The 57671-nt window shown below is 57.9% G+C and carries 47 protein-coding genes (1 of these 47 running past the window's edge); 25 read left to right on the top strand and 22 right to left on the bottom strand.

Annotated elements, in window-relative coordinates; all coding sequences use genetic code 11:
* Both GTO91_RS14235 and GTO91_RS14230 read left to right on the top strand, forming a co-directional pair.
* A protein-coding gene (locus tag GTO91_RS14235) for a deoxynucleoside kinase (protein WP_161259396.1) crosses the window boundary here: on the top strand, positions 1 to 279 show its 3' end. 348 nt of this gene lie to the left of the window's left edge; 279 of the gene's 627 nt are visible here — the last part of the coding sequence; its start codon lies off the left edge, out of view; the stop codon is at positions 277 to 279.
* A 239-nt stretch (positions 280 to 518) separates the two neighbouring features.
* Entirely contained in the window at positions 519 to 1634 is a 1116-nt protein-coding gene (locus GTO91_RS14230) for a helix-turn-helix domain-containing protein (RefSeq protein WP_161259395.1), read from the top strand.
* A gap of 95 nt (positions 1635 to 1729) precedes the next feature.
* On the opposite strand, the gene GTO91_RS14225 is transcribed toward GTO91_RS14230, so the two are convergent.
* The 3 genes from GTO91_RS14225 to GTO91_RS14215 are packed head-to-tail and all read right to left on the bottom strand — an operon-like array spanning position 1730 to position 4380.
* A complete protein-coding gene (locus GTO91_RS14225) occupies positions 1730 to 2380 on the bottom strand; it encodes an MAE_28990/MAE_18760 family HEPN-like nuclease (RefSeq protein ID WP_161259394.1) in 651 nt (216 codons plus the stop codon).
* Positions 2377 to 3483, bottom strand: coding sequence for a DUF262 domain-containing protein (locus tag GTO91_RS14220; RefSeq protein WP_235919611.1), 1107 nt, complete (start codon positions 3481 to 3483; stop codon positions 2377 to 2379). The genes GTO91_RS14225 and GTO91_RS14220 overlap by 4 nt, the downstream gene beginning before the upstream one ends.
* Before the next feature lie 51 nt (positions 3484 to 3534).
* The gene (locus GTO91_RS14215; RefSeq protein WP_161259393.1) at positions 3535 to 4380 is read right to left on the bottom strand and encodes a YitT family protein; all 846 of its coding nucleotides are present in this window, start codon (positions 4378 to 4380) and stop codon (positions 3535 to 3537) included.
* 199 nt (positions 4381 to 4579) lie between these two features.
* Here GTO91_RS14215 and GTO91_RS14210 point away from each other — a divergent pair, with 199 nt between their 5' ends.
* From GTO91_RS14210 to GTO91_RS14195, 4 genes are all read left to right on the top strand, one after another.
* Positions 4580 to 7084 (top strand): DUF7408 domain-containing protein, encoded by a 2505-nt coding sequence (locus GTO91_RS14210; protein ID WP_161259392.1) that lies wholly within the window; start codon positions 4580 to 4582, stop codon positions 7082 to 7084.
* Positions 7081 to 8013, top strand: a complete 933-nt coding sequence (locus tag GTO91_RS14205) for an ABC transporter ATP-binding protein (RefSeq protein WP_161259391.1) — start codon at positions 7081 to 7083, stop codon at positions 8011 to 8013. Before GTO91_RS14210 ends, GTO91_RS14205 begins: the two co-directional genes overlap by 4 nt.
* Positions 8010 to 8900: an ABC transporter permease gene (locus GTO91_RS14200; RefSeq protein WP_161259390.1), complete on the top strand. Its 891-nt coding sequence runs from the start codon at positions 8010 to 8012 to the stop codon at positions 8898 to 8900. The genes GTO91_RS14205 and GTO91_RS14200 overlap by 4 nt, the downstream gene beginning before the upstream one ends.
* Before the next feature lie 181 nt (positions 8901 to 9081).
* On the top strand, positions 9082 to 10512 hold the full coding sequence (locus GTO91_RS14195; RefSeq protein WP_161259389.1) for a GTP pyrophosphokinase: 1431 nt from the start codon (positions 9082 to 9084) through the stop codon (positions 10510 to 10512).
* 4 nt (positions 10513 to 10516) lie between these two features.
* On the opposite strand, the gene GTO91_RS14190 is transcribed toward GTO91_RS14195, so the two are convergent.
* Entirely contained in the window at positions 10517 to 10996 is a 480-nt protein-coding gene (locus GTO91_RS14190) for a ribonuclease H-like YkuK family protein (protein WP_161259388.1), read from the bottom strand.
* A gap of 237 nt (positions 10997 to 11233) precedes the next feature.
* The gene (locus GTO91_RS18710) at positions 11234 to 11785 is read right to left on the bottom strand and encodes a GerD family protein (protein ID WP_161259387.1); all 552 of its coding nucleotides are present in this window, start codon (positions 11783 to 11785) and stop codon (positions 11234 to 11236) included.
* Between the two features lie 103 nt (positions 11786 to 11888).
* Here GTO91_RS18710 and ytxC point away from each other — a divergent pair, with 103 nt between their 5' ends.
* Both ytxC and thrS read left to right on the top strand, forming a co-directional pair.
* The gene (ytxC, locus tag GTO91_RS14180; protein WP_161259386.1) at positions 11889 to 12815 is read left to right on the top strand and encodes a putative sporulation protein YtxC; all 927 of its coding nucleotides are present in this window, start codon (positions 11889 to 11891) and stop codon (positions 12813 to 12815) included.
* Positions 12816 to 12970: 155 nt separating this feature from the next.
* Positions 12971 to 14902: a threonine--tRNA ligase gene (gene thrS / locus GTO91_RS14175; protein ID WP_161259407.1), complete on the top strand. Its 1932-nt coding sequence runs from the start codon at positions 12971 to 12973 to the stop codon at positions 14900 to 14902.
* 134 nt (positions 14903 to 15036) lie between these two features.
* On the opposite strand, the gene GTO91_RS14170 is transcribed toward thrS, so the two are convergent.
* From GTO91_RS14170 to GTO91_RS14130, 9 genes are all read right to left on the bottom strand, one after another.
* Positions 15037 to 15210 (bottom strand): hypothetical protein, encoded by a 174-nt coding sequence (locus tag GTO91_RS14170; RefSeq protein ID WP_161259385.1) that lies wholly within the window; start codon positions 15208 to 15210, stop codon positions 15037 to 15039.
* Between the two features lie 32 nt (positions 15211 to 15242).
* Entirely contained in the window at positions 15243 to 15596 is a 354-nt protein-coding gene (locus tag GTO91_RS14165) for a hypothetical protein (RefSeq protein ID WP_161259384.1), read from the bottom strand.
* Positions 15597 to 15712: 116 nt separating this feature from the next.
* A complete protein-coding gene (locus tag GTO91_RS14160) occupies positions 15713 to 16969 on the bottom strand; it encodes a phenylacetate--CoA ligase family protein (protein ID WP_161259383.1) in 1257 nt (418 codons plus the stop codon).
* Positions 16966 to 17745 carry an amidohydrolase family protein gene (locus tag GTO91_RS14155; protein WP_161259382.1) on the bottom strand — a complete coding sequence of 260 codons (780 nt, stop codon included), beginning with the start codon at positions 17743 to 17745 and terminating at the stop codon, positions 16966 to 16968. Before GTO91_RS14155 ends, GTO91_RS14160 begins: the two co-directional genes overlap by 4 nt.
* Positions 17742 to 19079: a phenylacetate--CoA ligase family protein gene (locus GTO91_RS14150; RefSeq protein ID WP_161259381.1), complete on the bottom strand. Its 1338-nt coding sequence runs from the start codon at positions 19077 to 19079 to the stop codon at positions 17742 to 17744. The genes GTO91_RS14155 and GTO91_RS14150 overlap by 4 nt, the downstream gene beginning before the upstream one ends.
* Positions 19076 to 20323, bottom strand: a complete 1248-nt coding sequence (locus tag GTO91_RS14145) for a tetratricopeptide repeat protein (protein WP_161259380.1) — start codon at positions 20321 to 20323, stop codon at positions 19076 to 19078. Before GTO91_RS14145 ends, GTO91_RS14150 begins: the two co-directional genes overlap by 4 nt.
* Positions 20324 to 20343: 20 nt before the next feature.
* Complete coding sequence (locus GTO91_RS14140) at positions 20344 to 21012, bottom strand: tetratricopeptide repeat protein (RefSeq protein WP_161259379.1); 669 nt, start codon at positions 21010 to 21012, stop codon at positions 20344 to 20346.
* A gap of 29 nt (positions 21013 to 21041) precedes the next feature.
* The gene (locus GTO91_RS14135; RefSeq protein ID WP_161259378.1) at positions 21042 to 21845 is read right to left on the bottom strand and encodes a 2-amino-3,7-dideoxy-D-threo-hept-6-ulosonate synthase; all 804 of its coding nucleotides are present in this window, start codon (positions 21843 to 21845) and stop codon (positions 21042 to 21044) included.
* Between the two features lie 15 nt (positions 21846 to 21860).
* Entirely contained in the window at positions 21861 to 22988 is a 1128-nt protein-coding gene (locus tag GTO91_RS14130; RefSeq protein ID WP_328793816.1) for a 3-dehydroquinate synthase II, read from the bottom strand.
* A gap of 388 nt (positions 22989 to 23376) precedes the next feature.
* On the opposite strand from GTO91_RS14130, the gene infC reads away from it, so the two are divergent.
* The 11 genes from infC to GTO91_RS14075 all read left to right on the top strand — a co-directional run bounded on the left by infC (position 23377) and on the right by GTO91_RS14075 (position 35253).
* Positions 23377 to 23976: a translation initiation factor IF-3 gene (infC, locus tag GTO91_RS14125; protein ID WP_161259405.1), complete on the top strand. Its 600-nt coding sequence runs from the start codon at positions 23377 to 23379 to the stop codon at positions 23974 to 23976.
* Between the two features lie 35 nt (positions 23977 to 24011).
* A complete protein-coding gene (gene rpmI, locus GTO91_RS14120; RefSeq protein WP_161259377.1) occupies positions 24012 to 24209 on the top strand; it encodes a 50S ribosomal protein L35 in 198 nt (65 codons plus the stop codon).
* Positions 24210 to 24270: 61 nt separating this feature from the next.
* Positions 24271 to 24630 carry a 50S ribosomal protein L20 gene (rplT, locus tag GTO91_RS14115; RefSeq protein WP_161259376.1) on the top strand — a complete coding sequence of 120 codons (360 nt, stop codon included), beginning with the start codon at positions 24271 to 24273 and terminating at the stop codon, positions 24628 to 24630.
* Between the two features lie 139 nt (positions 24631 to 24769).
* The gene (locus GTO91_RS14110; RefSeq protein ID WP_207709032.1) at positions 24770 to 26149 is read left to right on the top strand and encodes a TrkH family potassium uptake protein; all 1380 of its coding nucleotides are present in this window, start codon (positions 24770 to 24772) and stop codon (positions 26147 to 26149) included.
* 10 nt (positions 26150 to 26159) lie between these two features.
* A complete protein-coding gene (locus GTO91_RS14105) occupies positions 26160 to 26831 on the top strand; it encodes a potassium channel family protein (RefSeq protein WP_161259375.1) in 672 nt (223 codons plus the stop codon).
* Entirely contained in the window at positions 26831 to 27646 is an 816-nt protein-coding gene (locus tag GTO91_RS14100) for a TrmH family RNA methyltransferase (RefSeq protein ID WP_161259374.1), read from the top strand. The genes GTO91_RS14105 and GTO91_RS14100 overlap by 1 nt, the downstream gene beginning before the upstream one ends.
* A gap of 503 nt (positions 27647 to 28149) precedes the next feature.
* On the top strand, positions 28150 to 29172 hold the full coding sequence (gene pheS, locus GTO91_RS14095; protein WP_161259373.1) for a phenylalanine--tRNA ligase subunit alpha: 1023 nt from the start codon (positions 28150 to 28152) through the stop codon (positions 29170 to 29172).
* 323 nt (positions 29173 to 29495) lie between these two features.
* A complete protein-coding gene (gene pheT, locus GTO91_RS14090; protein WP_161259372.1) occupies positions 29496 to 31955 on the top strand; it encodes a phenylalanine--tRNA ligase subunit beta in 2460 nt (819 codons plus the stop codon).
* A 132-nt stretch (positions 31956 to 32087) separates the two neighbouring features.
* Positions 32088 to 32411 carry a cell division protein ZapA gene (locus tag GTO91_RS14085; protein WP_235919609.1) on the top strand — a complete coding sequence of 108 codons (324 nt, stop codon included), beginning with the start codon at positions 32088 to 32090 and terminating at the stop codon, positions 32409 to 32411.
* Between the two features lie 82 nt (positions 32412 to 32493).
* The gene (polX, locus tag GTO91_RS14080) at positions 32494 to 34263 is read left to right on the top strand and encodes a DNA polymerase/3'-5' exonuclease PolX (protein WP_161259371.1); all 1770 of its coding nucleotides are present in this window, start codon (positions 32494 to 32496) and stop codon (positions 34261 to 34263) included.
* 33 nt (positions 34264 to 34296) lie between these two features.
* Positions 34297 to 35253 (top strand): Nif3-like dinuclear metal center hexameric protein, encoded by a 957-nt coding sequence (locus GTO91_RS14075; RefSeq protein ID WP_161259370.1) that lies wholly within the window; start codon positions 34297 to 34299, stop codon positions 35251 to 35253.
* 66 nt (positions 35254 to 35319) lie between these two features.
* On the opposite strand, the gene cydB is transcribed toward GTO91_RS14075, so the two are convergent.
* The 3 genes from cydB to GTO91_RS14060 all read right to left on the bottom strand — a co-directional run bounded on the left by cydB (position 35320) and on the right by GTO91_RS14060 (position 41863).
* A complete protein-coding gene (gene cydB, locus GTO91_RS14070) occupies positions 35320 to 36357 on the bottom strand; it encodes a cytochrome d ubiquinol oxidase subunit II (protein ID WP_161259369.1) in 1038 nt (345 codons plus the stop codon).
* On the bottom strand, positions 36354 to 37709 hold the full coding sequence (locus GTO91_RS14065; protein WP_161259368.1) for a cytochrome ubiquinol oxidase subunit I: 1356 nt from the start codon (positions 37707 to 37709) through the stop codon (positions 36354 to 36356). Before GTO91_RS14065 ends, cydB begins: the two co-directional genes overlap by 4 nt.
* A 260-nt stretch (positions 37710 to 37969) precedes the next feature.
* Positions 37970 to 41863, bottom strand: coding sequence for a PAS domain-containing hybrid sensor histidine kinase/response regulator (locus tag GTO91_RS14060; RefSeq protein WP_161259367.1), 3894 nt, complete (start codon positions 41861 to 41863; stop codon positions 37970 to 37972).
* Positions 41864 to 42158: 295 nt separating this feature from the next.
* On the opposite strand from GTO91_RS14060, the gene GTO91_RS14055 reads away from it, so the two are divergent.
* Together GTO91_RS14055 and GTO91_RS14050 are read left to right on the top strand one after the other, a co-directional pair.
* The gene (locus tag GTO91_RS14055) at positions 42159 to 44747 is read left to right on the top strand and encodes a DUF3656 domain-containing U32 family peptidase (RefSeq protein WP_161259366.1); all 2589 of its coding nucleotides are present in this window, start codon (positions 42159 to 42161) and stop codon (positions 44745 to 44747) included.
* A gap of 289 nt (positions 44748 to 45036) precedes the next feature.
* Positions 45037 to 47427 carry an endonuclease MutS2 gene (locus GTO91_RS14050; protein ID WP_161259402.1) on the top strand — a complete coding sequence of 797 codons (2391 nt, stop codon included), beginning with the start codon at positions 45037 to 45039 and terminating at the stop codon, positions 47425 to 47427.
* Positions 47428 to 47550: 123 nt separating this feature from the next.
* Here GTO91_RS14050 and GTO91_RS14045 read toward each other — a convergent pair whose 3' ends face one another.
* The 5 genes from GTO91_RS14045 to GTO91_RS14025 all read right to left on the bottom strand — a co-directional run bounded on the left by GTO91_RS14045 (position 47551) and on the right by GTO91_RS14025 (position 53870).
* Positions 47551 to 47910, bottom strand: a complete 360-nt coding sequence (locus GTO91_RS14045; RefSeq protein ID WP_161259365.1) for a DsrE family protein — start codon at positions 47908 to 47910, stop codon at positions 47551 to 47553.
* A gap of 271 nt (positions 47911 to 48181) precedes the next feature.
* Positions 48182 to 48820, bottom strand: coding sequence for a hypothetical protein (locus GTO91_RS14040; protein ID WP_161259364.1), 639 nt, complete (start codon positions 48818 to 48820; stop codon positions 48182 to 48184).
* Positions 48821 to 48956: 136 nt separating this feature from the next.
* Entirely contained in the window at positions 48957 to 50393 is a 1437-nt protein-coding gene (locus GTO91_RS14035) for a sensor histidine kinase (RefSeq protein ID WP_161259363.1), read from the bottom strand.
* Positions 50394 to 50419: 26 nt separating this feature from the next.
* Positions 50420 to 51259, bottom strand: a complete 840-nt coding sequence (locus GTO91_RS14030) for a response regulator transcription factor (RefSeq protein WP_161259362.1) — start codon at positions 51257 to 51259, stop codon at positions 50420 to 50422.
* Positions 51260 to 51380: 121 nt separating this feature from the next.
* Positions 51381 to 53870 carry a transglycosylase domain-containing protein gene (locus tag GTO91_RS14025; protein ID WP_161259361.1) on the bottom strand — a complete coding sequence of 830 codons (2490 nt, stop codon included), beginning with the start codon at positions 53868 to 53870 and terminating at the stop codon, positions 51381 to 51383.
* 177 nt (positions 53871 to 54047) lie between these two features.
* Between GTO91_RS14025 and tyrS the strand changes: the two genes are divergently transcribed.
* The 4 genes from tyrS to yunB all read left to right on the top strand — a co-directional run bounded on the left by tyrS (position 54048) and on the right by yunB (position 57509).
* Positions 54048 to 55301, top strand: a complete 1254-nt coding sequence (gene tyrS, locus GTO91_RS14020) for a tyrosine--tRNA ligase (protein WP_161259360.1) — start codon at positions 54048 to 54050, stop codon at positions 55299 to 55301.
* A gap of 263 nt (positions 55302 to 55564) precedes the next feature.
* Entirely contained in the window at positions 55565 to 56224 is a 660-nt protein-coding gene (locus tag GTO91_RS14015; RefSeq protein WP_161259359.1) for a hypothetical protein, read from the top strand.
* 11 nt (positions 56225 to 56235) lie between these two features.
* On the top strand, positions 56236 to 56586 hold the full coding sequence (locus tag GTO91_RS14010) for a hypothetical protein (RefSeq protein ID WP_161259358.1): 351 nt from the start codon (positions 56236 to 56238) through the stop codon (positions 56584 to 56586).
* 227 nt (positions 56587 to 56813) lie between these two features.
* Positions 56814 to 57509: a sporulation protein YunB gene (gene yunB, locus GTO91_RS14005; protein WP_161259357.1), complete on the top strand. Its 696-nt coding sequence runs from the start codon at positions 56814 to 56816 to the stop codon at positions 57507 to 57509.
* Positions 57510 to 57671: the final 162 nt, after the last annotated feature.

The raw sequence follows: 57671 nt of genomic DNA, 5'->3' as shown, positions 1-57671 counted from the left end.
ATGTTGGAGGGCCTGACACCCCCCCGGCTGATGGTGTACTTGAAAGCCGATACGGACGAGGCGATCCGCCGCATCCGCATGCGCGGCCGGGACGACGAGTTGACGGTTGAACGGGAATATTGGGCCATGCTGAACCTGTTTTACGAGAACAACTACCGGAACTACAAAGGCGGAGAACTGCTGACGATCGAAGTGGGCCGCTTGGATTTTGTCCACAACCCTGATGATCGGGAAGAGGTGCTGCGCAAGATCATCACGGCCTATGAGGCGGCCTGCTAGGGAGCGGGACAAGCCTTCATGGCGGATAGGCCTGGTTACAACCGGTTTGGTCCGGAACAAGAGTCATAGGACGATACATTCTTGGGAAAAAGGAGCAGGTGTGCAAGAGCCTGCTTTTTCTTTTTTAAACGTAAAAAAAACGTTGCCAGGAAAGGAATTTTTTGATATAAACAGGATAGATTGGAAGGATATGGAAAAGCTCTGTCGAATAGGTGGTTGAGAAGGAGGGAGCAGGAAGCATGAATCTGCCCGATGAGTTGACGGTTGTTCAAGCCGCCAAAGTGACGGGATTGCAACGGTACACCCTGCGGGATGCGATCCATCGCGGCGATCTGGCCGCGAGGCAGCAGAAAGTCCCGGGAGGGTTCAAGTACCTGATCCCGCTGGAGGCTTTGCGGGAATTTGCGCGGCGTCGTGGGGTCCAGTCCAGCCTTCTTGGGTTGGAAGGGGAGCAGCCGGCCCTGGTGGGCGAATCGGCTGAGGCGGCCGTGCCGGTTGCGCTGGTGGCGCCGTCGATGACGGCGGGAGCGGTTGCCGCTTCGGCGGTCAAGCCGGGAGCGCAAACGGGAGAAGGGGCATACCCTGACCCCGAGAGGACGTCCTTAGTGAACGGCATGCCGCAGGAGATGACGGCAGAGGCGCAGGCCTTAGCCGTCGATTGGAGGGAGTTTAAGGAATCCACCCAGGAACTGATCCAATTGTTGCGCTCTCTCCCGCGGGAGGAACAACGCGCCGATGGGCTTCTGGAAGATCGGCTGGAACAGATGCTTCAGCAGATCGTGGAGGTGCAGTCCGATGTCTTGGGCCTGAAAAAAGGCTTTCACCAGCACTTGAGCAAGGTCGAGGGCCGGGTGGTCAACCTGCAGCAGAGTGTGAACGGTGAATTGCGGACATCGATGGAGCGCGTCCGCCAGGGGATGAATCAGGGATTGGACGAGTTCCGCTCCGGGTTGGACGCCTGGCAGCACAATGTGGACACCGTCTTTGACGACATGCGCTCCACGCTCCAGGAGGTGGCCGCCAGCCAGTCTGACGCGGAGATGCGCCAGGCCTTCGTTCACAAGTTGTCGGTGGACAACCAGTCCACCATGGGCGAGGTGAAGAAGCTGATGGTGGAAGTGAGCGAGACGGTGGGCCAGATGGTCAGCGCCCAGCAGAGCGGCGCTCAGACGTTGGAACGGCGCCTCGACGATGTCAAGGCCTCTGTCGACGGTGTGCGTCGTTCCGTTGACCGCTCGACGGAGATGATCATCAAGTGGCGTCAGAAGATGCAGATGGAACAGAGCAAGCGCGGCGTCAAGGGCTGGTGGAACCGGCTCTGGGGAAGGTCCCAGACGCCGGTGTTGTCCAAGTAGTTTCTTAAATCGGAATAAGCGGCTGTGAAGAGCGGATGAAAGATTCTTTCTCCGCTCTTGTTTTTGTCTTTTAAAAACTAGAAAAGTAACATTAATCAAATCGAGTGTTTGTATGCTTCCAATGCTACAGCATTTTCCAATGCCGTTTTGTATTGTTCCAGGCTTTCAATTACAAATTTATGCAGCTGCTCATAGAGCGTTACATCTACTGGAACGAGTTCACCATGAGCAATTTCGTTCCGGCTTTTTAATAGCTGGTGATCGATAAGAGGAACTTTTTTTTGCCACATATTATCAAAGTTTATGCCAACCGTGTGCATTATGTCTCGCAAGACATTGGATGAGAGGTTCGATTGCGTGTCGATGACCTCATTCGGATTGTATGATGCAACGTGTTTGGCGTGGTCGAGAATCAAATCGATAAGCTCCTTATGAACTTGATTCTTTTTTGATAATCCAGCAGAAACGATTTTCCCGCGTAATGTTAAGGCGATAAAATTCCGCGTTAAATTTCCCAACGGTATTCCCTGGCGCAAAACATAATCCAGATAGGCAATAGAGGATTCCTTGATAAAGCCTTCCCAATGGGCGTACAACATTGGAAGCGTCGCCCGGAGCAACGTATCTCTCTCGTGGGTACGTTTGCACTGTAATAATATAAATCGCAGGGTGGTCAATTCACGCTTTCGTTTGGAAAGAGACTGATCCAAAAAGTCTTGTAGTTCTGTTTGGCTGCGAATTTTCATGGCGCAAAAAATTCACGTCCTAAACCTACTGTGTTGGGAATTCTGGTTGACGCTCTAATTCCAGATCCGGCTGCCGAAGTAAACCGAATCTCCTTCGCGAGACGCCGGTGAAGCTCTCTAATCTTTTCATAGGGTATCACGTAAGCCGGATCCCCTGCAAAAGTGCCGATGCCTATTGCAAGAACTTCAAAAATCGAGATTAACATCGCTCCCGTGGCTTGCTGTTTAGTTTCGTCAAATTTTTTAAAGCTGTGTTCCCCGAAAATGCGGGATAGGGTATCAAAAGTTCGTTGAAATGCCAATGTGATTCTATCTTTATCGAAGGAGGCATCTTCTGCCATCTCCACAATTTTGTCTGTCAAGAAAGCGCCGAGTTCATCCATATCCCGAAGCGCATCCATATCAAGGGAGGATAGAACAACGAACCGCGTAACGAGTTCAAGATCAAATTGTTCTTCGAGCGCACGATCCGTTAAAGGAATACACTTTCGGAAATAATCACGACCCGCGAGGTCTGTAATCCAAGAAAAGAACTCACGATTGATCATAACAAGTATGGCATTTCTTACTTCCTGATCAGTCGCGAGTGATCCACCTGTGTTTAACCGTTGAAAAAGCTCGTACTTCGCTGATAAATCGCTCGTGCTTAAGACGATGTTCACATCAATTCTAGAACGCTTGATACGGCGTTTTGCTTCTTCCGGAAATTGTTTTGACTTGTCCTCGCTTTCCCATTGAAGGTCTTTTAGGTCAGTTAGATATTTTGTTTTTGTCAACACAAGAGGCGGTCTTTTTTCTCCGTCCGGATTGCGTAATTCTCCGGCTAATTCAAATAAAGTGGACAGTCGTTGGAGACCGTCAATGACTTCCCACTTTCCATCGTGCCGTTGGGAAACAAAAATCGACGGGATGGGGATCCCCAACAGCAGTGATTCCACAAGGCGAGACTTTTGTTCTGGAGACCACCGAAAGAAACGCTGAAATTCCGGGCGTAGCACCAAGTCTCCATCCTTATACATTGTCAGCAATTCACCGACTGACATAGAGTAGGAATCTGTAGAAATCTCTTTACCGCGTTCATCAATCTGTTCTAACAAACCCATAATGACACCCTTTCTTTTTTTAGGCGGAATCTAATTGGTGGCTAAAAATAATTATGTCGTAGGCCTCAGGGACTTAAACCCTCGACCGAGGATCTCCTTGGCGTCCGATATGATCAAAAAGGCTTGGGGATCGATCCCGTAGATGGTGCGCTTCAGGGCGAACAGTTGGTTCGGCTCGATGGCGCAGAGGATGATGTTCTTGTCGTCGTGGGTGAAGGCGCCCTCCCCTTTCAGGAAGGTCACACCACGTCCTAACTCGCCCATGATCGCCGTGGCGATCTGCTCGGCGTCGCTGGAGATGATGGTGACCGCCTTTTTTGGTAGACCTTCCTGGATGAAGTCGGCAACACGGTTCGAGGCGTAAAAAGCTACGATCGTGTACATGGCAGCCTCGTGCCCGACCGTCAACCCTGACAGGAGGACGATCACGGAGTTCAAAGCCAGGTTCAGGGTGCCAAAAGAAACGCCGGCGCGAACGGAGTAGATCTTGGCGAGGATGTTGACGCCGCCCAGGCTGCCGCCGACGCGAAGGATCAAGCCGACGCCGGAACCGTAGATCAAGCCGCCGTAGAGGGCGTTCAATAGGATGTTTTGCGTCGAGAAATCGGGCAGGTATTGGAGCCAGTCGATAAACAAAGAGGACATGGTCACCGCGATAAAGGTCTTGACGACGAACTCCCGGTTGATCTTCCGGTAGGCCAGGACATAGAGGGGGAAGTTGAGCAGCGACATGATGATGCCCGGCGACAGGTGAGTCAGGTAGTAGACGATCGTCGCCAGGCCGGCCACTCCGCCTGGCGCCAACTTGGATGGTAGGATGAAGGCCCGGGTGCCAAAAGCAAAAAGGAATGCGCCGGCAAGGACAAGCAGGTATTCGCGCAGGTTGATCTTATTCAATTCTATCAAGCCCCTTCTAAGAACGGTTCTTCGAATTGAGCATTCATGCTTGCTTCTTCGGGAGCCGTCCCTGTTAGCCTGCGCCGGCCCTGGGACGGCTATGATCCTGATGAAAAAATTGTAAAGAAAACAGACCGTCGAAGCAACCTTTTTGTCGCGCGCTGCGTCTCTATGAAGAGAAGATGAAGGCGGTGGTGCGATGTTGAGGGAACAACGGAATGGGATGTGTGCCTCCCTCGCCCGTTTTGCGGCGGTTACGGCCCTTCTTTCGGTTTTGTTTCCTGCGGCGATGATGCCGGCCGCTGCGGCGCCTATGGCTGCTACGGCTGCGCCGGCGCCAACTGTGCCGGTTCAGGCCGGAACAGTTGTTGCGGAACCTGTCCGGCTCCATGTCGTCCCTGGCTACGGTGGCGACTACAAGCCCTATCACCTCATTCCCATCCGGGTCAAGGTGTCAAACAACGGCGCTCCGCTAAAAGGTCTCCTGCGTTTGGCCATGAAGGATACCCAACCGCAGGTAGGGTATCACGTATTGCCGGTCTCTCTCGATGCGGGAGAGACGAAGACCTATACGCTGTTTGGATCAGAGCAAATTTCTATGCCGAACATTGTCGTCCGGCTGGAGAGCGACGAGGGCCTTCTGATCGCCGAGGAAAAAGTGGGCGGCCGCGGGTTGAATACAGGGGACAAGCTGATCGGCGTTCTTTCCGAACAAGCGACCACAGCCGACTTTCTGGGCAGCCTTCGCCGGGAAAACGCGCAATCGCTGCACCGCGTGCAGCACCTTTCAGAGGCGGACATCCCCGAGACAGCGCAATCGCTGAAGATGCTCGATGTTCTTGTCATCAACGGTTTTCCGGCAGAAAAGCTTTCCGCAGTCCAGACAGAAGCGATCACGGGATGGGTGGAGAACGGCGGCATCCTCATCCTCGGCGGCGGCGCCGGCTACCGGCGTTCCGCGGCGCCCTGGCTCGACCTATCTCCCGTATCTGTTCACGGTGAGACCCGGTGGAACGGGTTGAGGAAACTGGCCGAGAAAGCCGGCGTGGAAAACGTTCCTTCCGGCCCGCTCACGGTGGCGATGGGCAAGCTCGCCGGCGGGAGAATCATTGTAGAGGAAAAGGGGATCCCCATCATCGCCCTGCGTCCTGTCGGCGACGGAAAGGTGCTCTTCTGCGCCTATGACCTGGCGGAAGGGCCGGTGGCCCACTGGCCGGGCAACAGCCCGTTGTGGAGCCGTCTGCTGTTGCCGCTCATCGATGGCGAAAGGGCCGAGGGCCTGAACGGCGGCCCCCGCGGCATCGACTTTTGGCAGTCCCTTGCTATGGCGGCGGAACGCATCCCCGCCTTTAAGACGCCGCCCATCGGCGTCTTGGCGGCCTTGTTGGGCGCATACATCCTGATCGCCGGCCCAATCCTCTACCACGTCATGGGGCGATGGGGCCAGCGAGAGTGGAACTGGCTGGCCATACCGGTAGCCGCCGTCCTCTTCGGCGGCGGGCTCTTCCTGTTCGGCGCGAAGGACAGGATGGGCGGAACGCTGGTTCAAAATCTTTCTGTCGTCGAACTGCATGATCGCTGGGCCGATATCACCACCGGGGCCGCCTTGTTCGTTCCCGAAGGCGGAACATACCGGTTGCAGGCCAAAGGCGGGGAGATCCCCCGGCCGCTTGAGATGCCCGATTTCAGCCACCCCGATCACCAGCAGGTCCACCTCTCTGGCGATGGTGATTCGATGTCCCTGGAATTTCGAGATGTGGAATTCTGGTCGCTGCGCAAAGCCTTGTTCCAGCAGACCGCCGAAAGAGGCCGCATTGCGTCTCGGCTGGTCTATGAGGACGGCAAAATGGCCGGAACGGTCATCAACCAGACCCCTTACGCCATCCGGGACGCCCGGCTCCTCTACGGCGCCGAGGTGATCCCCTTGGGCGACCTTCCGCCGGGAGAGGCCGTTCCAGTGGATGTGCTCATCGGCAACGAGCCGGTGCGGCAGGTCACCACGTTCATGGGACCGGCGAGCCTGATTCCCTTGGAGAAACTGCTTCCCGGCGATCCCGATCCGGCGCTCGCAGCGACTCGAACGAACCGAGCGAGCCGGGAGAGAGACATATTGGGTTCCTTTTTTCAAGGCGGCCCCGTATTACCCTCCGGGGAAGTCGAATTTTTCGGTTGGACCGATGACCCTGTTGTCGATTATGAGATCCCCGGCCATCCCTTAAGGGCTGTCCACCTGGGGCTTGTTCATTCAACCCTCGATCTTGCTCCGGGGCCGGACGGAAGCATGCTTTACGCCGCCGGTGCTTTTACGGCGAAAACAGTGAACGGGGTGACAGAAGCGGATAGGGGGGCAAACGGTTTCCTTGTGGCTGACAGCCCCATCATCCTGGACTATATGATAACGGAACCGGAATCAAGCAGCTTCTTCAAACAGAACGGTCACTTTACGCCGACCCGGATCCGCGTCGACTTCTGGACCCATGAGCCGTCCTTTGTGTTCAAAAAAGAAATCTATGACTGGCACAGGAACGGTTTCGCCGAATGGGACAAGGTGGCCTCCAATGACTGTCTGGACCGTGAGGCGCTGCCATATTTCCTTTCGCCGGAAGGGCGGCTGAGGTTCCGTTTCTCCCATGAAGACCCGGCGTTGCTGCAGAAATTCATCGGCCTTCCGCATTTGTTCGTGGAAGGGAGGATGGCGCCATGATCCGGCTCGTCGACATCAACATGGCCTTTGGCTCGGTGCAGGCTGTGAAAGATCTCAACCTGGAAATCGGCGAGGGAACCATCTTCGGTTTCGTCGGGCCCAACGGGGCCGGCAAGTCGACAACCATGCTGATCCTGGCCACACTGCTGCGTCCAACCTCAGGCCAAGCATTCATCGACGGCTTTGACGTGGTCCGGCAGCCCCGGGAGGCCCGGCGGCGAATCGGCTACATGCCCGACTTTTTCGGGGTCTACGACAACCTGAAGGCAGCGGAATATCTCGACTTTTACGCTGCCTGTCAAGGGATCCCGCCGGTCGAGCGACCGGGGATAACGACCCGACTCCTTACCCTGGTCGATCTGGCCGATAAGGCAGACGTCTATGTAGACAGCCTGTCGCGGGGGATGAAACAGCGGCTGGGATTAGCACGCTGCCTCGTCCATGACCCGCCGGCGCTCATCCTCGATGAGCCCGCCTCCGGGCTGGATCCGCGCGCCCGCGTGGAGCTGCGGGAAATCTTGAAAAGGCTGCGGGAGATGGGGAAAACGGTGCTGATCAGCTCACACATTCTCCCCGAATTGGCTGAGATGTGTGACGATATCGGCATCCTGGACAAGGGCAGATTGGTCGCCCGGGGGAGCGTCGCCGCCATCCGATCGCGGGTGCAGGGGCGACGGAGCATCCGCATCCGCCTGAAAGGCCAGGTGGAACCGTCGCCGGTTGGGGAGCAATTGCGCTCCCACCCGGCCGTTGTCGGCGTGACGGCTGATAAGGATGAGTGGATCGTGGCCATTGACGGCGGCGACGATGTCCAGGCGGAGGTCCTGCGCGGTCTCATTGAAAAGGGCCTGCCGGTTCTGAGCTTCGCCGAGGCAGGCAGCAACCTGGAGGCCATATTTATGGAGATCACAGGGGAGGCGGAAGGATGATCACTCGACTCAAGGGGCTCTCGCCGTTGCTCGCCAAGGAACTGGCGGAACGGATGCGCGCCAGGCGGACGCCCTGGGTGATCGCCCTCTATCTGGTGCTGATGGGGGGGATCGTCCTTGCTGTGATCCACCTGGAAACAAGCGGCGACGGCTACTTCAACCCTAGAAGGAGCCGGGACTTCTTTACCCTGCTGGCGGCGGCGCAGTTGGCCATGGTGGCGCTGATCACGCCCGGGCTCACGGCCGGCGCGATCAGCGGTGAGAGGGAACGGCAGACCCTCAATCTGTTGCTGACGACACAACTGACCCCCTTCGGCATCGTCGTCAACAAGTTCCTGTCAGCCATCGCCTTTATCATCCTGCTCATCCTGGCGGCCTTGCCGGTCTATTCGGTCGTCTTCCTCTACGGCGGCGTATCACCAGGGGAAATCGGCAGGATGCTGCTTTTTTTCCTGGTCACCATCATGGGTTTCGGCAGCCTCGGGATCTTGACTTCGACCGTGATCCGCCGGACCAGCATGGCCACGACGACCGCGTACGGTGTCCTCTTCGCCTATACAGCGGGAACGTTGATCGCTGGGGCCTTGGCGGAACGCTTTTACATGCAAGCGCTGCGAACAACGGCCGAGTTCACTCCGTCCCTGCCGGCGAGACCGCCGCTGTTGCCCCACTTCCTTCAATCGATCAACCCAATCCCGATCGTCTTTCGGCTCTTCCAACCACCTGAACGCTGGGGGGCGCCGGGGATGCAGCTTCCCGATCCCTATTTCATCTACCTGGCCTTTTGGGTGATCCTTTCGGCTTTGCTGCTATTCAGCGCCGGTTATCTGCTGACGCCGGGACGACGACCGCTCTTCCTGCGGGGGCGGGACGTTGGGAGCCGCTGAAAGCGAAAAGCCGAAACAGGACGGCGGGGAGTGGTCATCAGCGTGATTCTCACGCTGTATACTAGTATAATCAGAGTTTGTGAAGGAACGACGATGAGAATTGGCGAATAAAAAGTAGGTACGACAGCGTTTTGTTCGGAGAAAGCAAATCGGCCGCCGGGGGCTGTTGAGGTGATTGCCGGTGGAACTATCCGTTGCCGAGTTGGATAACATGCTGGTCACGTACCGGCAGATGGAAGTGGAACTGCGCGTCAAGCTCGAATCGCTCCGGGCGCCCCTGGAAGCGAAATACGGGCGGCCCGTCATCCTCTTCATCGAGAGCCGTACGAAAAAAGCAAAAAGCCTGATCGAAAAGGCGCGCCGCTACGGTTGGCCCGTCAACGGGGAAATCAACAACCACATAAAAGACATCGCCGGCTTGCGGGTGATCGTGCAACACCTTGACGACATCGCGCGGGTGGTGTCGATTCTCAAAAATCGCCGCGACCTGCGCCTGGTCAATGAAAAGGACTTTATCCGCTCCGCAAAGCCGAGCGGTTACCGGAGCCATCACTTAATCGTCGAGTACGATATGTACACGGCTGACGGCGCTGTCTCCCTCTTCGCCGAGATCCAGGTGCGGACAGTGGGCCAGCACTTCTGGGCCGTTTTGCAACACTCCATGATGTATAAATACGGCCTGGAGGTTCCCGCCCACATCGCCGAAAACCTGCGGCTGATCGCCGAAGAGACGAACAAGGCCGATGAGAAGATGATGGTCATGCGCCAGGCCGTTTCGAAGGATTTGGAGACAGACCAGATCCGCGCCTATGCGCGTCACCTGGCAGGCATCCTGCGACGCCTGGAAGCCCCCATGTCCAAAAGCCTGGCCGTTGACCCTGCCCATCACTTTGAGACGATGACCATCCTCGAATTGAGCTTTCAGTTGGGCCGTCGCGGGATGCACCCCCAGAGCCTGCGCCCGCAGGAACTGGCCCGTTGTTCCTGTTGCAAGGCGCCCTTCCTGCTCCATGAAGAGGTGCGGGCCATCCTGCCCCGCATCGATCATGTCCAATCGATCTCCGATCCTGTCCGGCTATGCAACGTCTGTTACTCGCTGGTGCTGCCCATCCTGCGCTGGGAACTGGCGCCGGCGGTAGAGAACAGCCGCCAGCAACGGGAACTGGAGGAGGCAGGCCATCTCAACCGAAAGTTTCAACAGTTTTATGGGGAAAAAATTCAGACGCCCCTGCTGACGCGGCTGCAGAAAGCGTCCGTTCTCATGGGCGAACACCTGACGGTCTGCCCGGCAAACCTGAATGTGGGCGCCGTCACCCTGCTGAAGGCCAAACTGGGTGACGGGCTGAGCGTCCAGGTTGCTTCCGACTGGGACCCCCAAAACGCGGAACTGGAAAACCTCTCCTTTTACTTCAAGGTCAATTACCGGGTTGTGGGCCGGTTGGCCGTCACCTATCACTACCCGGAAATCGAGTGGGACGAATTCCACGAACCAGAACTGGTGGAACCGGAATCTTTCGGGTATGACGAGCTTGAACTGGAAAGGATTTTCACGCAGATCGACGGCACGCTCCGGGAAATGCGCGGGGCGTTGCGGGCCAGCGCGGGCGGTTGATATATTACTTCGAATAGCGATCAGCGACGCGAGTGGCGCCGACGGCGAAGGGTTTCGTTCGCACGGCGTATTGATAGACCGGTGCGAGGCTCTCGGCCCAACCGACCACCCGAGGCAGGTGCAGGCGGCTGAGCCCGTTCTCGCCGCCGTCGATATGTAGCTCCAGTTCCCAACAGAGCAGGCGACTGTTGAGGGCTTGCCGCAGTTTCCCGATCACCTCGATGGACATGTGGGTTTCGAAATCCAACTTTTCACCGAGGGGAAGACGGCGGTTGATCACCTGTGTATATTGATAGGAACGGGCGCCTTTGCGTTCCCGGTAGCCCGTGATCGACGTGACGACGCGGGTGGTGTTGCCGTGGGACTGGCTGTCTGTGCCGATCCAGAGGAACATGCGCGCGTCCGGGTATTCGCCAGAGAAGCGTTGAAAAGCCTGGATCACCTGTTCGAGGGGAAGGAGCCCTTGTTGTCCCCGAAACAACATGCAAGGTATCCTCCTTTCCGGTTGGCGTCACCCGTAGGCGGGCTCGCCGTCAAGTTATAACCCCTAGTGGTAGTTTATCCCCAATGGTTGGTTTTTATGGATGCGAAGAAAGCGAAGGTTTCCGTTATTTTGACGGAAATCTTCGCTTTCTTTTACCTGAATTCGGGGGCGATTTTCCTTATGCCTGATGGTTTTGCCGGTTTCGAGTTGTATGCTCGCAGACGCGTCTCGAGACGGTTACTCTCCGCCGCCGCCCCCGCCGCCGCCCTGACCGGCCTCCTTGCCGCCGCTTTCACCGCCGCCGCCTTTGCTACCCTCCTGGGGTTTCGCTGCTGCCTGGATTTTTTTCTTGATCTCCGGATCGTCCATGCTTTCCTTGACGGTTTCTTTGATAGACTTGCGGACCTCTTTTTCCTTCATGACCAGGGCCAGGTTCTCCTGAAACTTGGAGTCGCGGAGCATCTCTTGTAGCGTCTTCTGGAACTTCGGATCCTGAGAGAGCACCATGGCCTGAAATTCCGGGTCGCGGATCATGCGGGCCAGCCGTTGCTGGTACTCGTCGGTCTTGATGATGTCGATCATCATCGTCTTCATATCCTGATAATCGGGCTTCTCCTTGCCTTGCTGTCCCTGTTGCCCCTGCTTCCCTTGTTGTTGCCCCTGTTGCGGTGACTGCGTTTCCGCCGGGCGGCGCTGGGGGGAACAGGAGGTGATCCCGGTGATAAGCAAAAAGGCGATGATCAGTAACCAGAGTAATCGCTGCATGCCCTCGCCCCTTTCTACGGTCACCGTTAAGATTCCCTCGATGCAGGAAAGCCTATTCCCCCGATTTCACAAACTGTATACTCTGAAAATGCGGCACATATACTACAGCATGAAGGGGGTGAACTCCTTGTCAGCCATTTTATCCATCGGGGCGAGCCGCAATCTGGACGGCCTGAATCACCGGCTCACGCAGGAGATCCGGGCGCTGGCGGGGGAAGGTTGGCGGCTCAGCATGCGTCAGGAACGGTCCAACGGGGTTCACCAACTGACCTGCTTTTTAGAGGATCACCCTGCGGGGGAATCTTTGGACGAGATGACCTTGATCCTGCGACAGTTCGGGGCCAGAGTGCTGATGGAGTGGATCTTGGAAGTTTGGGAACGGGAACTGATTCAGAAACGGCTGCGGGCCGATCACCCGCATTTTAATGATCAGGAACGCAGGCAGATTAGCGACAAAGCAGCCCATATCCTGAAGCGCAAGGAAGAAGTGTCGAAAGAATACATCATGTACCGCATCGGTCGCAACCAGCGCATCCTGGAACGCCTGGTGGAGGTGCTGGTCGATTACGGTCGGATTCATGTGGATGGGTTTCTTCGCTTCCGTTTGCAGGACTATCTTCAGGCGGTCGCTGACGCCGTCGACAGCGCCGTTGACGAATATATGATGGAAAAGGAATACAACGAGTTTATCCGCCTGCTGCGCTACTTTCTGGAGATCCAGGAATCGCGCGTTCAGGTCGTCCATGTCTACCTCCGCCCCGGAGGGTTCCAACTGCTAGACGAAGGGGGAAACCCGGTCAACAACGAGGTGGTCGACGGACTCAGCCGTGACTACCTGGAACATGAAGAGATCAGCTTTGAGGACCTGTTGATCAGCGCGCTGGTGACGGTGGCGCCGGTGCAGGTGGTCCTTCACTCACGGGAGGAGAAGCCAGTCAGTGAGACCTTGAGCACCATCCAGGCTGTCTTCGGCGATCGGTTGCACCGCTGTCCCGGCTGTGAACAATGCCAGCCTTTCACACCGCTGAGGGCGCCGAAGAAGATGCAAACATAAGGAGCCGGGCATCGGCAGGTGAGCAGCGTTCCCGAAAGTTGACAAGCCATTCTTCGACGATTAAACTGAAGCCAAGAGACGGACTCACCGCCTCTCGTCCCGAAATGGGGCGAGAGGCTTCACTGTATTTAAGGAGGACGCACATCTTGAGCAATATCGTGAAAGTGACCCTGAAAGACGGGGCTGTCCGGGAATTCCCTCAGGGAACGACCGTCGTTGCTGTCGCCGAAGCGTTAAGCCGCAAGCTGGCCCAGCATGCGGTGGCCGGCAAGCTCGATGGCAAGGTGGTCGGCCTGACAACGCCCATCGAAAAGGACGGGCAACTGGAGATCTTCACCTTTGACGATCCCGAAGGCCGCGAGGTCTATCGCCATTCTTCTTCCCACCTGCTGGCCCAGGCGGTCCAGCGGCGATTCCCTGGAACGAAGCTCGGCATCGGCCCGGCCATCGAAAACGGTTTCTATTATGACTTTGACTCGGAACACAAGTTTACACCGGAAGACCTGGAGGCCATCGAGAAGGAGATGGCTGACATCGTCAAGGCCGACTATCCCATCACGCGACGGGAAGTGAGTCGGGAAGAGGCCATCCGCTTCTTCGAGGAGCGGGGGGAACAGTACAAGGTTGAACTGGTCAAAGATCTGCCGGAGGACGCTGTCATCAGCATGTACGGCCAGGGTGACTTTGTCGACCTCTGCGCCGGCCCGCACCTTCCTTCCACCGGCCAGATCAAGGCCCTCAAGTTGATGAACCTGGCCGGCGCCTACTGGCGCGGCAGCGAGAAAAATAAAATGCTCCAGCGCATCTACGGCACGTCCTTTCCGAAAAAAGCCGAACTGGACGAGCACCTGCGCCGCATCGAAGAGGCGAAGCGCCGCGATCACCGCCGGATCGGCCAGGAACTGGAGTTGTATACGATCCTCGAAGAGGGACCCGGATTCCCCTTCTTCTTCCCCAAAGGGATGATTATCCGCAACGAACTGGAGAATTTTTGGCGGGAAGAGCATGCGCGGGCCGGCTACCACGAGGTGCGCACGCCCATCATCCTGAACCGGTCTCTCTGGGAGCGCTCGGGCCACTGGGCCAACTACCGGGAAAACATGTACGTGACCCAGATCGACGAAGAGGATTACTGCGTCAAACCGATGAACTGCCCCGGCGGCATGCTCGTCTACAAGCAGGCCATCCACTCCTATCGCGACCTGCCCCTGCGCATGGGCGAACTGGGTCTGGTGCACCGCCACGAGATCTCCGGCGCCTTGCACGGGCTGATGCGGGTGCGTTGCTTCACCCAGGACGACGCTCACATCTTCATGACGCCCGGTCAGATCAAAGATGAGATCATCGGTGTCATTGAGTTGATCGACCGGATTTATAAGACCTTCGGCTTTGCCTACCATGTGGAGCTGTCGACCAAACCCGAAAAGGCCATGGGCAGCGACGAGATCTGGGAACTGGCCACTAACTCCCTCGAAGAGGCCCTTAAAGCCAAGGGGATGGATTTCAAAATCAACCCTGGCGATGGCGCTTTTTACGGTCCCAAAATCGACTTTCATCTTAAAGACTGCATCGGCCGGACTTGGCAGTGCGGCACCATTCAACTGGACTTCCAGATGCCCGAGCGCTTCGATCTGACCTACGTCGGCGAGGACGGGCAAAAGCACCGGCCCGTTATGATCCACCGGGTCGTCTTCGGTTCCATCGAACGCTTTATCGGCATCCTGACAGAGCACTACGCCGGGGCCTTCCCGACTTGGCTCGCGCCGGTGCAGGCGCGGGTGCTGCCCATTACCGACCGCCATCATGAGTACGCCGAATCGGTGCGGTCAGCGCTGGCGAAGCAGGGCGTCCGTGTCGAGGTGGATGGCCGTAACGAGAAGATCGGCTACAAGATCCGTGAAGGCCAAGTGCAGAAGATCCCCTACCTGCTCGTCGTCGGCGACAAAGAGGCCGAAAATGGGGCCGTCGCCGTGCGCAAGCGCGGGGAAGGCGACAAGGGGGCCATGGGGCTCGACGCCTTTACGGCGATGATTATTGAGGAAATCGCGCAAAAAAGAAATCCTGATATGGCCTGTGACAAGCAATAAGGAATAGGCAACCAGCAATTTGCAATAAAAAATTAGAAAAAGGAAAAGGCGACAATGCGTCGCCTTTTTTTATTAACAACTATTTGCGTAATGGCTTGCGATTTGACGGGTTAGACCCTTTGCATCCCCAAAAACTACTTGGTGATGGCGTGGCCGCAGTTGGGGCAGGTTTTTTCTTTCTTTGGGATTTTGGATATGGCCTTCTGGACGGCTTCCACATGGTAGGTAGGCGTGGTCACGACAGGCGGCGGGGGGACGGGCACCGGGGTAACGATGACGGGAACTGTCGGAGCAGGCGCCTTGGGCACCGTAACCGGAGCGGCTGGCGTTGCCGGTTTGGTTACAGTGACCGGCGCAGCGGGAACTGCAGGTTTGGTCGCCGTAAACGGGGAACCGGGGTTGCCGGTTTGGTCACCGTGATCGGAAGGGTGGGCACAGCGGGTTTTGCCGTCGCGACAGGCGCAGCCGGGACGGCGGGTTTCGTCGATGTAACCGTAGTCGCTGCTGCCGGGTTGGCCGGGATTTTGATTTTCCCGATGATGTCAAAGGCCTTATCCGGGATGGTGATGCCCATGTTGACAATCATATCCCGGACCGCGTCGGCGACGATTTCCACCTTGTTTTCGGCATGTTTGGCTTCCGCCATCTTTTCCCTGATCTGCTTCATTGCTTCTTCCATTTTTTTTGGATCCACTGAAATCTCTCCTTTGAAGTTATTGGAGTTCATCAAGCCGGTTGTAAAAGCTGAAGCACTCCATTAACAGGGTATTCTATATGGAAATTATTGCCACAAGATATACACTCTTCTGCTCACACCTTGGCCGAGCGAAGGTAGGCGCCAGCGGACATCTCCTTCGCCGAATAGATGTAGCGGGGTTTGCCGACTATGCCGACGCTGAGCAGTTCCTGGCGGTCATATAGCGCTCCCCTGGGCACGAGATCGACGGTCACGGGGAAACCGCACTCCCGCTCCAGCGCATCGATGAGACCGGGCGGCAAACCGTCAACAGGCGGTTCTGCCTCAACGACGAAGCGCAACCCCGTCGGCTCGACGCCGGCGACCCAAAAACGGCGGCAGGGGAGGCGGTCGACCAGCCCGTCAAGATCCCACAGATCGAGGATCCGCTCACCGAGGGTCACCGTATGGGCGTTCCGGCCCCGGATCTCGAGGGTGGCGCTGTGACCGCAAGGACATTGCGCCGGGATCAGGCGGATACGATCCTGGGTGACATAGCGGACCACCGGTGTGGCTTTGTCGGTGATCGTGGTGACGACGAGGACGCCCGTTTCACCGGGCGGTGTCTCACGAGCGAGGTCCTCTTGCCAGACTTCGAATATGAAGTAATCCTCCAGGGGATGCAGCGTCCCGTAGCGACAAGCGGCGCCGGCGGTGCCGATTTCGGTCATCCCATAGAGCGCGAAGACAGGGACGCCCCAGATGTCCTCCAATAAGCGCCGCTTGCCGGGGGGGATCGGTTCCCCGCCAAGGAGCAGCGCCCGCAGGTGGGGAAAGTCCCGGTCAGGCCGGATCCCCAACAACTCCGCCGTCTCAGCCAACAGCAGCGCTTGCAACGGCAGACCGGCCAAGACGGTCACCTGCAGTTTGCGCATCAGGTCAATAACCCGGGGAAAGGGGCTGACGGTGGAACGGGAGCTGGCGGCGATCACGCCGGCTCCCCGGTCCTGGGCTGCCCGGTGGACGGCATGGGCGATCATGGAGATGGCGTAAGGAAAGCGAATGAGGACGGTGTCGTCAGGTTGAAAGTCAATGCCGCAAGCGTTGACCTGGTCGGCGTTGTCCCGCAGGTCGCCCTGGTGAAACCAGGTGGAGGCCGGCGTTCCCGTCGTGCCGAAGGATTCATGGTATTGCAGGACCTCGGCTTGGGGCACGCAGAGCATGCCGAAGGGCGAATGGCGGATCAAATCCTCTTTGGTCATGAAGGGGATGCTCTTTAATTCCTCCAACGAAGCAAGCGGTTTTTCCGGCAAACGGTCCTTAAAGAAAGGGGCCTGGCGGTAGCGGCTGAAGGCGGTGTTCAACGCCTTCAGCCGTTCTTCCGGAGTCATCGGGCGTCGCTCCCGGTGGGAACCATGCCGGTGAGTTGGGCGATGTTTTTGCCGAGCACCTTGTCCAGGTCATCGGCTTTCAATCCGAGGAGGAGGATTTTGGACAGTTCCGCTTTCGGGTGAGAGAGGGGGAACTCGGAGCCGAAGATGACCTTGGAGGGACCCGCTTGGCGGACCGACTCCTTGATGTGCAGGAAGCTGCCTGTCGATGTTTCCAAAAAGAAGTTGTCGTATGCGACGGCGGCTTCCAAACCTTCCTGATCGGCTGGTCCGAATCCCATATGGCCGAGGATGAAGTTCACCTTGGGAAAGCGGCGGGAAAGGGAGACAAACTTAGCCGTCGATGCGCCGGGGCTGAAAACCGTATGGGTGTAAACAGGGACGCCGAAGGTCCCGCAAATCTCTGTCAGTTCGGCGATGCCTTTGCTGGCGAAGGAGAACTGGTGGCTCATCGGCGACAGCTTCAATCCCCGGAAGCCGGCCTTCAGAAGGTTTTCCAATGTTTCAGGGCCTTTGGGGTCGTGGGGATCGATGCAGGCAAAGCCGGTCATGTTCCCGCCGGAAAGGGAGCAGGCGGCGGAAACATAGGCGTTGTCAGGGATAGGCTTTTCCGGCTTCGCCCTGCCGGTGATGTAGTCGGTCATCCGGCGAACATCCATCATGCCGCCGGGCACCACGACGGCCCGTTCAATGCCGGCTTCCCGCAACTGAGCCTGATAGAGGTCTTTGTTGCCGTACTCGGTGTCAGACAGGTGGGCATGGGCGTCGATGATCATGGCGTTGCCTCCTCCCGGACAACCCGGACCGTCTTGCCGCGGGGGCGGGGAACGGTGTCGACGATCTCAACCTCACAGGGAACGCCGACGGCGTACTCCATCTTGCTGGACAGCTTATCGGCCAGTTCCGGCGTGGCGGTCACCTTCGGGGCCAGTTCGGTGCAGATCTTCAACCGGTCGTTGTCTCCCTTTTTGACGATAAACTGGTACCAGTTGCCCACCTCGGGCTGGCGCATCAAAAACTCCTCCAGGTAGAAGGGGGAGAAGTCGATGCCGTTGATCCGGATCTGATCGCCCTGACGGCCCCGCAGGTGCAAGAGGGGCAATGGTACGCCGCAGGGACAGGGATCAGGGTCGAAATAGCCCAGATCCTGGGTGCGGTAGCGGATCAGGGGCGCGTCGCGGCGGGCGAGACAGGTGACGACGATCTCGCCGACCTCAAGCGGCTCCAACGGTTCACCTGTCTTCGGGTCCACAACCTCCAGGATGACGTGGCTTTCCGTGACATGATAGCCCCGGTGTTCGTCGCATTCGATGCCGACGACACCCCCCTCAAGGGTGCCGTAGTACATATTGGCCCGCGTCCCCCAGAGGTTTTCCACCCGTTCCCGGAAGGCCGGGGAAGAGCCTTCGCCGGTCAACCACATTTTTTTCCAGGGCAGGCTCTTCAGGTCGAAACCTTCTTTCAAGGCCGTCTCGTGCAGTGTCACAGCATAGGAAGGGGCGGTAATGGCGCAGTTAGGCTGCAGGTCGCGGATCATCTGCACCGTCTTTTCCGGTGTCGAATAGGCGCCGCCTTTGCCGGCGGTGAGGACGGTGGCGCCGCAACTGTTGATGAAGGATTTGTGGAAGGCCAGACCGGCGGAGCTCATTTCATAGGGAAGGGCGTTGAGCACCATGTCGCCGCGTCCGACAGGCACGAGAACGGGGAACCCCGGCGCCAGGTCGTGCATGTAATAGTCGGCCCAGGTGTGCAGCACGTAGATCTGCTTGCCGCCTGTCGTTCCCGTGGAGACGTGGATGATGCTGACATCGGCTTTGTCACAGGCGAGGAAGCGCCAGGGATCCTGCCGGAGGTCGTCTTTTGTCGTAAAGGGCAGTTTGGCAAGGTCAGAGAGTTCCTGTATATCCTCCGGTCGGACGCCGGCCTGGCGGAACTGCTCCTGATAGAAGGGGGATCTGGCATGGGCGATGGCGACGATCTCTTTGAGCGCCTCTGTCTGATAGGCCGCCAGCCGTTCCAGTGACATGGCGTCAGAGGCTTCCCGGAAGTAGCGGCGGAACAGGTCGGGTGTTTGGGCCGCCCGGATGCGGTCTTCAAAAGCCAGCGTCATGGCGTCACCTCTTCTCGAACCGAAGCGGGGATGCTGTCGCAGTAGGGGGAGTCGGGGCAATCGGCAGCTAAGCGCGCCCAGATCTTTTTCGCTTCGAATTCGTTGGTGGAACGGCGGTAGCACTCGCCGAGGTGGTGGAGCACGCGCGCGTATTCCTCCTTCGTCAGCAGCGCCGGATCTTTTTCATAGGCTTCTAGGACAAAGCGGAAATCCTGGATGGCTGTCTGGGCCGTATGGAAAAACGCCTCCGGAAGGGAGTAGGCCAGGTAGGCCCGCAGCAGGCGGATGCGCGGGTTTTCGGGATCCTTTTCCTTCGCCTCTCGCAGGGCTTTCATCGTCCGGATGGCGCAGCCGAAGAGGGCGTTCGGTTCGACGGCGTCTTTTTCGATCAGCGCCGTCGCGGAGGCCGAATAGGCCAAGGCGAGGGCATCGTCCGGGTAAGTTTCATGGGCTTTTTTCAGCAGTTCCTTGGCAACGCGGGCGGCCCCCCGGTCGCCGGCGGCGCCGGCTTCGAAGAGCCGAGCCCCCTCGCGGATCAGATCCGCTTTTTCTGTCAGGGCGAGAAGTTCAGCCTCCTGATCAGCCGAGAAGTCGCCCCGCGCGCGTTCGACAGCGCCGGTATAGTCCCCGCCGGCGTCAAGGGCAAGGAGGCGGTTCCAGACCTCATCGGCCTGTTCTGCCATGCCAAGACGCTGGTAAGCGCAGCCCAGGTCGAAGAGGATCTGATTGCGCTTTTCCGGAGGCAACGCAAAGCGGCCCTCGTCATAAGCGGCCAGGATCGCCTCAAAGTCTCCGATGGCAGTCGAGGTGCGCCGGAAGAAGCCCTCATGGAGGCGGAAGCTCTGGTACGCCCGCAACAGGCGGATCTCCAGATCGTTGGGCAGGTTTTCCACGGCCTGGTCGAGGAGTTTGATCGCCGGGATGGCGTTTTTGAACATGCCGTAGGAGTCGTCGACGGCGCTTCCTAAGAGAGATTGGCAGTCGGCGAAATAGGCGGCGACACGGTCGTCAGCGGGGTGCCGGTTGCGCAGTTGTTCGAAAAAGGTCAAGGCCTGTTGGATGGCCTCCCGATTTCCGCGTACCGCTTGGCTGTGCAGATGGACACCTTCAACGATGGCCTCCTCAGAGGCAGGCCGGTGGGGCGCCGGCACGAGGGTGATCCGTTGCGCCTGACCCCGGGGTTCTTCCCGCAGGCCTGACCAGGCGTTGACGCGGGGGACGGTAAAACGAGACGATGAAGCCATGGGATAAAAAACCTCCCGGTTTAACCGAATTGGGGAACAAAACCCTCCTGTTCGACGAGGGTGCGATATTGGGGGTCTCTGGCAAGGGTGAGCAGTTTGGTCCAGGCCGCTTTCGCTTCGTGCATCAGGTGGACGTTCTTATAGGCCACACCGAGTTGGAAGAGGATGCGCCAGTAAAAATCGGCGGCGAACAGGCGATTGTCCTGTTCATAGCGGGAGATGAGGTAGTGGAAGTCCTCGATGGCCGTGCGGCTGCGGTGAAAAAACTGCTCCGGCAGGCGGAAACAGACCTGACCGCGGAGGATGCGCGCCTGGACCAGGTCGGGATGGGCCCTGACCACCTTATCTAATGTCTTCAGGCCTTCCAGCGCCTTGGCGAAGCGCTCTGACGGGTCCACGGCGTCGCGGCCCAGGAGGCAGATGACGCTGCCATAGTAGGCCTCCACCAGAGGGGTCGGTTTGGTCTGACGAAGTTTGACAAGCAGTCCATGGGCTTGCAGAACGGCCTGCTTGTCGCCGTCGATGCCGGCGTCATGGAGGGTAACCGCCTTCCGGAGTTCGACTGGCTCTTCAACGAGCGATGCGGCCGCCGGCGAATTCGGCGATGCTGCCGGGTTCATCGGAAAAGTGACGGTGATACCCGACCAGGAGCGACCACCCGGTTGGGAAGGGGGCTTGTGTTGACTCATGGTTCATTCCTCCCGGTCTGTAGGAAGTGTTAGCCGTCAACAGTGGATGCCAGTTCCGCCAGTTGGAAAGCGTCCACCTCTCCGTCGAGGATGCGCCGGATGGCGGCGGTCAGTTGTCGCGGCCGGGCATGTAGGAAGATGTTTCGCCCGATCGCGATGCCGAGGCTGCCGGCCAGCTGGGCAGCGTAGACCATGTTGAGCAGTTCGCCGGTGGTGTTCGTTTTGGCGCCGCCGGCGATGATGACAGGGATGTGGACGCCGCCGGTTACCCGCATGAAACTCTCCGGCGATCCCGTGTAATTGACCTTGACGATGTCAGCGCCCAGTTCTTCGGCGACACGAGCAGCATGGGCGACTTTTACCGGGTCGTACTCGCTGGCTTGATTGCCGTCTCGTACGTACATCATGGCCAACAGGGGCATGCCCCAGAGTTCACAGGCGTCGGCTACCTGGCCCAGGTCTTCGAGCATCGCATTTTCGGAAGTGGCGCCGAGGTTGACATGGACGGAAACGGCGGTCGCGCCGAGCCGCACGGCATGCTCCACCGAAGAGACCAGTTCCTTGCGGTTCGGTTCCGGCGAGAGGGAAGTGGAGGCAGACAAGTGAACGATCAGGTCGCACTGTCCTGATGAAAGCACGCCTGCGATCTGTCGGGCCAACCCCTTGTGGACGATGACGGCGTCAGCGCCCCCGTCAGCCACGGCTTTCACCATGGGGCGGATCTCTGTCAATCCATCGACGGGACCGAGAGAGACGCCGTGATCGAGCGGAACGGCGAGCAACTGTCCGGACGGCGCGAAGAGCCGGTTCAGGCGAATCTCTTTTCCAGTCATGGCTGCCGCCGCCTCCTAGCTCTCGATGATCTTTTCATCCACTTTGATGCCCACATGTCGTCCCGGCGCGCAGACATAGGCCAGGAGTTGGTCGCCCGGCTGGACGGTGGTGGCATTGCGCGGCTCTCCGTTGGCGCCCATGACGCGGATGTGCCAGTCGTCCTGAACGATCACGTTCAAGTCGATGCCATCGGCCACCCCTTTGATCAGGAGCAGCGGACGCACCTCTGTCTTCACCCGGCCGACGATGATCGGCCGCGTCTCCCCTTTGGTGTTGACGCAAAGGACGGGCGTGCCGGCCCGCAGGTCTGTCAGGTAGTCGGTAGCGTTCCCGGGACGCCAGACGTAGGAGTGGACGGCGCCGGCGTTCACCCGGAAGGGCCGCAGGTTCATATAGGGCAGGTAGTGTGTCTCCGAACAGACAAAAATGCCGCCTGAAGAAGTGGAGCCGATGATCATCCCTTCATCGCGGGTCATGATGCCCGTCGTATCGATACAGGAACGCAAGCCCATCCCGATATGGCTGACCTCCGTCACTGTCAAGGGATGCAGTTGCAGCGGCTCGGCGCCCTGGCGAGACAGAAAGGCCTTCAACCGGATGATTTCGTTCATATCGTCCGTGGCCAGCAGGACGCCGTCGCTGCCCTGTTCCAGGACGCCGAAAGCGACCTCCATCGCTTCTACGCTCTTCTCCGCTTTGAGCAGCACCGTCTTGCTCTTTTGCAGGCGGGCGATGATCAACTCCAGGGGGATGTTTGTGGGCAGGTCGAAGTCGACGACCGCGTAATCATGGCTGGCTGCCCTGCGGCTGGCTTCCTCCAGGTCGTCCTGCCCACCTTCAATGAAGAAAGAGATGCAGGTGCGCAACCCCTTTTCCCGGGCTGCATCCAACAGCGCAGGAATGCCGGAAAGGACGATATCCCCTTCAGACAGGGCGTTTAGGTCGGCCGATTCCTTAATCTCCGTAATCAGAACGGTTTTGAGCGGGAAATGCCCATCCCGCCGTTGCGCCGGCGTGACGACGACGTGTTGAACGGGGGAGTTGTCGATCAACCCCCAGATGTCTCTGCGCTCTAGAGGCACAAGGCGTCCGTCAAACCAGACCTCCCGCGTAACGGCGCCAGTTCCAATCCCACTAGCCACGAACACCAACTCCATATCCTTGAATGCCTCTGCCGAGAAATCTCCCAGCTATTTGAAGTCTATTCCCTGGAAAATTATGGCGTTACGGAAAAAGGGACGCCATAACAAAAAAACCCGCCGCTACCGCGGTGGAGTCATAGAATTTGCCAATTCCCTTGACATGTCGCATGTGTCATGCTATAGTAACCAGCGGAACGACAAACAAGCAGAAGCCATCCGCTTCTCACCCAGGCGCGAAAGACTGCAAACTGGGTTCATCTGTCATAGCCGCGCGATACGGGATCGGCCTTCGCCGAACTGATTGCGTTGTGCAATGGGAGAAGCATGCGGGTGGAAGACCCCGCATTTTTTGTTTGTTTCGTTTGAAGAAATCAGGGGGTGAACATTTATCAGCAAGGACCTGCGCATCAACGAGGAAATCCGCGTCCGAGAAGTTCGCTTGGTGGGCACCGAAGGGGAGCAACTGGGTATCCTGAATATCCGTGACGCCCTGCGCATCGCCCAGGAGAGCAGCCTCGATCTGGTGGAGGTTGCGCCGACGGCCAAGCCTCCCGTATGCCGGATCATGGACTACGGCAAGTATAAGTTTGAGCAGAGCAAACGGGAACGGGAAGCTCGCAAAAAACAAAAAATTGTCAGTATCAAAGAGGTTAAACTGCGGCCGAACATCGAGGACCATGATTTTGACACGAAGGCCCGCAACGCCATCCGCTTCCTGGAGGACGGCGACAAGGTCAAGGTCACGATCATGTTCCGTGGACGTGAGATCACCCACCCCGAGTTGGGACGGCAGTTGTGTGTCCGTCTGGCTGAGGTTTGTCGGCCGATTTCCAACGTGGAACGCGACGCCAAGGTGGAAGGCCGCAATATGATCATGATCCTGACGCCGAAAGCCGAGACCCAGCGGGAACCTCGCGCCGAGAAGCCTCGGGATGCCAAAACGGCTGAGAAAGCGGAAGCCCCGGTCACCGGAGATGCCGCTGAATAATCGCCCCTTTACTCGCTATTGAGGAGTTGAACGACATGCCGAAAATGAAAACCCACCGCGGGGCGGCCAAACGGTTCAAGAAAACCGCCTCCGGCAAATTCAAAGCCAAAAACGCCTTCACCCGTCACATCCTGGAGAAGAAGTCGGCCAAGCGCAAGCGCCAGCTCCGCGGCACCTCTGTCGTCGCCAAGGAAGACACGCCGAAGCTGAAGGAACTGCTTCCCTATCTCTAAGCCGGCCAGCCGGTTCTTTCTCTATTGAAAATACGCCTCAGGCAGCACAGGAGGTCTTCGTATGGCTCGCGTCAAGACGGGTCCCATGTCCCGTAAACGACATAAAAAAATCCTTAAACTCGCTCGCGGCTACCGCAACGCCCATTCCAAGCTTTTCCGCACCGCCCACCAGGCGGTGATGAAGGCGCTCTCTTACGCCTATGCCCACCGCAAGAAGAAGAAAGGCGACTTCCGCAAGATCTGGATCACCCGGATCAACGCTGCCGCCCGGATGAACGGCATCTCTTACAGCGTCATGATGAACGGCCTGAAGCAAGCCGGCGTCGCCGTCAACCGCAAGATGCTCGCTGACCTGGCTGTCAACGATCTGCCGGCCTTCGCCAAGCTCGTCGATGTGGCCAAGGCGAAAGTGAACGCCTAAAATCAAATCGAGTCTCAAAAACAGACATGGCCGCGGGGTCATGTCTGTTTTTCTGGGAAAACTCGTAAGGTGATCGGCAATCTCGGCAAAAGACCCCGGTAACGGAACCAAATTGAGACGGGAGACGGACTGTTCATCCATGCAAAGATATGAACCGCCCAGACCCATTTTCGCCCCCTATGTGCAGGGGAAGCGGCCCAATTACGGACTTTCGCCGGCGAGGGTGCTCGTCGCCGGCTTCGCTCTGATCATTCTGATCGGGGGATTCCTGCTGAGCACGCCTGCGGCGTCGCGGAGCGGTCTGGGAACGCGCTTCCTGGACGCCCTCTTTACCGCCACATCGGCTGTATGCGTGACAGGACTTGTCGTCGTCGATACCCATGACAATTACTCGCTCTTAGGGCAGTTGATCATCATCACCCTGATCCAGGTGGGCGGGTTGGGCTTTATGACCATGGCAACCTTGATCTACTTATTGATGGGCAAGCGGATCAACCTGAAGGAACGGTTGCTCATGCAGGAGGCGTTGAACAGCCTCTCTGTTCAGGGCGTTGTCCGGTTGGCCCGCCACGTCTTGCTGGCCACCTTTCTCATCGAAGGGATCGGCGGGGTCATCCTCTCGTTGCGGTTTATTCCTCAGATGGGCCTGGCGAAGGGCATTTATTACGGCTTTTTTCACGCCATCTCCGCCTTCTGCAACGCCGGCTTCGATCTCTTCGGCGGCTTTCGCGGCATCACCGGCTATGTGGACGATCCGATCGTCACCCTGACGATCTCTGCGCTGATCATCATCGGCGGCTTGGGGTTCACCGTCATTGCCGAGACCTTTCGCTACCGGGAGATCAAGCGGTTCAGCCTTCACACCAAGCTGGTCTGGACGATGACGGTTGTGCTCATCCTCTTGGCCGCCCTGGCCGTCTTCTTTCTCGAATTCAACAACCCGAAGACGCTCGGCGCCCTGGGCTGGGACGGCAAACTGCTGGCCGCCTACTTCCAGGGTGTGACGCCCCGGACTGCCGGTTACAACACCGTAGGCATCGCCGACCTCAAACCAGCGACACAGTTTCTCATGATCATCCTCATGTTTATCGGTGCCTCACCGGGTTCCACCGGCGGGGGCATCAAAACAACCACATTGGCGGCGCTGCTGGCCGCCGTGTGGAGCATGCGCAAAGGGAAGATCGATGTGGGCTTCTTCGAGCGGAGAATTCCGCCGGACACCATCTACAAGGCCGTCGGGATTACGGTGATGGCTGTTCTGCTTGTCATTACCGTGACGATGATGCTGACGATCACGGAAGACGCTGATTTTCTGGCGTTGCTCTTCGAAGCCACGTCATCCTTCGGCACGGTGGGGCTGACCATGGGGATCACACCGAACCTGAGCGACTTCGGCAGGGTACTCATCGCCTTAACCATGTTCGTTGGCCGGCTGGGACCGCTCACACTGGCCGTCGCGCTCAGCAACAATGTCCTAGCGAAACTGCGTTACCCGGAAGAAAAAATCATGGTGGGGTAGGGAGACAGCCATGGCCAAAGTGAAAACACAAAAACTGTTTGCCGTCATCGGCTTGGGACGCTTCGGCACGAGTGTCGCCAAAACGCTCTCTCGCATGGGCTACGAGGTGCTGGCCATCGACAGTTCAGAAGAACGGATCAACGAGGTGGCAGACTCTGTCACCCATGCCGTGCAGGCGGACGCTGAGGATGAAGAGACGCTGAAAAAGCTCGGCATCCGCAACTTCGACACCGTCATCGTCGCCATCGGCTCGGATGTGCAAGCGAACATCCTGGTCACGGTCATTCTCAAGGACATGGGTGTTCGCCATGTGGTGGCCAAAGCTCAGAACGATCTGCATGGCAAGGTATTGACCAAGGTGGGCGCCGACCAGGTCGTCTACCCTGAGCGGGATATGGGCGTCCGCGTGGCCCATGCGCTGGTCACATCGACGGTGATGGACTACCTGGAACTCTCGCCTGTCCATTCGCTGGTTGAAATTCGTTCTCCCGAGCGGTTTGTCGGACAGACACTCGGCAAGGCCGATCTCCGCGCCCGTTACGGCATCACCGTCATCGCCATCCGCAAGGGCGACGATGTGATGGCGTCACCTGGCGCCGATACGCTGATCGAAAAAGGCGACATCCTCGTCGCCGTCGGTTCCAATGATGACCTGAACCGCTTTGAAGGGGAGGCCTTTTGATGATCACCTCTCCGGACAACCAGCATGTGAAGGAGGCCCGCTCCCTGTCCCGCAAAAAGGAGCGTGGCGTCACCGGCAAGTACCTGATCGAAGGGGTGCGCCTCGTTGAAGAGGCAACCGCCTCAGCCATTTCCCTCGCTTATTGCCTCTATACGGCCCGCGTGTCGGCTCAGCCTCGGGGACGACGATTGCTCGACAGGTTGGCTGGGAACGGTGTCGACTGCCTGGAGGTCGATGATCGCGCGCTGGGAACGATCACGGAGACGGAACAGAGTCAGGGGATCGTCGCCGTCGCCAACCTAACGCCGGCCGACTGGGAGGCGATCATCGCCGCGCCCGAGCCGTTCTTGCTGATCGTCGATGGCGTACAGGATCCCGGGAACCTGGGAACGATCATCCGCACCGCCGAGGCGGCTGGTGTGACCGGCGTCTTGCTCACGCCGGGAACGGTCGACCCTTACGGTCCGAAGGTGATCCGGGGGACCATGGGCGCCCTCTTCCGCCTGCCTGTGGCGACGGTTCCCTCGGCCGAAGGGCTTGCCGTCTCCCTGCGGGAGCGAGACATCGCCCTCGCCGTAGCCGACGCCCGCGACGGCGTTCCTTATTTTGAGGCGCCCTGGGCTCGGGGAAGCATCGCCATCGTCATTGGAAGCGAGGCCCACGGACCCCAACCTTTCTGGGGGGACCTGGCCCAACTGCGGGTGCGCATCCCCCTAACGCCGCCTGTCGAATCGCTCAACGCTGCTGTCGCCGCCGCCGTGCTCCTTTTCGAAGCCGCCCGCCATCGCTCGGTTGCTTCGACTAGGGGGCTATGATATAATTTCCCTAGCTGGTGGACCCTGGAACGCAGAAAGGTTGTGGTCGTCGGTGTTTTCCGCTGACTTTTTCTGGCGTATCTTCGAAGTGACAGGTTCCGTTGCAGCGTATATGATCTACCGGCGGTTACTGGTGCAATAAAACGATAGGGCGTTGAACGGGAGAAGTACTCCTCATCCCGCTTGCCAGGGAGACGGTCGCCATGGACTGGAAGCGACGTTGAAGCGGAGTGGAGGAAATTCGCCCGGGAGCTTCGGGCTGAAGCCTGGGAGATGATCGGTGATCGAGGGGCGATAGCGTTCCCTGAGAACACGCCGGCTTCGCAGGTGGGTAGGTCTAGACGGTTTCCCTCCGTTACCGGGGAACGACGAATCAGTCGGCCGAGTGGGTTGCCCTTTGGGCAGCCTAGCGGGGTGGTACCGCGGAAACAACTTCCGTCCCCTTGGGGATCGGGAGTTTTTTTATTTTCTTTTCGAATCGGGCAAATCAGGAGGTCTTGACGATGCGTGAACAACTGGATCAGATCCGGCGCGAAGCGGCGGAAGCGCTGCGCGGCGTCGAAACGATGGAAGCGCTTCAGGATTGGCGTGTCCGCATTCTTGGCAAAAAAGGGGTGCTGACAGGAATCCTGCGCGGTCTCGGGGCGCTTCCTGCCGAGGAACGCCCGCTCATGGGCGCCCTCGTCAACGAGGTGCGGGCCGAGTTGGAGTTCAAGTTGGAAGAGAAGAGCCGGGAACTGAAAGAGAGAGAAAAACAGGCGCGCCTCTCCGGCGAATCCATCGACATCACCCTGCCGGGACGGGTGCAGCCCGTCGGCGGCAAACACCCCCTCACACTGGTCATCGACGAGATCAAGCAGATCTTCCTCGGCATGGGTTATGAGATCGCTGAGGGACCGGAAGTGGAACTGGACTACTACAACTTCGAAGCCCTCAACCTGCCCCAGGACCATCCGGCCCGGGACATGCAGGATTCCTTTTATATCACCCCCGACATCCTGCTGCGCACTCACACGTCGCCGGTGCAGATCCGGGCGATGGAGCGCATCCGCCCGCAACTTCCGGTCAAGGTGATCTGCCCCGGCCGCGTCTTCCGCCGCGACGATGACGCCACCCACTCGCCCATGTTCCACCAGGTAGAGGGGCTGGTCGTCGACAAGGCGATCACCTTCGGCGACCTCAGGGGAACGCTGCTCACCTTCGCCCGCCAGATGTTCGGCCCAGATCGGGAGATCCGCCTCCGTCCCTCCTTCTTCCCCTTCACCGAACCGAGTGCCGAGGTGGACATCTCCTGCGTCATCTGCGGCGGCGGCGGCTGCCGCGTCTGCAAGGGCTCCGGTTGGCTCGAGATCCTCGGCTCCGGCATGGTCCACCCCCGCGTCCTCGAATACGGCGGCTACAACCCCCAGGAAGTGACCGGCTTCGCCTTTGGCATGGGCGTCGAACGGATCGCCATGCTCAAGTACGGCATCGACGATATGCGTCTCTTGTACGAGAACGACATGCGGTTCCTGGCGCAGTTCTAGGAACTGACACTTCTGGATAGTGACCCTTCCAACGAACCTTTTAGCATTGAACCCTTTTTAGGGTGCAACCCCAACCGAAAAGCTGGGGGTGGACTGGCGCAGTGAGCGTTTTGAGCGGAGCGGCGAAAAAGCGAGCGCAGTTGCGAAGCGTTAAAGCGCGCCATGACATGCAGAAAGACCCGAGACGTTTGGCGCGCTAGCGTAGCAACGAAGCGAGCCGCCGCGAAGCTCTTAGCGAACGTAGCCTGTCCACCCCCCGCTTACCGAGGATTTCATTTAACAGAACAGGCTAAGATCGAAGAAACCATACGAGGTGGAAACGAATGCGCGTATCGATAGACTGGCTCGGCGACTACGTCACCGCCGGCCTGGAAGCCGCCGAACTAGGCGAGAAGATGACCCGCTCCGGCATCGCCGTGGAAAACGTGCTGCGCCGGGAGAAGGGGCTCAACAAGGTCGTCGTCGGCAAGATCGTGGAAATGACGAAACACCCGGAGGCGGACCGCCTCTGGATCTGCTCCGTCGACACCGGTGAGGGCTCGCGCACGATCGTCACCGGCGCCCAGAATGTCCGCGTTGGACAGAAAGTGCCTGTCGCATTGCCGGGGGCGCTTCTGCCCAACGGCGTGAAGATCGAAGAGTCGGTCCTGCGAGGCATCCCGTCGTCGGGTATGCTCTGCTCTGCCGAGGAACTGGGCCTTGAGGAGAAGACAATCGCCCCGGAAGACCGGGAAGGCATCCTCATCCTCAGCGACGATGCGGCAACAGGCCAACCGGCGTCTGCCGCCCTCGGCCTTGACGACCCCGTGCTGGAACTGGAACTTACGCCCAACCGGGCCGACTGCTTGGCGGTGATCAACGTGGCCCGCGAGGTGGCGGCCATCACCGGCGCCGGCCTGCGCCTGCCCGAGGTGACCGTCTCTGAAAAGGCCGAGGGCCGCGCCGAGGAACGGGTGAAGGTCACCATCGAAGACGGCGACCTCTGCGGCCGCTACGCCGCCCGCCTCTTCACCAACCTGCGCCCCGGCCCGTCGCCGGCATGGATGCAACGACGCTTGCAGGCCGCCGGCATGCGCCCCATCAACAACATCGTCGACATCACCAACTATGTCATGCTGGAACTGGGCCATCCCCTGCACGCCTTCGACTACGGCACGATCAAGGACGGCCATATCATCGTCCGGCGCGCCCGGGCCGGTGAAAAACTGGTCACCCTGGACGGGCAGGAACGGGAATTGAACCTTGAAAACCTGGTCATCGCCGATCCGGAGAAGGCTGTCGGCCTGGCCGGCGTCATGGGCGGGCTGAACAGCGAGATCTCCGCCGGCACAACGACCGTCCTGCTCGAAGCGGCCCATTTTCACCCGGCCAACATCCGCCGCACCGCCCGCCAGCTCGGTTTGCGTTCCGAGGCGTCCCAGCGCTTCGAAAAGGGCGTCAACATCGACACGGTGACCCTGGCCATGAACCGGGCCGCTCAACTGGTGGCTGACCTGAATGTGGCCGATGTGGTTCCCGGCCATGTCGATAATTACCTCCGGAAGGTCGCTCCCTTAGAGATCCCCTTTTCCGTCGATCGAATCAACGCCCTTTTGGGCACTACATTGACCGGCGACGACATGGATGCTATCTTCCAACGGCTCCAGTTCCCTGTCAAATGGATCGGCGACGCCGGTGAAGGCGAGAAGCGTTCAGGGATTCTGATCGCGCCGACCTACCGGCCCGACCTGCAAGGGGAGCATGACCTGGCGGAAGAGGTGGCGCGCCTCTACGGCTATGACCGCATCCCGACGACCCTGCCGAAAGGAGAGACGACCGTGGGCCAGCGCACCTGGCCCCAGACGGTGCGCGAACGCATCGCCGACACACTCGTCGGCGCCGGACTCCGCGAAGTGGTCACCTTCTCCTTCATCAACCCGCGCCATCTGGATCGGCTCGGACTGCCGGCGGAAGACCCAATGCGCCAGGTTGTGCCGCTGCAAAACCCATTGAGTGAGGAACAGGGCGTTCTCCGCCCGACGATCCTGCCGGGCTTGTTGGAGGTGGCTGCCCGCAACGCCAGCCGCCGCATCGCCGATCTGGCCATCTTCGAGGTCGGATCCACCTTCTTGCCGCGGGCGTTGCCCTTAAAGGAATTGCCTGATGAGCCTTGGAAGGTTTCCGCTTTGGTGATGGGCGAGGCGTCGATCCACTGGAGCGGCAAGCCGAAAGCCCTCGATTTCTATTACCTGAAAGGGATCGCCGAGAAACTGCTGGCGACACTGAAGATCGATGATGTGGCCTGGCAACGGGAAAGGGAGGTTCCCTACCTCCATCCCGGACGCTCGGCCCGGCTGACCGTGGAACGGGAGGGCGTGGAGATCCATCTGGGCGTCCTCGGCGAGGTCCATCCGGATGTGAGGGAGGCTTATGACCTTGCCGGACGGCCTGTCGTCATGGAACTGGACCTGTCGGCGCTGATCCTGCTCGCCCGGGCGAAAGGCGACTATACACCGCTGCCCCGTTATCCTTCCACAGACCGCGACATGGCCATGGTTCTCCCCCTTGATGTTCCGGCCGGTCAGGTGGAAGCGGTCATCGCCGAGAAAGGCGGAGAAATCCTGGAACGGTGGCGCCTCTTTGATGTCTACCAGGGCAATCAGATCGCTCAGGGTTACCGCAGCCTCGCCTATACCCTCCGCTATCAGGCGCCCGATCGCACCCTCACCGACGACGAGGTGAACAGCCGCCACGAGTCGATCAAAGCCGCCCTCGCCGAACGCCTGGGCGCTCGATTCCGGTAAATAATCCGTGTGGCGGAAGGAAGGAAGCAGGTTTTTTCGACAGCGGCAGCGAAGAGGGAATCAATTCCTCACCTAGAAAGAGATTGTTTACGCGAATGAGTCATACTGAGTTAGGATTCGTCGAAGGATTCGTTGCAGAAGGATTTGTTGGAGGATTCGTCGAGCGCTGTCGTTGTCGAGGGGGAACTATCTGTGCCTGAAGAAGTCCACAAGACGACCGTACACATTTACGGAGAACCCTATACGATTCGGAGTCCCTTGACGTCGCAACAGATGAGACAACTGGCCGCCACCGTCGACGAGCGGATGTCAGAGATCAGCCGCAAAGGGCCCCACCTGTCCGTCTCTAAGGTGGCCGTGATGGCGGCGCTGCACTTCGCCCATGACCTGGCGAAGCTGCAGGAGGACTATGACGATCTGATCAAACTCCTGGAGGATTCCAGTTCCCCCAAATGAGAACCATCGAAATGATGAGCGCCGGGGTCCGGCGCTTTTTTCCTTGCCGCCTGGGCACAATAGCCGGAAGGAGGGAAAAGCCGTGCATAACCAGGAAATCGCCTGGGCCCTCGCCGAGATGGCCAACCTGTTGGAGATTCTGGGGGAAAACCCCTTCAAGGTGAGAGCCATCCGCAAGGGCGCCATGGTCATCGAGGGGCTGGAAACTCCTGTCTCTGTCCTATCCGTCCGTGGACAACTGGCGAAGATCGACGGCATCGGCAAGGGGCTTTGCGCAGAGATCGAGGAGTTGCTGCAAGCGGGTGAGAGCCGCCAATTGCAGCGACTGCGCGAAAAGGTTCCTCCCGGTGTCCTTGACATGCTGCAACTGCCTGGCATCGGGCTGCGGGCGGTGCGCACCTTTTTTGCCGAAGGGTATACGACGCTGGAGGAACTGGAAGAGGGGGCCCGCAAACACCGGTTGCGGCTGTTGCCGGGCATCGCCGCCAAAACGGAACTGGCGGTGATTCGCGGCGTCGAGTTGTTGCGGCGGCGGTCGGGAAAATTCGGACTGGGTGTGGCCCGTCCGCTGGCCGAGGAGTTGCTCCGATTCCTACAAAATCTCCCCGAGGTGAGCCGCGCCGAGATCACCGGCGACCTGCGCCGCAGCCAGGAGATGGTCGAAGAGATCCACCTGCTGGCGGCGTCGCAAGAACCGGCGGCAATCCTGGATTTGGTGAAAAAACACCCGATGGCGGCGAAACAACTCGCTGAAGATGAAACATTCGTCCGCTTCGCCTTCGCGTTCGGCCTGCCGGTTCGCATCGAAGTCACCGGCGAGTCCGATTTTATCGCCCGGTGGGTCGAAACGACGGGAACGGCGCAGCACTGGGCGGCCTTGCAAAGCCGGGGCGCCCGTCCGGCCAAAGCGTCGAACGGTGTGGCCGGAGGGCAGCAGGGGTCTTCTACTGAATGCCGGGCTGCGGCAGAATCCGATGAGGGCGACTGGCGCCGGTTCATCTCCACCCAGGAGGCGGAGGAGGTCTTTTACGAGAAGCTCCATCTTCCTTGGATCCCTCCGGAACTGCGGGAAACGGGGAAGGAGGTTGCCCAGGCCGAAGCGGGAGAACTCCCCGATTTGGTGGAGTTGGGTGACATCCTCGGCGACTTTCATATTCATACCAACTGGAGCGACGGCGTATCCTCACTGGAGGAGATGGTCTCGGCCGGCCGGAGCCGGGGTTACGCCTACATGGCCATCACCGATCATTCCCAGTCCCTGGCGGTCGCCAGGGGGCTTTCGGAATCGAAGCTGCGGGAACAGCATCGGACCATCCGCCAACTGGCCGCGCGCGAGAAGGACTTTACCCTCTTTTCCGGGATCGAGATGGATATCCTCGGCGACGGCCGCCTCGATTACGCCGATGACATACTGAGAGAGATGGACGTGGTCATTGCCTCTGTGCACACGGGCTTGCGTCAGGAGCGGCACAAGGTTCATACCCGGCTGGAGGCAGCCCTGAAAAATCCCCATGTGGACATCATCGGCCATCCCACAGGCCGGCTGATCGGCACACGGGAACCCTATGACGTGGACATCGACTGGCTCCTGGATCTGGCGGCAAAGACCGGGACGATCCTGGAGATCAACTCATCACCAGACCGGCTCGATCTGTCGGCGCCTCATGCCCGCCTCGCCAAGGAGCGGGGCGTCATGATCGCCATCAATACGGACGCCCACGACCGCGCCCGTTTGAGTGAGATGGCCTACGGCGTCGCCAACGCCCGGCGGGCCGGTTTGGAGAAGGACGATATCCTGAACACGAAGCCCCTGGCGGAGGTCAAAAAGATTTTAGCCAGGCCGAAAGGGTAGGGGTATCCGAAATAGATACAGGAGGATGAGGATATGAAAGCGCGCGAGATTTATGAACTCTTTGTCGCCATGGGGATCGACGCCGATCCCCGGGGGCGGGAAGACGTGGACCGCCAACTGGCCCGGCGGAAGCAGCAGTTCGGCGAACTGAAGGAAGAAGAGAAGGCGAACTATGACCAGGAATCGCTGACCAACCCCTACAGCGACACGCGGCTCCTCGTGGGCGATCCGGAGCGTGAGGTCAAGCGGGTGCTCGTCGGCATCGACATGGAGGTCGGCGAGGTGCTGCTGGCGGACCGGCTCGGCGAGAAAGGGAAGCCCATCGACCTGCTCATCGCCCACCACCCCGAAGGCAAAGCCCTCTCAGCCTTGCACGATGTGATGCATATGCAGGAAGACCTGCTGGCGAAAGTGGGCGTGCCGATCAACGTGGCCGAGGGGATACTGGCCAGCCGGATCGGCGAAGTCAAGCGCGGCCTTGCCCCCATGAACCACAACCGCGCTGTCGATGCCGCCCGTCTCATGGACCTCTCCCTGATGTGTGTCCATACGCCGGCCGACAACCAGGTGCAGACCTTTTTGGAAAAGCGGATCGAGGAGAAAAAGCCCTCCACCGTCGGCGACATCCTCACCCTGCTCAAGGAGATTCCCGAATACAAGGAGGCGGCACGCGCCGGCTCTGGTCCCACCCTCTTTACGGGACGCAAGGAAGGCCGCTGTGGCAAGGTGATGGTCGACATGACCGGCGGCACCTCCGGCTCGGAGGACGCCTACGCCAAGCTCGTCCAGGCCGGCGTCGGCACCATCGTCGGGATGCACATGGGCGAAAAACACCGCAAGGAAGCAGAAAAGAACCACATCAACGTCGTCATCGCCGGCCACATGGCCAGCGACTCGCTGGGGATGAACCTGCTGCTCGATGAACTGGAAAAGCGCGGCGTGGAGATCGTGCCTTGCGCGGGATTTGTTCGGGTAAGCAGAAGCCAATAAAATCGCGATAAACGGAAGACGCCCCTCGAACCAAGTAGGTCCGAGGGGCGTCTTTTTGTTGTTCTATCAGGTTTTCATGCTGTGCTTGTTTCCTGTCGTCATTACTCGCGTTGAACGGATGAAGGTCCGGTAAATATACGCCGTATAGGTCAGCACGAGCGGCAAGCCAATCAGCGCCAGGATCAGCATGATCATCAACGTCCGCTCCGACGAGGAGGCGTTGAAGACGGTGAGGCTGTTGGCCAGGTTGTTGGAGGCCGGGACGATATAAGGGAAGAGGCTCGCCGCCATCGTCGTCAGCAGGCCGAAGATGGTCAGGGCTGATGCGCCCAAAGGCCCATAGGCGCTCCCGCCTTTCAGGGCCGCCGGAAAGGAGGCGAGACCGATCAAGGCGATCAGGGGGAGCACCCAGAGCAGAGGTACGTCGAAGTAGTTGCTGAAGAGCCGCGGCGTTCCAAGGTAGCTCCAGGCCGTGCCGGTGAGAAAGAGGGGGATCAAGGCCAGCCAAGCTGCGCGAGCCCAGCGGCGGGCTTTTTGCTGGAGGGCGCCATCGCTCTGGGAGATGATGAAGGCGGCGCCGTGCATGGCGAAGAGAGAGAGGCTGACGAGGCCCATGACGAGCGAGTAGGGATTGAGCAGGCCCAGGAAGTCGCCCAGGTAGCCGCCCTTGGCGTCAAGGGGGATGCCCCGCAGGATGTTGCCGACGGCCACACCGTAGAGGATGGACGGCAGCAGGCTGCCGAAGCCGAATCCGAGATCCCACCACTTGCGCCAGCCGGGGCTGTCCAACTGGTGTTGGAACTCGATGGAGACGGCCCGGAAGATGAGGGCGAAGAGCACGAGCATCAGGGCCAGGTAAAAACCGCTGAACACGGTGGCATAGACCATGGGGAAGGCGGCAAAGATGGCGCCACCGCCGGTGAGCAGCCAGACCTGGTTGCTGTCCCAGTAGGGGCCGATGGAATAGAGCATGCGTTTGCGTTCATCGGGGTCCTTCGTCAGCAGATAGAGGCTGCCGACGCCTAAATCGAAGCCGTCCAAAAGGGCGTAACCGAGCAAGAGCACGCCGACCAGCACAAACCAGGTGATCTGCAGTTCCATCATAGGCCCACCCCCGTTCCAGACTTGGCAACGCCTTTGCCTGTATCGAATGCCTCAGGACCGGCCTCCAGTTTTTTGCGCAACAGGTAGAACCAGACGACAAAGAGAAGGCTGTAGATGAGGACGAAGAGGATGATCGAGGCGAGGATCTGCCAGGCCGGCACGGTGTAGGAGATGCCGTCCACTGTCAGCAGGAGCTTGTAGACGATCCAGGGCTGGCGGCCCACCTCTGCGGCGATCCAGCCGACCTCGTTGGCGATGAAGGGGAGCGGGATCGACCAGAGGGCCAGCTTGAGGAACAGGCGGTTGTCCTGCAGCGTCCCTTTGCGCATGAGCCAGATGCCCCAGATGGAGAAGAGGATGAACAAGGTTCCCAGGGCCACCATCAGGTGGAAGGTGACGAAGGGTAGGAAGACGGGGGGGCGTTCCTCTTTCGGGAAGGCGTTTAGGCCTTTGACTTCCCCGTTGGGGTCGTCGGTGGCCAGCAGGCTGAGCGCCTTGGGGATGCCGATCTTGAAGTGGGTCACGCCGGCTTTCTCATCGGGGATGCCGAAGAGGAGCAGAGGGGCTCCCTTTTCCGTTTCAAAGAGGCCTTCGATGGCGGCCAGTTTTTCCGGTTGGGTTTGGGCGACCTGAACGGCGTGCATGTGCCCGATGGGGATCTGGGCCAGCGACGCAACAAGGGCTAGGAAGAGGGCGTATTTCATCGACTTTTTGGCGAAGGCGACTTCCCGTCGGCGCAGCAGGTACCAGGCGGAGATGCCCATGACGAAAAAGGCGCCCGTGACCAATGCGCCGTCGACGGTGTGCAGATAGCGGGGGACCGTAGAGGCGTTCAACAGGGCAGCCTTGAAGTCGATCAGTTCGGCGCGGCCGTTGACGATGTGGTACCCGGCCGGCGTCTGCTGCCACGAGTTAGCGATGATGATCCAGAGCGCTGAAAGGGTGGAGCCGACAGCGACCATCAGGGAGGAGAACCAGTAGACTTTTTTGGAGACACGGTCGGCGCCCCAGATCAGGACGCCCATGAAGGCCGATTCAAGAAAGAAGGCAAAGATGGCTTCCGCTGCCAGGGGACCGCCGAAGATGTCTCCCACGAAGCGGGAGTACTCAGACCAGTTGGTGCCGAACTGAAACTCCATGGTGATGCCGGTGGCCACGCCGACGACGAAGCTGATGGCGAAGATCTTGAGCCAGAAGCGGGACATCTTCTGGTACAGTTCCTCTCCCGTTTGCAGGTAGCGGGTCTGCATGAGGACGATGAGCCAGGCCAGGCCGATGGTCAGGGGGGGGAAGATGAAGTGAAACCCCGCCGTGACGGCGAATTGGATCCGCGATAACAGAACCACGTCCATCCAGACAACCTCCTTTTCATCTCTTTTTGCGCGGCGATGATGTCGGGATTCCTTGTTTTCGGAGGAGAATTCTGAATCTTGTGCTTTGCAAAGACAATTATAATCGAGAATAAACCTGATTACAATAATAACAGTAATTGTTATTGGGTGTTTCTTTATATTTTTTTAAAAAAGCGGTCCCCCACAGCGGAGGATCGCTTCTCTTATTATGAAAAACATACAATCATCGACCTGCGAACCGGCGGGCCATGACCGTTTTGTTATGAACTCAACAGGGAAGGATCCGTCAGCAGGTGATGCAAAGCCGACATCACCTCGCCATATTCGTCATCCATCCAGGAAAGGATTCGCTCCATGTGTTCGCTCTGTTGTCTTTGATGACCCAGTTGTTCCATTTGTGCGCACAACTTGGAAAAGTGGACGGCCCCGATACTGGCGCTGCTGGATTTTAAGGCATGGGCAATCTTTTCAACGCCATTCGTGTCGAGCGATTGGACGGCGGCTCTGAGGGCTTCAAATAATCTCGCGGATTCTTCCATGTAGGTGGCGATCAGCGATTCCAAAAGCAGTTGTTTCTCGTCATCGTCCAGGTCGAGGATGTCTTGCAACACCGTCATGTCGATGACGGAAGCACCATCACTTGCAGGGGTTGCCGTACCGGCGGAAGGTTTTTTTGGGGAAATCGCCGGATAGGAGGCATCAAAATCTGTCAGCGGCAGCCAGCGCTCCAGAAGGGCGATCAGTTGTTCCAGCATGATCGGCTTGCTGATATAATCGTCCATCCCTGCGTGAAGGCACTTCTCCCGGTCACCCTGCATGGCCATGGCCGTCATGGCGATGATCGGGATATGCTGTTTGGTCGTCTGTTCCCATTCGCGGATGATCTGGGTCGTCTCAAAGCCATCCAACTCGGGCATTTGGCAATCCATAAAGATGAGATCGTACGCCTTTTCCGTGACCGCCTGGATCGCTTCCATACCGTTATTTGCTACATCGACCGATAGACCGATTTTGTTCAGCAGCGCCAGGGCCAACTTCTGGTTCACTTTATTATCTTCCACCAGCAGGATCGGTCGCGTTCTTTGCCAATGGAGATCCTTATTTTCACTTGTTTCTACGGTTCTACTCATCGGACCGGCGCTCTCCGCCTGGAGGGAATCAGAGATCAGAAAAGGAAGCGAGAACCAGAAGGTCGACCCTTTCCCGACTTCACTTGTTACGCCGATCTCTCCTCCCATGAGTTCCACAAGCCGCTTTGATATGGCCAAGCCAAGCCCGGTGCCGCCAAACATGCGTGTTGTCGAGGTGTCTGCCTGAACAAAGGGGGAGAATAGGTAGCGCAATAGACCTTTTTCAATGCCAATCCCTGTGTCGGTCACTTCGAAATAGATCTTCATGATGTGTCTATCTTTCGATTTCACTGCGGCGCTGAGCGAAACCTGACCGGATTCTGTGAATTTCATTGCGTTTCCAACCAGGTTGAACAGTATCTGGCGTATGCGCGTTGGATCTCCTTTTAAGACTCTATTGATTTGCGATGATACGGATACGGATAAAGATAGGCTTTTTTCTATTGCTTTATTCATAAAGAGTTTCGCAACGCTTTGAATTGTGACATTCAAGTCGAAATCAATCGCTTCGAGTTCGAGGTTTCCGGCTTCCACCTTGGAATAGTCTAAGATATCATTGATCACATTCAGCAATACCTCGGCGGATTCCTTGATAGATTCGGCGTATTCGCTTTGCTCCCGGGTAAGTGAAGTGCCCAACATCAAATTATTCATGCCCAAGATGCCGTTCATGGGCGTGCGGATCTCGTGGCTCATCATCGCCAGAAAAGCGCTTTTGGCCCGGTTGGCTTCTTCGGCTCTCTCTTTTGCCAACTGGAGTTCTTCTTCCGTACGTTTTTTGTCAGTGATATCCATGATCAGTCCGTTCAGACGGATGACCTTGCCCATGCTGTTGCATAGAGGGATCATATGGACACTGATCCAACGAACCTCCCCGTCTTTCCGGATGATGCGATTTTCCGTATAGACCTGTTTTCCGCTCAAGACATCCTGATTCGCGATGACACCGTTCTGGATATCATCTGGGTGGATGCATTGAAACCAAAGACCGGGGTTTTCCATAAAGGCTTCCGGCGGATACCCGTAAATTTTTTGGCAAGCCGGCGAGATGTGCAGGACTTTATAGGAAATGGCGTCTATCGACCAGAAAACAAGATCGAGGCTGTCAAATATGTTTTTTAGCTGATGTTGGGTAAATCGTAATTCCTCTTCCACTTTCCGTTGTTCCGTAATATCGGAAAAGGTGATGACCGCCGCATAGGGCTCATCTGACCCCTGGTGGAGCAACGGCTCCGAGTTGATCCGTATCCATGTCAGTTCGCCGCTCGGCTTATGTATGCCCATGATGACATTATGGCAGGGCAACCCGGTTCGCAGCGTCACCATGGCAGGGTGAGCTTCTCCATAAAAGGGAGTGCCGTCCTCGTGGATGGTTCCCCAGCGAGGATCCATCGATGTGCGGCCTTGCATCTGCGCAGAGGTTAACCCTAAGATCTGCTCGGCCCTCCGGTTTGATTTGATGATTGCGCCTTCCCGGTTTTGCACAACCATTCCTTCGGCCATAGCGGTGATGATCGAGCGAAGGTTTCTTTCACTGTCACGCAAGGCCGTTTCGGCTTTCTTTTGTTCGGTGATGTCTAACGTAGCTCCCCGATACCCAACGACGGCGTTTTGCTCGTCAAAAATGGGGTTGCCGTTGGAACTCAACCAAACCAAACGCCCGCCGGGGGTCAACTTGCGGTAGATGAGATTGCGAATCGGTTCTTTATTTTGAAAAGCCTTTGCAAATGCTTCCCTGCTGTTTTCCAGATCTTCAGGGATGATATCCCGGTCGATCTTTTGTCCAATCAGTTCAGCCACCGGGATGCCTAAAATGTCGAAGGTGCGCTCGGAAAGAAAGGTGTATTCGCCATGACAGTTGATTTCCCAGACGTATTCGTCAAAGGCGTTGATCACGTCGCGAAAGCGGTTTTCATTGAACCGCAGTGTCTGTTCCAACTCTTTGAGCCGGGTGATATCCCGTCCAACAGCGATGATCTCTTGCACATTGCCATGTTCGTCATAAACGGGGGAGAGTGAGGTGTGGTAGTGTCGAAGCCCGTATTGGTCTGTCATGGACCACTCATAGACGGGCGTTTTTCCGCTCAAACATTGCCGGATCGACTCCTGATGAATATCATCACAGGCTTCTCCCACAGTGTCGCGACGATGTTTGCCTATAATCTGTGATGGTTGAAGGCTGATTTTTTTCAGCCAACGACCGTAAACCCCCGTGGCCATACCTGTCGGATCCATCGAAACGATTATATCATCCATAGCATTGAGCAGTTGTAGATAGCGTTGTTCATTTGCCTGGAAGGCTTCTTCGGCGCGTTTCCAATTGGTTACATCAAAAATGATGGAGTATAACAGGCAGCGTTCTTGGATTTTAATGGGGGAAGCATATACATGGATGTCTCTGATTTCGCCGGAAGCGATGCGGTGTTTGAAATGAAATATATTCACATTCCGTGTTTTCGCCCGCGCCATTTCTTGGTTGATCTCATCTTTTGTTAATATGTTCAAATCGTATATGGTCTTATCGCGAAGTTCGCTCATCGGATACCCGTAAAAGGTGCATGCCGCAGCATTGGCGTCGATGATACGCCCGGTTTGCGGATCAATGATCAAATTCGTGGCAAGATTGTTTTCAAAAAACTGATGATAACGTTCCTCGACCTCTTTTAAGTAGTTATTTCTTTGTTCTACCATTGTATGGTCTTCCGCTTCAACAATGAACCCTGTCAGTTCTGTGCTGTCGCCATATAGGGGAGATAGGGTGTAATATATATTTTTAATTTCTCCATATACGTCAGTGAATTGGCACTGGTGTTTTTCGTTATTATTTTCGATAGACTGGTTAAAATCGAATTGTTCAACATTAAAAAGCGCAGAAAAATCTTCGCCGTAAAGTTCGGAGGCCTTCTTGCCTGTCAGTTGCTCAGCAGCGGGATTTACGAATTGAATGAACCTGTTCTGATCACAGACGATGACCGCCTGTTTCAGATTCCTTAATATCGCCTCGGGATTTCTTAAAAAATCCAAGGAAGTCACTTCCTTTGAGTACTGCATCTTCTTTTAGTGACAATCGTCCCGTTGCTGCCATTGACCAAAGCATCGTCTTTATTTTCGAGACAACCGGCATGATCCTTTATTCTTTTTCTACATTAGGAAATCCTCTAACATGTATCAAAAATATAGCAAAATGAAAAATAGACCGAGGAGCGTCAGGATAACCGGCGATGTTTTCCCTTTTACCAGCGAAGGGAACCTTTTTATCCCCCATTCCTGTTCTAACAGGTTATACTAGAAGGAAGAGAAATGATGTGGAGGTTGCCTGTTGAAACAGTTACCTGAGTTATTAGCGCCGGCCGGCTCGATGGAGGCATTGCGGGCTGCCGTGGAAAACGGCGCCGATGCCGTATATCTGGGCGGCAAGCGTTTTGGCGCTCGCCAGTATGCGTCAAATTTTGACATGGAAGAACTTCGAGAGGCGGTCGCCTACAGCCACCGGAGGAATGTGCGCATCTATGTGACCGTCAACACCCTGCTCGACGATGAAGAGCTTGATGCGTTGCCGGAGTATATCGGGGATCTCTATGAAGCCGGCGTTGACGCCGTCATCGTCCAGGACATGGGCGCCCTTCGCGTGATCCGCCGCCTGCTGCCTGATTGGGAGATTCACGCCAGCACACAGATGACGACCAGCAATGTGGAAGGGGCGCGCCTCCTGGCGGCGCAAGGGGTGAACCGCGTCGTCCTGGCGCGGGAACTGACCTTGGACGACATCGCGCAGGTGGCAAAGGAATCGGGCGCCGAGGTGGAGGTCTTTGTCCATGGGGCGCTTTGTATCGGCTACTCCGGGCAGTGCCTCATGTCCAGCTTGATCGGCGGCCGCAGCGGCAATCGCGGCCGTTGCGCCCAGCCCTGCCGTCTCGGCTACGGCCTCGTCGATGACGCAGGGCGGGAACTGGTAGACCGGCAAAAAGTGGGGCAGCATCTGTTGAGCCCTCGCGACATCATGACCTTGGATCTCCTTCCCGAACTGGTCCAGGCGGGCGTCCGTTCCCTGAAGATCGAAGGGCGCATGAAACGGCCGGAGTATGTGGCGACCGCTGTTCGTCAGTACCGGGAGGCGCTGGATCGCCTGGCCCCTGATCGGGAGGCGTTGCCGGGGCAGGCGGCTGACGCGGAGCGGGCGCTGCGGCAGATCTTCAACCGTGATTTTTCCGCCGCCTACCTGCGGGGGAACCCTGGCAGGGAACTGATGAGTTACAAGCGGCCCAACAACCGGGGGCTCTTTCTGGGGCGCGTGACATCTGCTGATTCGCGTCGGGGCCAGGTCTCGATCGATCTTGAAGAACCCCTTGGCGTCGGCGATGAGATCGAGGCATGGGTGACCCGTGGCGGCCGGACAGCCGTGAAGGTGCAGCGGCTCTGGGTAGCTGGCGAGACGCAAGAACAAGCGTTGCCGGGCGAGGAGGCCTTTGTCGAGTGGCGTGGGAACCTGCGCCCTGGCGATCGGATTTTCAAGATCCATGATGAGGCGCTGGAGGCGCGCGCCCGCGAATCCTACCAGCGACCGGGCGATGAGCGCCGATTTCCCCTTACGGCTCATGTGCGCGCCTATGTAGGTGAACCGGTAACGGTCGAATTCCGGGACGCCGAGGGTCGCAGCGGACGGGGAAGCAGCGCCGAGCCGGCCCAGGAGGCGGTGAAGCGGCCGCTGACGGAAGCGGTGCTGCAAGAGCAGTTGGGCCGCCTCGGTAACACGCCCTTTCGCCTCGACGGGTTGACAATCGAAGGCGACGGCAAGGCCATGATTCCCTTGAGTCAACTGAATGAAGCCCGCCGTCAGGCGATTGAGGAACTGGAGTCACTGCGGAGCGCCGGGATGCAGAGACCGCCCATCGATGAGGCCCGCTGGCGGCAGGCTCTCGGGGAATTGGGGCTCGCTGGTCGGTCTGCCGGCCGGAGCGATTTTGCGGCGAAGCGTCATGCAACGCCCTTGCTCGTCGCTGCCGTCGAAGGTATGACTGCATTGAAAACAGCATTGTCCGCCGGAATCGATGAGGTGCTGTTGAGCGTGGAGGGTTACCGCCACGGGGAACCCTTCCGCTCCGGCGATGAAGCGGCGGCGTTGAAGCTTTGCCGCGAGGCGGGGGTTTCTACCGCCATCGCTTTGCCGCGCCTGTTCCGGCCCGAACAGCGTTCGAATGTTGCGGACAGCATCCGGCGCTGGCATGAGGCAGGGGCGAGGCAGTTTCTCATCGCCAACCTGGGCTTTTTGGAAGGGCTCCGGGAACTGGAAGGCGTGAAGGTGCGCGCCGATTTTCCCTTGTGGGTGTTTAACGGCCAGGCGGCGCAATTTCTTGCAGAATTGGGGGTTGCCGAATGTACCGTCAGTCCGGAACTCTCCCTGGCGCAACTGAAGGCGCTGTCCCGGCATGGCCTGACCCGCGCCAGCGTCCACCCGTCTCAGGCCGAAATTGTCGTCCACGGATCCCTGCCGATGATGGTGAGCGAATACTGCGCCACCGGCGCGCTGCTCGGGGGACGGACGTTGGATAAGCCCTGTGACAACGCCTGCCGCCGTCACCGGGAACTGTACCTGCAAGACCGGTTAAACTTCCGGTTCCCCCTCTATACGGACGCCTTCTGTCGAATGCATGTGATGAACCCCAAAGACCTCTCCCTGCTGGAGAACCTCCCCGATCTGCTTTCCCTCGGTTTTAAACGGCTGCGCGTTGAAGGGCGCACCGAGAACGCCGGCTGGTTGAAGTCCGTGCTTCCGATTTATCGGAAAGCCATCCAGGCTGCCGCTACCGGACGGTGGGACAAAGGCCGCGTCAGAGAATGGCGCGCCGAACTAGAGCAGGTTCATCCGGCGGGGTACACGAAGGGACATATGTTTCGAGGGGTTGAGTAGGAAGCAGAAGTTCTCCTGGGGTGGAAAGCGGATTTGAGTAGAAACGCAAGGCCTTTTGTGCAAGGTTTCTAAGTGGCAGCTTTTAAGTGTTAGGCCTTAATCATCAGGTCTTACGGAGCGCCAAGTGAGAACTGGGGCGTATTGGCGGAGTGAGCGTTTTGGGCGGAGCGGCGTGATGAGCGTAGGTCGCGAAGCGGAATAGCGCGCCACGGTTCACATGCAGAAAAGCCCAGAGGTTAGGGTACCTACAGGTTACCGGCAGTCTAAGCCCCCACAAACGGAAAGGGAGATCAACTTGAACGAACGCACCCTGCGCAAACTGGAATACGACCGCATCCTGGAACGCCTGGCCCATCACTGTGTCTCCGAGATGGGAAAAGAGATGGCCCTGGCGCTCCGGCCCAAAGGGAAGCTCTGGCAGGTTCAGGAGGGACTCAGCGAGACGACAGAGGCGAAGGAAGTCCTACGCCTCCGTCCCAATATCCCTCTGGCTGCCTTTCACGATATCCGTCCCTACCTCCGCAAAACCGCTGTCGGCGGCATCCTGGAGGCATCGGAGTTACAGCAGGTGGCGTCAGCGCTGCGCATCTCCCGCCAGGTCCGCGTCTTCCTGCTCGGCGACGAGAAAAAAGGCGACGACAAAAAAAGCGCCCCTATCCTGACGGCCCTGGCCGAGGGTCTGGGTGTGTACCGGGAAGCAGAGACAGAAATTGATCGCTGCATCGTCGGCGAGGGCGAGGTAGCTGATGATGCCTCGCCGGAACTGCTCAAAATCCGCCGGACCATGAAGACCATTCAAAACCGCGTCCGCGAGAAGTTAGACGCCCTGATCCGCAACCCCGACACCCAGAAGTACCTGCAGGACGCCCTCGTCACTGTCCGGGGCGACCGCTACGTCGTGCCTGTCCGGTCAGAATACCGCAGCCAAATCCCCGGCCTGATCCACGATCAATCGGCGTCTGGGGCGACCGTTTTTATTGAGCCCATGGCCGTGGTGGAACTGAACAATGAACTGAAGCGCAACCAGGCGGCGGAGCGGACAGAGATCGTCCGCATCCTGCGCGATCTGTCCCTGCTCGTCGCCAGAGACGCCGAGGATATCGGCGTCAGCCTGGAGGTGCTGGCGCGGCTTGACTTCATTTTCGCCAAGGGCAAGCTCTCGGCGAAAATGGACGCCGGCGAGCCGGCTGTCAACACACAGGGGAAACTGAAGATCCGGCTGGGCCGCCACCCCCTCATCGCTGGGAAAGTAGTTCCCGTCACCATCGAGTTGGGACATGCTTTCGACACGCTGGTCATCACCGGGCCGAACACCGGCGGCAAGACGGTCACCCTGAAGACGGTCGGCCTCCTGACGCTGATGGCCCAGTCAGGCCTGCACGTGCCGGCAGAGGCGGACACAGAACTGTCACTCTTCGAACATATCTTTGTCGACATCGGTGACGAGCAGTCGATCGAACAATCGCTGAGCACCTTCTCCTCCCACATGACCAACATCGTCGGGATCCTACAAGAGGTCGGCCCGTCAAGCCTCGTCCTCCTCGATGAACTGGGCGCAGGGACGGATCCGACGGAGGGGGCTGCCCTGGCTCAGGCGATCATGGAGCACCTGCTAGCGCGGGGGGCAAAGACAATCGCCACCACCCATTACAGTGAACTGAAGGCCTTTGCCTACAGCCATAACCGTGTCGAGAACGCCAGCGTCGAGTTTGATGTGGAGACCCTGCGTCCCACCTACCGGTTGCTCATCGGCCGGCCGGGCCGCTCGAACGCCTTTGAGATATCCCTGCGTCTCGGCCTGCGCGAAGATGTGGTCAAGCGCTCCCGTTCCCTCCTCAGCCAGGAGGAGCGGGACGTGGCCGACCTGATCGAACACCTGGAGGCCAATCAGGTTACAGCGGAACGGGAGCGGGAGGAGGCTGAGCGGCTGCGCCGCGAAGCGGAGGAGCTTCGGCGCAAACTGGAACAGCGGGAGCAGGCCTTTCGGGAAAAAGAGGCGGCCATCCTGGAAAAAGCCCGTGAAGAAGCCTATGCGATCGTCCGCAAGGCCAGGGAGGAGAGCGACCAGATCGTGCGCTCCCTCCGGGAGGTCATGAACCGGGCGCCTGTGAAAGAGGAGATGGCCCGCGCCGAGAGCGAGCGCCAGCGCCTCCGGGAGATCCAGAACAAACTGGGCGAGGAACGGGAGCCCCGGGAGGGCGTCGCCGGACCGATGGCGTTGAAATCGGTGAAGGTGGGGCAGACTGTCTTCGTGCCGCGCCTCAACCAGAAGGGCACCGTTCTCACGCTCCCGAACCCGCAAGGGGAGTTGCAGATCCAGGCGGGGATCTTGAAACTGAACGTCAAGCTCGCCGAACTGCAGGGGACGAAAGAGGATAAACCCAAGATCGGCCAGACGGAATACGCGGCCATGGCCCGCGGCAAGGCTAGGGAGATGTCGCGGGAGTTGGACTTCCGGGGGACGACGGCGGACGAGGCCATCGAACTCGTGGAAAAATACCTCGACGACGCCTACCTGGCGGGGTTAGACTCGGTCAACCTGATCCATGGCAAAGGTACGGGCGCCTTGCGGGCGGCCATCCGGTCTTACCTGCAAAAACACCGCTATGTCAAGTCCTTCCGCAGCGGCGAACACGGGGAAGGCGGCGTCGGAGTGACTGTGGTGGAATTGAAGGGGTGAAAAAGGAACCGGCAACTGGCAGCAATTACTGACAGTCGCCGGTTCCTTGATTTACCGGTGATGTATTTCCATGTAAAAGGGTCGCTTCATGATGAACGTGGGCCAGTAAATGATCCGGCGCTGTTAGACCGTTATCACCCGGCAGTTTCCGTCTTTCAGGTATTCCGTGAGCGGCTGCCCCATCAGCCGCACGTCGACGCCCAGGGCCTCCAACTGCGCACTGATGCCGTACATATCTGTGCAGACCTTGCAGGCTTCTACGTTCACCCCTGCTTCGATGATCTTGGCCAGGTATGCCTGCAGATCCTTGGACTCGCTCAGCAGTTTCGTCGATGGTCCCCAGACAATCAGGGTGACTTCCGGCCACCACCCGCGCAATTTTGAATTGAGCGTGTACAGTAAGGCCATTTTTTCGGCGACATCCTTATCCCCATTTGTCCAGAGGACGACGAGGCGACTGGGGGCTGTTTCGTTAGGATTCATCGGGCTACCTCCTTGCACTTGGCCGTTGCAGCCTTTTACTGCAACGAATGTGCGATGGTTTGATGTTTCCTTTGTGTCAATGGCTTCCGTGGTGGTCGATTCATCTCCTTATTTTCGACAGCCAGGCCAAGCATTCCTCTTGTCTGAACTTACGCAAGTACATAGATTCTGTCTTAACAAAAACCCCGTCCGGCGCTGAATGAACCGGACGGGGTTTTTTGGGGCTGCTACGAAGGGGTGGGCGACATCCGAGTTGTGAACAGTCGCAGTCTTACTGGGCTGAAGCGGCGGCAGGGGGAGCAAGGGAAGAAGACGGATTTGGCGCGGCCGATTGTATCTGCGCCCCGTTCAGGATCTGGTAACGTTCCTGTTTTGCCTTCAAGAGTTCAGGCGCTTTACCGAGGATTTGTTGTTTCAGGTTGATCACTTGATCAAGGGCGGCAGAGGCAGCAGAGAGATCGCCGGACTGGCGGGCGGCTTTCAGGGCGGCCTGGGCTGCTTTCACCTGCTCGTGCAAATGCTTGAGATCATTGGAAAGGGCTTTTTGCGCCTCCCCATTGGACTGGACGGAGGCCCGCAGCGCTTGCGCCTGTTCTTTTGCCAGGTTGCCCTTCAGGGACTGGCGGAGCGACTGGTTGCTTTCCCGTTGCCCCTTGATTTGTCCGTGCAGGTCCTGAATTTGCTGGTTGAGGGTTTTCAACTGTTCCAGTTTCGGCGTGAGCGCTTCTTTCCAGGCTTGGCGTTGTTCTGCCGTCATTTTCACTTGGGGAGCGTTGGTCTGGGGAGCGTTGATCCCTTCGGCTTCGCCGGAGAACGCCGTAGGCGGCGTGCCGGCGGCTTCTGCCGCAAAAGCTGCCGGAGTCATGAGCAGCACGGCGCCGAGGGCGATGAGAGATACCCATTTTTTCATGGCGGCTTTCCTCCTTTACACCGTTGTGTTCTTTCCGGGCAAGGCGCTGTTGTGTCCCGGCGATTTTTATTCTAGTCGTCGATTGTGGCGCCATTATGGGATGACTGTGGTATTTTTGTGAAAATCGCAGCCCTTTCTACGCCGGGGCGGCGCTGTTTGCGGCAGAATTGTGTAATGGAGGAAGGCGCAGTTCGAAGAGCGCGCCACCCATGGGCGCGTTTGTGACGGTGATCGTTCCGCCGTGTTTTTCTGCGATAGCCAGGGCGATGGAGAGCCCCAAACCGGTATCGCCGCGTTTCCCCTTGTAAAAACGCTGGAACAACCGGGGAAGTTCCTGGGGCTCGATGCCTGCGCCGTCGTCGAGAACCTGAATACAATCGGGCGAGGCGGTGACATAGACATGGCCCTTGGCATGGCGTAGGGCATTGCTCAACAGGTTAATGAGGGCCTGCAGCAGTTTTTCTCTATCACCGAAAACAAGGTCGACCGGCAAAAGGTCGCTGGAGGGATGGGAACCGGTTGAAAAGTGGAGCGATTTGCCCAGTTCCAAGGCAAGACCCTGTATTTTATCGACCCCTTCACGGGCTACCTCAGAAAGCATGAGGGGTTGGAACCGGTACAAGCCGTCGAGTGATTCCAACTTGGACAGGAGGATCATTTCATCGACGATCCCCTTTAGCCGCTGGCTCTCGGCGATGATCGTATCGAGCCCTTTTTCCGCCTCTTCTCCTTCGAAGACGCCGTCTTTAATCCCCTCGGCATATCCTTGGATGGACATGAGGGGCGTCTTCAACTCGTGGGAAGCTGTTTGTAAGAAGGCGCGCTGCGTTTCATCGTAGCGCTGGATGCGGTCTCGCATAAGCGCAAAGGAGCGGGCGACTTCACCCAGTTCGTCGGCGCGGTCGACGGGCAGTTCCGTGTCATAGCGCCGGCGGGCAAGGGCCAGGGCCGCGGCAGACAGGTTCCGGGCGGGACGGGAGATGGACCGGGAGAGAAAGACGCCGATGACGAGAGCGATCAGTCCGGAGAGCAGGAGACCTTTGAACAAGGCGCGGTTGATCTGTCGTCCCATGGTGTCAATGCCTTCCAGTTGTGAAAAGAGGAAAAGGCCACCCATGACGGCGCCTTCTCTATTTCGCAAGGGAAGACCGACGGCGACCATGTCCCGGTCGCGGTCGGTCCAGAGGTCGGACTCTTCACTGCCCCCTAAAACGGTCTTCATTCGAGGGTAGACCAGAACGTCGCCGGCAGGAAACCGGCGGGGGCGGTTTGAGGCGATGATGACGCCCTTATTGTCGATGATGACCGATTCGGCGTCGACCAGGTTGGCTAAGACGCGTCCTGTCCGCAGTTCATTCTGTTCCGGCAAGGCCGATGTCCGTTTAAACATGGTTACGATGACGTTGCCTTGTTCGCGCAGGTTCTCTTTTGTTTCGCGGATCAGGAACTGGCGGGTGAGGGTGTTGAAGGAGCCGCCGGCGATGAGAAAGGCCAGGAGCAGAAGGATGAAGTAGCTGATGGTGATGCGTTGGCCTAAGGAAATCCGGGGGAAAGCGCCTGTTTTTTTGTCCATGCCGTCCATCTCTTTTCGCATAGTGCCTACCCTTTTCCTTGGCCTGCCGAAGGATCGTCGATCTTGTACCCATAGCCCCATACGGTTTTGATCTCCAGGGTGGAACCGCTCTGGGCGAGCTTTTTGCGCAACCGCTTGACAAGGTCATCGACGGAACGCGGGTTACCGGCGAAATGGTAGCCCCAGATCTGATCCAGCAGTTGTTCCCGCGTGAAGACCTTTTTCTTGTGCTTCGCCAGGAAGGAAAGCAGGTCAAACTCTTTGGCTGTCAGGTCGATCTCCCCGTTCGGACCTGTGATCCGTCGTTCGTCCAGGTCGATCCGTAGATCATGACAGGCGGACACCGGAGCCTCTGTCATTGGTGCGCCTGTTGTCGCTTGCGCCGATTCCGATGAGCCTATCGCCGGTTGTGGCGCATCAGAAAAAACCGGTGCTGATCGGGCGTCCGGATCGTTGCCTACAGGACTTACCGCGCCAGTGGGATTTGCCGCACCTGCGGACTTCACCCGGACCCTGCGCAGGATGTTCTTGACGCGAACCACGAGTTCCCTGGGGCTAAAGGGTTTGGAGAGGTAGTCGTCACCGCCCAGCTCCAAGCCCAGGATCCGGTCGATTTCGTCATCCTTGGCCGATACGATGATGATGGGCACATCGCTGTCACGACGGAGGGTCTTGCAGACATCCAGGCCGCTCGTTCCCGGCATCATGATATCAAGGATGACCAGGTCAGGGGCATCCTGCGCACAAGCGGCCAGCAAGTCATCGCCGTTGGTGAAGGTGATCGCTTCAAAACCTTCCTTCTCCAGGTAACGGCGGATCAGTTCCAAAATCGGCGGTTCATCGTCGGCGATATAAATCCGGGTCATAAATCCTCTCCCCTTGAAAAAAGAGCCCGAACGGGATGCGTTCAGGCTCGGGATGCAAAGTTGACGTATGCTGATGGCAAAGCTTTTTTGTTGCGGCGTGCTTTCGCCTGCTTGACGCTGTTTATCCTTGGGGCCCGCCCACGCCCGAGGGGGTGGGCGGAACGGCGGAACCGTTCGTGGTTTTGGCGTTGCCACCATTTGTTGAAGTCCCGCTTTTCGCAGTCCCTGTTCCGCCTGCCGGCGGGGCGTGGGTTGTTCCGTTCGTCCCTGAAGGTGAGGTCGTTGAAGGGGGAGGGGCCGGAAGAGCAGGCGCATCGTTGGTCGCGCCTGGGGTGGTCGAATTGGGCGCAGTTCCGGTGGTCCCTGAAGGCGCTGCCCCGGCAGGCGCCTCCAGTTCGGCATCAGCCGGTGGGCGATTGGGGTCGTAACCGTCGGGGCGTTTCAAGAAAATTTTACGCTCAATGTGTGAAGCCTTGTCTCCTGGTTTGGTGGGAAGACCTGTGTCAGCGTTGATGTCGACCTGAACCCAGACGTTGCTCGTCTGCGTCGGCGCCGTTGATTCCTCAAACAGTTCAGTTTCGACAAAATCAGGCGGCGTCAGCGAACTCGGCAACAGGCCAGACTTGATATCCACATTGACCTCGACGATGCCGGGCGGACGTTCGAACCCTTTGACGGGAACGCCCTGGAGGGCCTTGCTCATGACGGAGCGCCACATCTGCGCCGGATAGGAGCCGCCGTACGTTTTGTACATGTAATGGTTCTGATCGGTCTTGTCATAGCCCATCCAGACGACACCCGACAGTTCCGGCGTAATCCCGGCAAACCAGGCGTCCTTGTTGCCGGTGATGTTGCCGAAGATCTCTCTGGGCAGTTCTGTCGTGCCCGTTTTGCCGCCGGCCGGCCGGTCAAGCTGGGCGTTCGTCCCCGTCCCGGAACTGATGACGGTCTGCAGCATATGGGTCATCAGGTAGGCGGTCGTCTCTTTCATGGCCACCTGGCGCTTGGGCTTGACCTCCACCAGCGCTTTGCCGTCGCGGTCTTCCACTTTCACGATCAGGTGCGGCTCGATCCAAACGCCTTTGTTGGCGAAGGCGCCGTAGGCGCCGGCCAGTTCCAGCGGATTCGTTCCTTTGGAAAGGCCCCCTAACGCCAGGGGGAGGTTCATGTCGTTCTTTTCGTCCATGTTGGTAATGCCCAGATTGCGGGCAAAGGCAAAACCGTTTTGCACACCGATCTCGTTGAGCATCTTGACAGCGTAGATGTTGACGGAGAGGCGGATCGCCTCGCGCATGTTGATCAGGCCGCGGAATTGGCCGTCGTAGTTGCCGGGCTCATAACTGCCATAGCGGGTGGGCACATCATCAAGGACCGTTGCCGGCGAACGCCCTTTTTCCAGGGCAGGGCCGTAGACGGCTATCGGTTTGAAGACGGAACCGGGCTGGCGCATTTGCGACGTGGCGCGGTTCAATCCGCGCCGGGCCGTGTACTCGCGGCCCCCGACGATCGCCCGCACCTCGCCGTTGCTGTGGTCCACCACGGCGATGGCTGCCTGGATGGGCACATTATCCTTGCCTTTCGGGTAGTTGTTCGGATCGGACAGGGCGGCTTCTGCCGCTTTCTGCACCTTCGCGTCGACGGTCGTGTAGATCCGGAGTCCGCCCTTGTAGAGCATGTCTTCCGTGATCCCGTACTTATCGATGCACTCCTCGATGACGGCGTCGGTGAAATAGGGTAAGTTGATGTCGTTGCCGGCGACAGAGCGCTTCGGCTGATCGAGCAATTGCGGCAGCGCCTTTTTTGCCTTCTCGGCTTCATCGTTAGTGATATAGCCGTACTTGGCCATCTGCGTCAGGATCAACTGCCGGCGTTGTTCCGCTCCATCAGGGTTTTTATAGGGCGACCATTTGGAGGGAGCGTTGGGGAGGCCTGCCAGCAACGCTGCTTCAGAAAGCTTCAAATCCTTCAGTTCTTTGCCAAAAAAGGTTTTAGCAGCAGCTTTCACGCCGTAAGCGCCTTCGCCGAAATTGATGCGGTTTAGGTACATGAGGAAGATTTCGTCCTTCGAGTACTGCCGTTCCAGTTGCATCGACAAAACGAGTTCCTGGACCTTCCGCTTGATCGTCTTTTCCGGGGTGAGGAAGGTGAGCTTCACCAACTGCTGTGTGATCGTAGAAGCCCCCTGAGAGCCAAAGCCGCCGGTGATGTTGGCGATGACGGCACGGATGTTGGCGATCACGTCCACGCCATGGTGGTCGTAGAATTTGTTGTCCTCGATGGCCAGGAAGGCCTGGCGCAGTTGGAGAGGCACGTCGTTGATGTTTTCCACAAGGGTGCGGTTTTCGCCGGCGTGCAATTTGGTGAACTCTTGCTTGTTTACGTCGTACAGGACGGATGTCGTATGTACATCGAAATTGCCGGCACTAAATGAGGGCGCTTCAAAGGCCCAGGCGAAGATGAGGCCGGAGCCGATGCCGATGGTGGCAACGATGAGCACTGCCGCTATCAACAAGATCATGCGGGGCCAGCGGATTTTTTTGCGGGCGCCTTTTTGGGACGTTCCAGGCGAGAGAGATTCTTTTTTGTTCGGCTGGCGGTTTTCCGATTCCACGAAACAGCCTCCTTTGTGGCGTTAAAACTAGGCATATTATAGCATAGGTGACAGTGTGGAGAAATGGACAGGCTGTCTTTGTTGAAAGAGGTGGAAAAACATGATAAAATGGGCAAAGTATTTGAGGGGTTCCTCGACGTGCGGCGCGCCGCTAGGGCGCGCGGGAGGGGGAGAAGGTTGTCCGAGACGAAGGTTTTGCCTAAACATATTCAAGATGAAATTGATCGCCAACTGGCGTTGATCCGGCGGGGCACCGCCGAAATCGTACCGGAAGAGGATCTTGTCAAAAAGCTCGAAGACGCCATTGTGAATCGGCGTCCGTTGCGGGTGAAGCTGGGCCTCGATCCGACGGCGCCTGACATCCACCTAGGCCACACGGTCGTCCTGCGGAAACTTCGCGATTTTCAGGATCTCGGTCATCAGGTGGTCATCGTCATCGGCGATTTCACCGGCCGCGTCGGTGATCCGTCAGGGAAGTCGGAAACGCGTAAGCAGTTGACCGAAGAAGAGGTCAACCGCAACGCGGCCACCTATAAGGAACAGATTTTCAAGGTCCTCGATCCCGCTAAGACGGAGATGACCTTTAACTCCCACTGGCTGCAGCCGCTGAACTTCGCAGATATCCTGCAGTTGGCGGCCAAGTACACGGTGGCTCGCATGTTGGAGCGGGACGATTTTTCCAAGCGGATGCGCGAGAACCTGCCCATCGGCGTCCATGAGCTCTTTTATCCTCTGATGCAGGGTTATGACTCGGTGGCGCTGCGGGCCGATGTGGAACTGGGCGGCACAGACCAGAAGTTCAACCTGCTCGTCGGGCGGGTTCTCCAGAAGGAATACGGCCAGGAACCGCAGGTGGCCCTGATGATGCCGATCCTGGAAGGGCTCGACGGCGTCAACAAGATGAGCAAGAGCCTGGGGAATTACATCGGTGTCAACGAGTCGCCGCGGGAGATCTACGGCAAGACCATGTCCATTGCTGATGAGTTGATGGTTCGCTATTTCGAGTTGGTGACCCGGGTGCCCGCCGAGGAGATCCAGTCGATCGCCGAAGGGCTGAAGAGCGGCGCCTTGCATCCGCGCGATGCGAAGATGCGGCTTGCGAGAGAGATTGTAGCGCTCTTTCACGGGGACGAGGCGGCCCAGGCGGCCCAAGATGAATTCATCAACATATTCCAGAAAAAAGAACTGCCCGATGAGATCCCTGATTTCATCGTCCCTGCTGAACACATCCATGATGGCACGGTCGGGCTGGTCAAGGCGCTCGTTCTATCCGGTATGGCTGCTTCTAACGGGGAGGCGCGGCGCAAAATCACGGAGGGAGCCGTCAAAGTCGACAATGAGACGGTTAAGGATTTCAACGCCATGATCCCGGTGGGGAATACGCTTCTCCGGCTTGGCAAGCGCAAGTTTGTCCGTCTGGTCCTCGTTTGACGAGACGCTTTGGGAAAGCTCCATCAGTTCCAGTGAAAGTCGGTTACAGTGAAAGCTCGGTTAGTCTGAAAAAGACTGGCGGGCTTTCTTTTGTTTTTACCGCTATACTCATGTTTTTAACGGTAGACTCAGTTTGATTTTCACAGTTGATAAAACCAACAAAAAACGCCCTCTTTGACCTATTCATTATAAAGGAATTAATAAGGATTGATCGAACATGTATTACAGGCAAATTTTACTATAATTGAAGAGGAGGATGGCAAATGGTAAAGGGGAAGCGATGGTATTCTAAGGTGGTCCTCTGGTTCTCGATCCTGGCCCTGGCATTAAGTATCAGTCCGGCTGCCGGTCTGGCCGCGACAGGGGTGACCGTGCCTGCGATCGGAACGGAGAATATCCAGAACGTGGCGGCAGCAGCGCCGAAACTGCTAGCCGTCGCCGAGACAAAGGCCGTCACGGATCCAGACGAAGCGAAGATCCAAGAAGCCTTGGCGCAAATCAACTACTTTAAAATCACGACCATGCCGGCCGATGTGACCAACGCCTTTTGGAAATCGCGCGGGTATGATAAGCCGCCTTATAAGAGCGGGACCACGGTCTACCTGATCCGGCTCACCCATGGAACAAATTTTGTGCGGGTTTTTCCTGACAGCGATTCCGGAAGGATCGGCGGTTGGGTGATGGAGCGGAGCGATATCATCGACGGGAAGGGCAACTATTTACCGGCTGCTGTGATCAAAGATAAATTTGCCCTGCCCAACCTGCCTGCCCGTGTCTGCACAGTCACACTGGAGCAAAACGATGTCATCGAATGCGGGATCGCCGGTCCCATTGAAGGCTGGGGCGCCGGTGGCGGTGTGCAGTTTGACATGCTCGGACAGAGAATCGGCATTTTTTCGGAAGGAACACCCATGTACCGGTAAAGGGGTCTGCGATGAACGACTGCCAATTTGCTCAAACCGTCCTCATGATCGCCGGCAAAAAGATTGACTTCGGTCATAACATATTCGATGTGTACCCTTTCGCCAACGCCCTTGTCGTCCACCTGCTGGACCGGCCAACGAGCGCAAAGGGGGTCAACCTGCGAGAACAGCCCGAAGATAACGTCTATGTCTTAAACAAAAATGGCGATATCCACCGGCGGATAAACGAGATCACCGGCGCCAGCGATCTATATGTCAGCGTGGCCGTTGCCGGTGACGAACTGATCGTAACCAACCTATCGGGAATCCAATATCACATCGATCGCCATTGGCAGGTTGTTGGACACAGTTGGACCAAGTGATGGACAACCCGAATCGCCGAATCGCAAACCCTTGCGTAAACGGGGGCGATTCGGCTTTTTTATGTGGTTTTCTTCATAGCCTGTGACTCTACGCGTCATGGAAGTTTTATCGGAGCCCAGAAGCAACGTTGGATTGCAGGAGCCGCGCATTCTATACCTTTTTCAGGTATGGGCGATCACCCTGCCGGGCAGTTGAGCATAGTCTGACTAGGCGGGGGGTGGCAGAATTGTTTTGGCTGCGCTGGCGATTGCGATGGGAACGATGGACACGGCGGGGATCGCCGGCCTACTGGATAGCGCCCGTATTGCTCCTGCTGCTGTGTCTGTTCCTATTTACGCTGGCAGAAGTCAATATGAAGAATACGATCCTCGCTGTTGCCGAAAACCAAGGCAAGGTCATTGCTACGGAGGCGATCCATGAATCGATCCTGCGCCGCATCGCCAATGACGCCAACTTTCGCGATCTGATCTTCTATAAGACGGATCAGGAGGGGCGCATCGTCCTCCTGCAGCCGAACACCTTGCGCATCAATCAACTGGCAGCAGAAACGGCCATGGACGTGCAGCAGACGCTATCGAACCTGAATGAAAAGGATATCCAGATTCCCTTGGGACAGATGACAGGCGCCCGGCTGTTGGCAGGATGGGGTCCCCAGTTGCATGTGCGCATGCTGCCCATCGGCAACGTAAAAGTGGAGCCGGTGGAATCCTTCGAAGAGGCCGGGATCAATCAAACAAAGCATATGATCTATCTCCATGTAGAAGCTTCAATTCGCATCCTCATACCCCTTGTTTCATCGGAGATCCCCGTCAGCACGCGCATCCCCATCGCAACAACGATCATCTCCGGCGCCGTTCCGAACGTCTACTTGCGTGGAGAGTCAGCCATCCATCCGTCGATTGACCTAAAAAATGGCAGTTGACGAATTGTCATTGCTGTGCTAAGATACTTCTTGTCGCTGACGAAAAAAACAAGAATTACCCAGTTGACTTCTGGTCAATGAATGTGATAAACTATCCTTCGTTGACGCAAGAACGTTGACGGGTAAAAACCATAGACAGCGTCGATTGGTCCTTGAAAATCG

Source organism: Heliomicrobium undosum (assembly GCF_009877425.1).
In the GTDB taxonomy this organism is placed as follows: domain Bacteria; phylum Bacillota; class Desulfitobacteriia; order Heliobacteriales; family Heliobacteriaceae; genus Heliomicrobium; species Heliomicrobium undosum.
This window is presented reverse-complemented; position numbering and strand designations above follow the sequence as displayed.

Coding starts and splice junctions, on each gene's coding strand:
- GTO91_RS14230 (WP_161259395.1), top strand. CDS start 519: ATGAATCTGCCCGATGAGTTGACGGTTGTTCAAGCCGCCAAAGTGACG.
- GTO91_RS14035 (WP_161259363.1), bottom strand. CDS start 50,393: ATGGACAAAAAAACAGGCGCTTTCCCCCGGATTTCCTTAGGCCAACGC.
- GTO91_RS14225 (WP_161259394.1), bottom strand. CDS start 2,380: ATGAAAATTCGCAGCCAAACAGAACTACAAGACTTTTTGGATCAGTCT.
- GTO91_RS14040 (WP_161259364.1), bottom strand. CDS start 48,820: ATGAAAAAATGGGTATCTCTCATCGCCCTCGGCGCCGTGCTGCTCATG.
- GTO91_RS14205 (WP_161259391.1), top strand. CDS start 7,081: ATGATCCGGCTCGTCGACATCAACATGGCCTTTGGCTCGGTGCAGGCT.
- pheS (WP_161259373.1), top strand. CDS start 28,150: ATGCGTGAACAACTGGATCAGATCCGGCGCGAAGCGGCGGAAGCGCTG.
- rplT (WP_161259376.1), top strand. CDS start 24,271: ATGGCTCGCGTCAAGACGGGTCCCATGTCCCGTAAACGACATAAAAAA.
- GTO91_RS14075 (WP_161259370.1), top strand. CDS start 34,297: ATGAAAGCGCGCGAGATTTATGAACTCTTTGTCGCCATGGGGATCGAC.
- GTO91_RS14220 (WP_235919611.1), bottom strand. CDS start 3,483: ATGGGTTTGTTAGAACAGATTGATGAACGCGGTAAAGAGATTTCTACA.
- rpmI (WP_161259377.1), top strand. CDS start 24,012: ATGCCGAAAATGAAAACCCACCGCGGGGCGGCCAAACGGTTCAAGAAA.
- GTO91_RS14190 (WP_161259388.1), bottom strand. CDS start 10,996: ATGTTGTTTCGGGGACAACAAGGGCTCCTTCCCCTCGAACAGGTGATC.
- GTO91_RS14065 (WP_161259368.1), bottom strand. CDS start 37,709: ATGGACGTGGTTCTGTTATCGCGGATCCAATTCGCCGTCACGGCGGGG.
- GTO91_RS14200 (WP_161259390.1), top strand. CDS start 8,010: ATGATCACTCGACTCAAGGGGCTCTCGCCGTTGCTCGCCAAGGAACTG.
- pheT (WP_161259372.1), top strand. CDS start 29,496: ATGCGCGTATCGATAGACTGGCTCGGCGACTACGTCACCGCCGGCCTG.
- GTO91_RS14145 (WP_161259380.1), bottom strand. CDS start 20,323: ATGGCTTCATCGTCTCGTTTTACCGTCCCCCGCGTCAACGCCTGGTCA.
- GTO91_RS14015 (WP_161259359.1), top strand. CDS start 55,565: ATGGTAAAGGGGAAGCGATGGTATTCTAAGGTGGTCCTCTGGTTCTCG.
- GTO91_RS14150 (WP_161259381.1), bottom strand. CDS start 19,079: ATGACGCTGGCTTTTGAAGACCGCATCCGGGCGGCCCAAACACCCGAC.
- GTO91_RS14105 (WP_161259375.1), top strand. CDS start 26,160: ATGGCCAAAGTGAAAACACAAAAACTGTTTGCCGTCATCGGCTTGGGA.
- GTO91_RS14155 (WP_161259382.1), bottom strand. CDS start 17,745: ATGATCATCGACGCCCATGCCCACCTGTCTGACACCGAGTACGGCAAC.
- GTO91_RS14010 (WP_161259358.1), top strand. CDS start 56,236: ATGAACGACTGCCAATTTGCTCAAACCGTCCTCATGATCGCCGGCAAA.
- GTO91_RS14210 (WP_161259392.1), top strand. CDS start 4,580: ATGTTGAGGGAACAACGGAATGGGATGTGTGCCTCCCTCGCCCGTTTT.
- GTO91_RS14135 (WP_161259378.1), bottom strand. CDS start 21,845: ATGACTGGAAAAGAGATTCGCCTGAACCGGCTCTTCGCGCCGTCCGGA.
- GTO91_RS14100 (WP_161259374.1), top strand. CDS start 26,831: ATGATCACCTCTCCGGACAACCAGCATGTGAAGGAGGCCCGCTCCCTG.
- GTO91_RS14140 (WP_161259379.1), bottom strand. CDS start 21,012: ATGAGTCAACACAAGCCCCCTTCCCAACCGGGTGGTCGCTCCTGGTCG.
- GTO91_RS14160 (WP_161259383.1), bottom strand. CDS start 16,969: ATGACTCCGGAAGAACGGCTGAAGGCGTTGAACACCGCCTTCAGCCGC.
- GTO91_RS14110 (WP_207709032.1), top strand. CDS start 24,770: ATGCAAAGATATGAACCGCCCAGACCCATTTTCGCCCCCTATGTGCAG.
- GTO91_RS14030 (WP_161259362.1), bottom strand. CDS start 51,259: ATGACCCGGATTTATATCGCCGACGATGAACCGCCGATTTTGGAACTG.
- cydB (WP_161259369.1), bottom strand. CDS start 36,357: ATGATGGAACTGCAGATCACCTGGTTTGTGCTGGTCGGCGTGCTCTTG.
- GTO91_RS14045 (WP_161259365.1), bottom strand. CDS start 47,910: ATGAATCCTAACGAAACAGCCCCCAGTCGCCTCGTCGTCCTCTGGACA.